This window comes from Massilia sp. LXY-6 (genome assembly GCF_051233485.1).
GTDB lineage: Bacteria > Pseudomonadota > Gammaproteobacteria > Burkholderiales > Burkholderiaceae_D > Telluria.
The window spans coordinates 1-45028 of sequence record NZ_JBKFGF010000068.1 but is presented as its reverse complement, the minus strand read 5'-3'; the positions used below and the strand labels follow the sequence as shown (position 1 = coordinate 45028).

Annotated in this window: 38 protein-coding genes; 21 read left to right on the top strand and 17 right to left on the bottom strand. The window is 67.1% G+C overall.

What is annotated here, in order from left to right; genetic code table 11:
* Positions 1-140: 140 nt before the first annotated feature.
* The 4 genes from benA to ACI48D_RS24080 are packed head-to-tail and all read left to right on the top strand — an operon-like array spanning position 141 to position 3889.
* Positions 141-1550 carry a benzoate 1,2-dioxygenase large subunit gene (benA, locus tag ACI48D_RS24095; protein ID WP_435573773.1) on the top strand — a complete coding sequence of 470 codons (1410 nt, stop codon included), beginning with the start codon at positions 141-143 and terminating at the stop codon, positions 1548-1550.
* A complete protein-coding gene (gene benB / locus ACI48D_RS24090; protein ID WP_435573772.1) occupies positions 1547-2050 on the top strand; it encodes a benzoate 1,2-dioxygenase small subunit in 504 nt (167 codons plus the stop codon). The genes benA and benB overlap by 4 nt, the downstream gene beginning before the upstream one ends.
* Before the next feature lie 22 nt (positions 2051-2072).
* On the top strand, positions 2073-3104 hold the full coding sequence (benC, locus tag ACI48D_RS24085) for a benzoate 1,2-dioxygenase electron transfer component BenC (RefSeq protein ID WP_435573771.1): 1032 nt from the start codon (positions 2073-2075) through the stop codon (positions 3102-3104).
* A complete protein-coding gene (locus ACI48D_RS24080) occupies positions 3104-3889 on the top strand; it encodes a 1,6-dihydroxycyclohexa-2,4-diene-1-carboxylate dehydrogenase (protein ID WP_435573775.1) in 786 nt (261 codons plus the stop codon). The genes benC and ACI48D_RS24080 overlap by 1 nt, the downstream gene beginning before the upstream one ends.
* Before the next feature lie 428 nt (positions 3890-4317).
* Here the strand turns inward: ACI48D_RS24080 and ACI48D_RS24075 are convergent, their stop codons facing one another.
* From ACI48D_RS24075 to ACI48D_RS24065, 3 genes are all read right to left on the bottom strand, one after another.
* Positions 4318-5427, bottom strand: coding sequence for a porin (locus tag ACI48D_RS24075; RefSeq protein WP_435573770.1), 1110 nt, complete (start codon positions 5425-5427; stop codon positions 4318-4320).
* Positions 5428-5545: 118 nt separating this feature from the next.
* A complete protein-coding gene (locus tag ACI48D_RS24070) occupies positions 5546-6901 on the bottom strand; it encodes an MFS transporter (RefSeq protein WP_435573769.1) in 1356 nt (451 codons plus the stop codon).
* A gap of 46 nt (positions 6902-6947) precedes the next feature.
* Positions 6948-8195, bottom strand: a complete 1248-nt coding sequence (locus ACI48D_RS24065) for a benzoate/H(+) symporter BenE family transporter (RefSeq protein WP_435573774.1) — start codon at positions 8193-8195, stop codon at positions 6948-6950.
* A gap of 287 nt (positions 8196-8482) precedes the next feature.
* On the opposite strand from ACI48D_RS24065, the gene ACI48D_RS24060 reads away from it, so the two are divergent.
* From ACI48D_RS24060 to ACI48D_RS24035, 6 genes are all read left to right on the top strand, one after another.
* A complete protein-coding gene (locus tag ACI48D_RS24060; RefSeq protein ID WP_435573768.1) occupies positions 8483-9550 on the top strand; it encodes an FUSC family protein in 1068 nt (355 codons plus the stop codon).
* A 139-nt stretch (positions 9551-9689) separates the two neighbouring features.
* A complete protein-coding gene (locus ACI48D_RS24055; RefSeq protein ID WP_435573767.1) occupies positions 9690-10859 on the top strand; it encodes a porin in 1170 nt (389 codons plus the stop codon).
* Between the two features lie 14 nt (positions 10860-10873).
* Positions 10874-11389, top strand: a complete 516-nt coding sequence (locus tag ACI48D_RS24050; protein ID WP_435573766.1) for a sugar dehydrogenase complex small subunit — start codon at positions 10874-10876, stop codon at positions 11387-11389.
* 11 nt (positions 11390-11400) lie between these two features.
* On the top strand, positions 11401-13065 hold the full coding sequence (locus ACI48D_RS24045) for a GMC family oxidoreductase (protein WP_435573765.1): 1665 nt from the start codon (positions 11401-11403) through the stop codon (positions 13063-13065).
* Positions 13034-14452, top strand: a complete 1419-nt coding sequence (locus tag ACI48D_RS24040) for a c-type cytochrome (RefSeq protein ID WP_435573764.1) — start codon at positions 13034-13036, stop codon at positions 14450-14452. Before ACI48D_RS24045 ends, ACI48D_RS24040 begins: the two co-directional genes overlap by 32 nt.
* A gap of 24 nt (positions 14453-14476) precedes the next feature.
* Complete coding sequence (locus ACI48D_RS24035; protein ID WP_435573763.1) at positions 14477-16093, top strand: hypothetical protein; 1617 nt, start codon at positions 14477-14479, stop codon at positions 16091-16093.
* 4 nt (positions 16094-16097) lie between these two features.
* Here ACI48D_RS24035 and ACI48D_RS24030 read toward each other — a convergent pair whose 3' ends face one another.
* Positions 16098-16886, bottom strand: a complete 789-nt coding sequence (locus ACI48D_RS24030) for a DNA-binding transcriptional regulator (RefSeq protein ID WP_435573762.1) — start codon at positions 16884-16886, stop codon at positions 16098-16100.
* Between the two features lie 136 nt (positions 16887-17022).
* On the opposite strand from ACI48D_RS24030, the gene ACI48D_RS24025 reads away from it, so the two are divergent.
* From ACI48D_RS24025 to ACI48D_RS23990, 8 genes are all read left to right on the top strand, one after another.
* Positions 17023-18873, top strand: a complete 1851-nt coding sequence (locus ACI48D_RS24025) for a bifunctional 3-(3-hydroxy-phenyl)propionate/3-hydroxycinnamic acid hydroxylase (protein ID WP_435573761.1) — start codon at positions 17023-17025, stop codon at positions 18871-18873.
* A gap of 18 nt (positions 18874-18891) precedes the next feature.
* Positions 18892-19839 carry a 3-carboxyethylcatechol 2,3-dioxygenase gene (locus ACI48D_RS24020; protein ID WP_435573760.1) on the top strand — a complete coding sequence of 316 codons (948 nt, stop codon included), beginning with the start codon at positions 18892-18894 and terminating at the stop codon, positions 19837-19839.
* A 29-nt stretch (positions 19840-19868) separates the two neighbouring features.
* Complete coding sequence (locus tag ACI48D_RS24015; RefSeq protein ID WP_435573759.1) at positions 19869-20723, top strand: alpha/beta fold hydrolase; 855 nt, start codon at positions 19869-19871, stop codon at positions 20721-20723.
* A 14-nt stretch (positions 20724-20737) separates the two neighbouring features.
* Positions 20738-21526: a 2-keto-4-pentenoate hydratase gene (locus ACI48D_RS24010; protein ID WP_435573758.1), complete on the top strand. Its 789-nt coding sequence runs from the start codon at positions 20738-20740 to the stop codon at positions 21524-21526.
* A 58-nt stretch (positions 21527-21584) separates the two neighbouring features.
* Entirely contained in the window at positions 21585-22532 is a 948-nt protein-coding gene (locus ACI48D_RS24005; protein WP_435573757.1) for an acetaldehyde dehydrogenase (acetylating), read from the top strand.
* 10 nt (positions 22533-22542) lie between these two features.
* Positions 22543-23571, top strand: a complete 1029-nt coding sequence (dmpG, locus tag ACI48D_RS24000) for a 4-hydroxy-2-oxovalerate aldolase (RefSeq protein WP_435573756.1) — start codon at positions 22543-22545, stop codon at positions 23569-23571.
* Between the two features lie 93 nt (positions 23572-23664).
* Positions 23665-25005 (top strand): MFS transporter, encoded by a 1341-nt coding sequence (locus ACI48D_RS23995; protein WP_435573755.1) that lies wholly within the window; start codon positions 23665-23667, stop codon positions 25003-25005.
* Between the two features lie 82 nt (positions 25006-25087).
* Positions 25088-26050, top strand: coding sequence for an MBL fold metallo-hydrolase (locus tag ACI48D_RS23990; RefSeq protein ID WP_435573754.1), 963 nt, complete (start codon positions 25088-25090; stop codon positions 26048-26050).
* Positions 26051-26365: 315 nt separating this feature from the next.
* Here ACI48D_RS23990 and ACI48D_RS23985 read toward each other — a convergent pair whose 3' ends face one another.
* From ACI48D_RS23985 to ACI48D_RS23960, 6 genes are all read right to left on the bottom strand, one after another.
* Complete coding sequence (locus ACI48D_RS23985; RefSeq protein ID WP_435573753.1) at positions 26366-27466, bottom strand: porin; 1101 nt, start codon at positions 27464-27466, stop codon at positions 26366-26368.
* Positions 27467-27624: 158 nt separating this feature from the next.
* Positions 27625-28392, bottom strand: coding sequence for an ABC transporter ATP-binding protein (locus ACI48D_RS23980; RefSeq protein WP_435573752.1), 768 nt, complete (start codon positions 28390-28392; stop codon positions 27625-27627).
* Positions 28389-30182, bottom strand: a complete 1794-nt coding sequence (locus ACI48D_RS23975; protein WP_435573751.1) for a branched-chain amino acid ABC transporter ATP-binding protein/permease — start codon at positions 30180-30182, stop codon at positions 28389-28391. The genes ACI48D_RS23980 and ACI48D_RS23975 overlap by 4 nt, the downstream gene beginning before the upstream one ends.
* Before the next feature lie 8 nt (positions 30183-30190).
* Positions 30191-31243, bottom strand: a complete 1053-nt coding sequence (locus ACI48D_RS23970) for a branched-chain amino acid ABC transporter permease (RefSeq protein WP_435573750.1) — start codon at positions 31241-31243, stop codon at positions 30191-30193.
* A 94-nt stretch (positions 31244-31337) separates the two neighbouring features.
* Positions 31338-32477 carry an ABC transporter substrate-binding protein gene (locus ACI48D_RS23965; protein WP_435573749.1) on the bottom strand — a complete coding sequence of 380 codons (1140 nt, stop codon included), beginning with the start codon at positions 32475-32477 and terminating at the stop codon, positions 31338-31340.
* A gap of 167 nt (positions 32478-32644) precedes the next feature.
* Positions 32645-33577 (bottom strand): LysR family transcriptional regulator, encoded by a 933-nt coding sequence (locus tag ACI48D_RS23960; RefSeq protein WP_435573748.1) that lies wholly within the window; start codon positions 33575-33577, stop codon positions 32645-32647.
* A 130-nt stretch (positions 33578-33707) separates the two neighbouring features.
* Between ACI48D_RS23960 and ACI48D_RS23955 the strand changes: the two genes are divergently transcribed.
* The gene (locus ACI48D_RS23955) at positions 33708-35486 is read left to right on the top strand and encodes an FAD-dependent oxidoreductase (protein WP_435573747.1); all 1779 of its coding nucleotides are present in this window, start codon (positions 33708-33710) and stop codon (positions 35484-35486) included.
* Positions 35487-35555: 69 nt separating this feature from the next.
* Here the strand turns inward: ACI48D_RS23955 and ACI48D_RS23950 are convergent, their stop codons facing one another.
* The 3 genes from ACI48D_RS23950 to ACI48D_RS23940 all read right to left on the bottom strand — a co-directional run bounded on the left by ACI48D_RS23950 (position 35556) and on the right by ACI48D_RS23940 (position 39085).
* Positions 35556-36521 carry a diguanylate cyclase gene (locus ACI48D_RS23950; RefSeq protein ID WP_435573746.1) on the bottom strand — a complete coding sequence of 322 codons (966 nt, stop codon included), beginning with the start codon at positions 36519-36521 and terminating at the stop codon, positions 35556-35558.
* A gap of 197 nt (positions 36522-36718) precedes the next feature.
* Positions 36719-38437, bottom strand: coding sequence for a peptidoglycan D,D-transpeptidase FtsI family protein (locus ACI48D_RS23945; protein ID WP_435573745.1), 1719 nt, complete (start codon positions 38435-38437; stop codon positions 36719-36721).
* 3 nt (positions 38438-38440) lie between these two features.
* Positions 38441-39085 (bottom strand): trimeric intracellular cation channel family protein, encoded by a 645-nt coding sequence (locus ACI48D_RS23940; RefSeq protein WP_435573744.1) that lies wholly within the window; start codon positions 39083-39085, stop codon positions 38441-38443.
* Positions 39086-39191: 106 nt separating this feature from the next.
* Here ACI48D_RS23940 and ACI48D_RS23935 point away from each other — a divergent pair, with 106 nt between their 5' ends.
* Complete coding sequence (locus ACI48D_RS23935; RefSeq protein WP_435573743.1) at positions 39192-40091, top strand: LysR family transcriptional regulator; 900 nt, start codon at positions 39192-39194, stop codon at positions 40089-40091.
* Between the two features lie 12 nt (positions 40092-40103).
* On the opposite strand, the gene ACI48D_RS23930 is transcribed toward ACI48D_RS23935, so the two are convergent.
* The 4 genes from ACI48D_RS23930 to ACI48D_RS23915 form a co-directional block, all read right to left on the bottom strand.
* Positions 40104-41471 carry a M20 family metallopeptidase gene (locus ACI48D_RS23930; RefSeq protein WP_435573742.1) on the bottom strand — a complete coding sequence of 456 codons (1368 nt, stop codon included), beginning with the start codon at positions 41469-41471 and terminating at the stop codon, positions 40104-40106.
* A 64-nt stretch (positions 41472-41535) separates the two neighbouring features.
* Positions 41536-42753 carry a 3-oxoadipyl-CoA thiolase gene (gene pcaF, locus ACI48D_RS23925; RefSeq protein WP_435573741.1) on the bottom strand — a complete coding sequence of 406 codons (1218 nt, stop codon included), beginning with the start codon at positions 42751-42753 and terminating at the stop codon, positions 41536-41538.
* A gap of 9 nt (positions 42754-42762) precedes the next feature.
* Positions 42763-43425, bottom strand: a complete 663-nt coding sequence (locus ACI48D_RS23920; RefSeq protein ID WP_435573740.1) for a CoA transferase subunit B — start codon at positions 43423-43425, stop codon at positions 42763-42765.
* Positions 43422-44090 carry a 3-oxoacid CoA-transferase subunit A gene (locus ACI48D_RS23915; protein WP_435573739.1) on the bottom strand — a complete coding sequence of 223 codons (669 nt, stop codon included), beginning with the start codon at positions 44088-44090 and terminating at the stop codon, positions 43422-43424. The genes ACI48D_RS23920 and ACI48D_RS23915 overlap by 4 nt, the downstream gene beginning before the upstream one ends.
* 133 nt (positions 44091-44223) lie before the next feature.
* Between ACI48D_RS23915 and ACI48D_RS23910 the strand changes: the two genes are divergently transcribed.
* Positions 44224-45028 (top strand): IclR family transcriptional regulator domain-containing protein (locus ACI48D_RS23910; RefSeq protein ID WP_435573738.1); only part of this gene is annotated, 805 nt, incomplete at its 3' end.

Here is a 45028-nt window from a genome sequence, read left to right as displayed (position 1 = left end):
CCGACCCTGCGCAGATCCAGCAAAAAGGCGTCGACAAGCCGTTCGCCTCGATCGATTTCGATTTCCACCTGTACCGCGAGAGCGACGCCATGCCGAGCACGACCGTCGCCCGTCCCCGCGCCGCCGCCTGAGGAGCCGCCATGATCCCCATCGTTCCCGTGAATGCTTTCAAGCCCAAGAACCTCGACGACTACCTGGTCGAGGACGCGGCCACCGGCGACCATCGCCTGCATCGCAGCGCCTTCACCGACGAGGCCCTGTTCGACCTCGAGATGAAGCACATCTTCGAGGGCAACTGGATCTACCTGGCGCACGAGACCCAGGTCGCCAACGTCAACGACTACTACACCACCCACATCGGCCGCCAGCCGGTGTTCATCGCGCGTAACCGCCAGGGCGAGCTGAACGCCTTCATCAATGCCTGCAGCCACCGCGGCGCCCAGCTGTGCCGCCACAAGCGCGGCAACAAGGCCAGCTTCACCTGCCCGTTCCACGGCTGGACCTTCAACAACAGCGGCAAGCTGCTGAAGGTGAAGGACCCGGCGGACGCCGGCTATCCGGAATGCTTCAACAAGGAAGGCTCGCACGACCTGAAGAAACTGGCGCGCTTCGGCAACTACAAGGGCTTCCTGTTTGGCAGCCTGAATGAGGACGTGGCGCCGCTCGAGGAATTCCTGGGCGAGGCCGCCAAGGTCATCGACATGATCGTCGACCAGTCGCCGGAAGGGCTGGAAGTGCTGCGCGGCTCCTCGACCTATACCTTCGACGGCAACTGGAAGCTGCAGGCCGAGAACGGCGCCGACGGCTACCACGTGACGGCCGTGCACTGGAACTACGCCGCCACCACCAACCGCCGCAAGGAAGAGGCCGAGCCGGGCCAGGCAGTGCGCGAGGATAAGATCCGCGCCATGGACGCCGGCAACTGGGGCCGCCAGGGCGGCGGCTTCTACGCCTTCGAACATGGCCACATGCTGCTGTGGTCGCAGTGGGCGAATCCGGAGGACCGTCCGAACTTCGCGCACCACGCCGACTATGCCGAGAAGTACGGCAAGGCGACCGCCGACTGGATGGTGGGCCGTTCGCGCAACCTGTGCCTGTACCCGAACGTCTACCTGATGGACCAGTTCAGCTCGCAGATCCGGGTGCTGCGCCCGCTCTCCGTGAACAAGACCGAGGTGACGATCTACTGCATCGCGCCGAAGGGCGAGTCGGCCGAGGCCCGTTCGCGCCGGATCCGCCAATACGAGGACTTCTTCAACGTCAGCGGCATGGCGACCCCGGACGACCTGGAAGAATTCCGCGCCTGCCAGGAAGGCTACAACGGCGCCGCCATGCAATGGAACGACATGTGCCGCGGCGCCACCCACTGGATCACCGGCGCCGACCAGGCGGCCAAGGACATCGGCCTGGCACCCGTGATGAGCGGCGTGCGCACCGAGGACGAGGGCCTGTACACCATCCAGCACCGTTACTGGCTGGACGTCATGAAGAACGCGCTCGCGCAGCAACAGACCGCTCAGCAACAGACCGGCAAGGGAGAAACGAAATGAACGCCGCCGCCAACGTGATCGCCATGCAGGACATCCTGTCCTTCCTCTACCGCGAAGCGCGCCTGCTCGACGACGAGCAATGGGACGACTGGCTCGAATGCTATGACCCGGATGCGCGCTTCTGGATGCCGGCCTGGGACGACGACGGCAAGCTGGTCGAGGATCCGGAGCGCGAGATCTCGCTGATCTTCTACCCGAACCGCCAGGGCCTGGAAGACCGCGTGTTCCGCATCAAGACCGAGCGCTCCAGCGCCACGATCCCGGATACCCGCACCAGCCACAACATCGCCAACGTGGAACTGGAAAAGGTCGACGGCGCGGTGCACACGGTGCGCTTCAACTGGAACACGCTGAGCCACCGCTACAAGACCAGCCACAGCTATTTCGGCATGTCGCGCTACGTGATCGACTTTTCCGGTCCGCAGCCGAAGATCCTGGACAAGTACGTCGTTCTGAAAAACGACTACATCAGCCAGGTCATCGATATCTATCACATTTGATTCAAGAGAGCAGGATCCGGTCATGAGCCATACGATCGCACTGCAGTTCGAAGACGGGGTGACCCGCTTCATCAGCTGCAACACCAACGAAAAACTATCCGATGCCGCCTACCGGCAGAAGGTCAACATCCCGCTCGACTGCCGCGACGGCGCCTGCGGGACCTGCCGCGGCCTCTGCGAGTCCGGCCAGTACGAGATGCCACCCGACAGCTACATCGAGGACGCGCTCGACGAGAAGGACGCGCAAGCCGGCTACGTGCTGGCCTGCCAGATGCGTCCGACCTCGGACTGCGTGGTGCGCATTCCCGCCACCTCGGCCGCCTGCAAGACCGGGGTCGGCAGCTTCCCCGGCACGATCGCCGCGGTCGAGCAGCTGTCGGCATCCACGATCCGCTTCTCGGTGGCGCTCGAGCAGCCCGACCGGCTCGACTTCCTGCCCGGCCAGTACGTCAACGTCACGGTGCCCGGCACCGACCAGACCCGCTCGTACTCGTTCAGCTCCGCGCCGGGCGCGGCCCAGGCCAGCTTCGTGGTGCGCAACGTGCCGAACGGCCTGATGAGCACCTGGCTGACCGCCCAGGCCCAGCCGGGCGCCGCGATCTCGTTCTCCGGCCCCTACGGCAGCTTCTACCTGCGGCCGCTGCAGCGCCCGCTGCTGCTGCTGGCCGGCGGCACCGGCATCGCGCCCTTCCTGTCGATGCTCGACGTGCTGGCGTCGAAAGGCTTCACCCAGCCGGTGCGCATGGTGTACGCGGTCACCCACGATTACGACCTGGTCGGCATCGAGCAGCTCGACCGCATCGCCGCGGCCAACCCGCAGTTCGAGTACGTGACCTGCGTGGCGGACCAAGCGAGCAGCCATCCGCGCAAGGGCTACGCCACCGCCCACGTCGAACCGGGCTGGATGAACGGCGGCGACGTCGACGTCTACCTGTGCGGCCCGGTGCCGATGGTGGAAGCGGTACGCGGCTGGATGCAGGCCAGCGGCGTCACGCCGGCCAGCTTCCAGTTCGAGAAGTTCTCGTCCACCAGCACCGCAGGAGAGTCGAAATGATGGTCCATCCGAACCGTTTCAAGAACAAGGTCATGGTCGTGACCGGCGCCGCCCAGGGCATCGGGCGCGGCGTGGCGCTGGCCGCCGCCGCCGAAGGCGCGCAGCTGGTGCTGGCCGACCGCTCGCCGCTGGTGCACGAGGTGGCCCAGGAAGCGCTGGCCCTCGGCGCGCAGGTGGTGGTCACCGAGGCCGACCTCGAAACCTGGGCCGGCGCCGCGGCGCTGGCCGCACGCGCCGTCGAGGATTATGGCCGCATCGACATCCTGGTCAACAACGTCGGCGGCACCATCTGGGCCAAGCCCTACCAGGCCTACGAAGAGGCCGAGATCGAGGCCGAGATCCGCCGTTCGCTGTTCCCGACCCTGTGGTGCTGCCGCGCCGTGCTGCCGGCCATGATCGCGCAGCGCAGCGGCGCGATCGTCAACGTGTCCTCGGTGGCCACGCGCGGCATCTACCGGATCCCCTACTCGGCGGCCAAGGGCGGGGTGAATGCCATGACGGCGAGCCTGGCGTTCGAACACGCCGAGGACGGCATCCGCGTCAACGCGGTCGCCACCGGCGGCACCGAGGCGCCGCCGCGCAAGGTGCCGCGCAATCCGAAGCCGCTCAGCGAGCAGGAACAGGTCTGGTACCAGGGCATCGTCGACCAGACCACCGCCTCCAGCCTGATGCACCGCTACGGCACGATCGACGAGCAGGTGGCGGCGATCCTGTTCCTGGCCTCGCCCGAGGCCTCCTACATCACCGGCACCGTGCTGCCGGTGGGCGGAGGCGACCAGGGCTGAGGAGCAGGATGCCGTTCGTACGGATCGACGGCGCGCGCCTGCACTACCGCGCCGGCGGCGACCTGCGGCATCCCTGCGTCGTGCTCGAACGCCCTGGGCACCGACCTGGGCATATGGGAGGCGCAAGCCGCCGCCCTGTCACGCCATTTTCACGTACTGCGCTACGACACGCTCGGCCATGGGCGGGCTGACCGGCCAGTGGCTGGTCGCCGCCATGACGCGCAGCCTGCGGCGCCAGGATCCGGAAGCCTATGCCGCATGCTGCGATGCACTGGCGCATGACCCGGTCACGCCGGCAGCCGATCCGAATGGCCGTGCCGGCAGGTCACCGGCGCGCGCCTGGCGACGATCCCGGCCTCGCATCTGTCGAACATCGAAGCCGGGCCGCAGTTCACGCGCGCACTTGCGCAATTCCTCGTCTCCGAGTCCTAGAAGGCGTGGCGCAGGCCGGCCATCACGCCGTTCTGCGCCTTGCCCGGGGCGGTCGTGCCGCCCGCGTCCAACGCGACCGCGGCGCCGCCGCGGTTGTCCATGCGGCCCAGGCCCGCATACACGGCGCTGCGCTTGGACATTGCATACGTCAGGCGCGCCACGAACATATTGGTATCGTCGGCCGAATTCCTGACATCTTTGCGGGCAAGCTGGGTATCCAGCGTCAACTGCCCCGTCACCGGCAGGCTCACTCCCAGGTAATACAGCCTGGACTCGGTCACGCCGCTGACCGCCGCCGTCCGCCGGGCGACCACCCCACCTCCCAGCTTGGTCTGGCCGAACATCGCATAACCGTTGACGGTGACGCGCCGGTCGTAGTTGGCGCTGCTGGTCAGGCCATTCGCGGCGCCGGTGTTTCCGTACATTTTATCGTAGGTCGTATTGATCCCGTAGGGGCCCGCGTCGTAGCCCAGCAGCGCTGTGTACTGGCGGCAGGCCCTGGCGTTGCCCGGCACTTCGCCCGGGCAGCCGGTCGCGGACGGACCGCCCGCCGCCGAGGCGTCGCGGCCGAAGCTCCAGGTGGCGCCGACGCTCAGGCCGTCGAAGCGGCCAAGGTAGCCGATCGCGTTGTCGCTGCGGGCGTTCGGCAGGTACAGGTCGATGCTGTTGATCGAAAACAGGTTGGGGCCGAGGACGTCGCTCTTGGCCGTCGCCAGGTAGGTCATGTTCAGGATGCGGCCCAGCTGCAGCGTGCCCCAGCGGCCGTTCAGGCCGACCCAGGCCTGGCGGCCGAAGATGCGCCCGCCCTGCCCCTGCACGCCGGTGTCGGGATTGAAGCCGCTCTCCAGGGTGAACACCGCCGACAGTCCCCCGCCCAGGTCCTCGGTGCCGCGGAAGCCGATCCGCGACGGCAGGCTGCCGCTCAGCGACGGCATCTTGGTCATCGAGTGGCCGGCGGCGTCGACGTTGTTTGTGTGGGCCAGCGCGGCGTCGATCAGGCCATATACCGTCACCTGGGCCTGCGCGTGCGCGCTCCCTGCGCCGAGGGCCGAGGCCAGGGCGATCGCGATTGTCGTGCCGCGCACGCTGTGTACTGCCTTGTTCATGCATGTCTCCTGTGTGTTGCTTCTTTGTTGGTGGTGCTGGTGGTGCTGATGGTGCTGGGGTGCTGGTGCTGCCCTTGCATGCCCGCCGGGGCCGGCGGGCATGCGGGGCGGGCGCGGCTCAGGCTTCGGAGGTGCTGGCCAGCGCACCCTTGGCGGGCGCCCTGGCGGCGGAAGCCGAGCGGTCGTGGCTGATCAGGGCAACCGATACCGCGGCAATGACGGCCGGGATCGCCATGGCCATGAAATTCTGTTCCAGCGGCAGCGACATCCCGACCAGGGTGCCGATCACGATCGGTGCCAGGATCGCGCCGCTGCGGCCGACGCCGGAGGCCCAGCCGATACCGGTCGAACGGATCGCGGTCGGGTAGAACTGGCCGGCGTAGGCATAGGTGACGATCTGGGTTCCGATGGTCGAGGCGCCGGCGAGGCCGACCACCACGAACAGCGCCGGGGTCGGCATGGGGTAGCCGAGCAGCGTGATGGAGACGGCGGCCAGCGCATACATGGCGACCAGTACATGCTTGATGTGGAAACGGTCGGCCAGCCAGCCGCCGCCGACCGCGCCGATGACGGCGCCGAAGTTCAGCACCAGCACGAAAGTCAGCGCCGAGCCGAGGCTGTAGCCGGCGCCGGACATCAGCTTCGCCAGCCACGAACTCAGGGCATACACCATGAACAGGCACATGAAGAAGGCGACCCAGAACATGATCGTCGAGAAGCCCCTGCCGTCCTGGAACAGCTTGCCGATCGGCGCGCCCTGGACCTTGTCTGCGCCGGGCAGCTCGAAGCGGTCGCCGGGTGCCGCGCGGTAGCCCGGCTCCATGCGCGCCAGGATCTGCTGGAGTTCGGCCAGGCGATTCTGCTTGACCAGGAAAGGCATCGATTCCGGCAGGCTTTTCAGGATGAAGGGGATCAGCAGGATCGGGACGCCGGCCGCCAGGAACACCGATTGCCAGCCGTGGTGTTCGATCATGCCCTTGCCGAGCAGGGCCGCCAGCATGCCGCCCACCGCATAGCCGCTGAACATCAGCGTCACCATGGTCGAACGGATCTTCCTGGGCGAATACTCCGTCATCTGGGCGACCACGTTGGGCATCACGCCGCCGATGCCGAGACCGGCGAAAAAGCGCATCAGGCTGAACACGTAGGGGTCCGTGCTCATGCCGGCCGCTGCCGTGAACACGCTGAACAGGGCCAGGCAGATGACGATGGCCAGGCGCCGGCCGATGCGGTCGGCGACGGTGCCGAGGAAGATCGCCCCGAACATCATGCCGAACAATGCGGAGCTGACCATGAAGCCGGCGTTTTGCGCGGTGACGCCCATCTCCTTCATGATGGACGGCAGCGCGATGCCGGCCACTGCGAGGTCGTAGCCGTCGCAGATGATGATGAGGGCGCACCATGCCAAGATGCCTGCATGGAAGCGGTTGAACCTGGCCCCGTCGGCCAGTTGGTGGATATCGATCTGTCGCATGATTGCTGTCTCCTGTTGTGGTTATCGATCGTTTTTGAAAGCCTTGCTATGTGCCGCCGCGCGCCGCGCGCGGAGCCCGGCCATGCAGGATGCGGCAGGCCGCCATCCCGATGACGATGCCCCAGAAGGCGGAGCCCAGGCCGAGGAAGCTCATGCCGGAGGCGGTGGCGAGGAAAGTGATCACGGATGCTTCGCGGTGGTCGTCCGCCGCCATCACGCCGGCCAGGTTGCCGGCGATCGCACCCAACAGCGCCAGCCCGGCCAGGCACACGATCAGCTCCTTCGGCAGCGCCGCGAACAGCATCACGACCGAGCCGCCGCACATCCCGGCCAGCAGGTAGAACAGGCCGTTGGCGATGCCGGCCACGTAACGCCTGCGCGGATCCTCGTGGGCGTCGGGGCCGGTGCACATGGCGGCGGTAATGGCGGCGATCGCGATCGTGATTCCGCCCGCGAACGCGGCCGCCAGCGACGCCAGGCAGCAGGCCACGATCACCGGGCGCGCCGGGGTGTCGTAGCCGGAAGTCTTCAGGACCGCCATGCCCGGCAAGTACTGGCCGGTCAGGGTGACCAGCACCAGCGGCAGCGCCAGGCCGAAGGTGCCGGCCCAGCTCCATGCGGGCGCGATCAGCTGCGGCGTCACGAATTCGAAGCGTACTTGCGACAGGTGGGTGGTCCCGCACAGCCAGGCGATGCCGACGCCCACCGCCAGCAGCAGCACCACGCTGTAGCGCGGCAAGAGGCGCTTGAACAGGAGGTAGGCGGCGATCATGCCGAAAGCCAGCACCGGCAGGCTGCCCGCGGTCTTGAAGGCATTCATCCCGAACGGCACCAAGATCCCGGCCATCATGCCGCTGGCGATGCCGCGCGGGACGTGCGCCATCACGCGCTCCAGCGAGCCCGACAGCCCGATCAGCAGCAAAATGAGGGCAGCGCTCAGGTAGGCGCCGACGGCCTCGCCGAGCGACAACTGGGGGAACAGGGTGATCAGCAGCGCCGTGCCCGGCGCCGACCATGCGGTGATGACCGGCGTGCGCAGGTGCCAGCTGAGGAAGATGCCGGCGACGCCGGCGCCGATCGAGATGCCCCATACCCAGGACGCGAACATCTCGCCCGGCATGTGGGCGACCTGCGCCGCCTGGTAGAAGATCGCGAGCGGCCCGGCGAAGGACACCAGCACCGCCAGGAAGCCGGCGGCCACCGCCGGCACCGACCAGTCCGACAGGGAACGCGCGGCGTCCGTCGTCCGTTTCCCTTGCGCGGCCGGCGCGGGCGCCGCTGCGCCTTCGTCCATGCCGTCACGCTGTGCCTGGTTTCCTGGGCGCATCTCGTCTCCACTCTGCGTTGTTGTGCCAATGCGGCCTTCTGTGCGGCCGTCGTTTGCAATGCAGAGTAGAGAGAACGCAAGTTGCAGTCCAACACCGATTTGGTATCTTCTTAATACCTCCAGGGTATCGGTAATTCTCTCCCTTACATGAAGGTGGCCATATTTAGACTTCGGATGATGCGAATTCAGCTACCCTGCTAATCGGCGGCAATCAGACAGTGGAGCGCACGATGAGTCTCGAGATCTGGAGAAGAATGCGGGCCTTCTTGGCTAACGAAGCGCGCCAGGCGACGACTGTCCGTGCCAGCGACAGGGTATGGCAAATGCCGTTCGCTGCCGCGCTGGCCTCGGGGCTGCCGCTTCCGATCGGTGCGTATTTCGGCCACCTCGATTACGGGCTCGTGTCCGCGACCGGCGGCCTGGCATTCCTGTACCTTCCCGCCACGCCGCTGTCGCATCGCATGGTCTCGTTGATGGCCTGCGCCTTCGGCATGGTCGCATGCTACACGCTGGGAGCGATCAGCCATCTGTATCCGCCCTCGATCCTGCCGGCGCTCGTCGCGATCGCCATCCTGGTGACGATGACCTGCCGGGCTTACGACCTCGGGCCGCCCAACAGCATCTTCTTCGTGATGGCCGCGGCGATCGGCGCCTATGCACCGAGCGAAGCGGCCCAGCTGCCGCTGAAGGTAGGCTTGTTCACCCTTGGCTGCCTGCTGGCCTGCGTCATCGGTTTTTTCTACAGCGTGTACATGCTTCGGCGGCGCGAGCCCAGGCCGGTGCCGCATGCGCCAGCGCCCGATTTCGATGATGTCGTGGTCGATTCGATCGTGATCGGCATGGCGGTCTGCGCATCCCTTGCCGCGGCGCAGGCGCTTGGTCTCGACAAGCCGTATTGGGTGCCGGTCAGCTGCCTTGCCGTGATCCAGGGTGTCTCCTTCCGCGCGGTCTGGAACAAGCAGGTGCATCGCGTGCTCGGCACCGGCCTCGGGCTGATCCTGTCATGGGCATTGCTGTCGATCCCGATGGACCAGTGGTCGCTGTCGGTGGCGGTCATGCTGCTGACCTTCCTCATCGAGATGCTGGTGGTGCGTCACTATGCCCTGGCCACGATGTTCATCACGCCGCTGGCCATCCTGCTGGCGGACGCCGCCACCCTGGACCAGGGCTCGCCCGCTGCACTGGTCCGGGAACGCTTCTTCGACACCGTGCTGGGGTGCGCCATGGGCCTTGCGGGCGCACTCTGCCTGCATCACGAGCGCTTCCGGCGTGCTGCAGGGAGGCAGCTGCGCCGCCTGCTTCCGGTCAGGCGCGCCCCGTGAGCCTTGGCGGCCGGACCTGTCCGAAGCCGTATCATTGCCCAATCCTATCGCGCGCCAAGTGGATGAAAAACGGCGGACGATTTCCATCCTGGCTCGCCAAAAAAATCCTTCAGGCTTGATTGTCCCGAGGAGAGTTTGCATGAAGCGCGCAGCATATATTGCCTTTGTACCGCTGTTGGTCGCTTCGGCCTGTCCGGTCTCCGCCCAGACCGAAGTCAACCTCTACGGCATCATCGACGCAGCGCTGGTGTATTCCAGTAACCAGCGCGGCATGTCGAACACCTATATGCGCTCGGGGAACCTTGCGGCCAGCCGGCTCGGCTTCAAGGGAAGCGAAGAGCTGGGCTCCGGCCTGCAGGCCCTGTTCCAGCTCGAAAACGGTTTCGAAGCCGACACCGGCGCCCAGAGTTCTTCCGGGGTCCTGTTCAACCGCCAGGCTTTCGTCGGACTGGCTGACAAGCGCTACGGCAGCCTGACCGCCGGGCGCCAGTACACGCCCTACTACCAGATGCTCGGCCCGATCGGCCCGACCACCGCGCTGACCGGGGCCACCGGCGCGCACCCGGGCGACATCGACGCGCTCGATACGACCGTGCGCAGCAATAATTCGCTGGCCTATACCACGCCGCTCTGGTCGGGACTGCAGATGGGCGTCCTGTATGGATTCGGCGAGCAGCCGGGACGCCGCGCAGTCGGCAGCACCGTCAGCGCGGCGCTCAAATACGACTACCGGCAATGGGCGTTCGCGCTCGGCTACCAGAAACTCAACAACGGCGACGCCGTCGGCATCCGTAGTCCGAACGCGTCCTCCAGCTTCACGGTCTCGCCGGTCAACGCTGGCTACGTGTCGGCCGACGGGGTCCGCTACGTCGCCGCGGCGGCCAGGTACACGATGGGCCGATTCACGTTCGGCGCAAACGCCAGCAATATCGCCTACCGTCCCGGCGGCGGCTCGCTGTTCACCGATACGGCCACCTTCAATACCGCCGGCCTGCTCGCCATCTACCGGCCCGGCGGCGCCTGGACCGTCGCCGCCGGCTACAGCTATACCCGCGAGAACCGCGCCAACGGGATCGTCTCCCCTGCCCGCTACCAGCAGCTCTCGCTCGAGCAAACCTATTCGTTCAGCAAGCGCACCGCCCTGTATTTTCTGGAATCCCACCAACGCGCCGGCGGCACTACCCTCGGCGCGGCCGGCAGCGCCGAGCCGGTGCCCGCCGTTGCCGTGGTCGGCGATTCGCAGGCTGGCACGCCCTCGGCAGGCCGCGGCCAGACGGTCTTGATGGCGGGCCTGCGCCATTCCTTCTGAGTCCGGAGAACGCCATGAGCTTGCCGCCCCCATCGCCCAGCCAGGCCGACATCAGCCCGGTGCGGCGCACGCTGCTGGCAGGTTTCCTGTCGGCGTATGCGGTCTCGCTGGTTCCATGGGCCGCGGCGCTACCGGTCGACGACGGCGCGCACGGCGCCTTCGCCGCCTTGTCGGCGCTGCTGGCCGGGCGTGCCTCACTCGACCAGGCGCAGGCGCGGCGCCTGTATGACGCGCTGAGCGCCGATGATCCCGGCTTCGCGGCCGGCGCGCAGGCGCTGCTGGCGCTGGTCAACCAGCGCTCCATCGATCCGATGCAGCTGCAGCACGTGCTCGACAGCGAACAGTCGCCGCTGGCGCCCTTGCCGCGCAGGATCGCGAGCGCCTGGTTCCTCGGCATCGTCGGCGACGGCGAGCGCGCCCGCTGCCTGGCCTTCGAGACGGCGCTCAACGCGGCGATCGTCGCCGACGTGCTGTCCCCGCCCAGCTATTCGTACGGCGCTTACGGCAGCTGGGCCACCAAACCGGTTTGAGGAGAGCTCGTATGGCGGAACAAGCATCGGCCGACTTCGTCGTCATCGGCTCGGGGATCATCGGCGCGAACGTCGCGCGCAAGCTGCGCCTGGCCGGCGCTTCGGTGCTGATCCTCGAAGCCGGTTCCCGGGTCACGCGCGACGAGCTGGTTGCGCGCTACCGCAACTCGACCCGCCGCAGCGACTGGATGTCGCCCTATCCGGCGCTGGCCTCGGCACCCCACCCGATCTACCAGCCGGCCGACAACGGCTACCTGGTGCAGGCCGGTCCCTATCCGTATCCGGCCGAGTACATCCGCCAGGTCGGCGGCACCACCTGGCACTGGGCGGCGCAGGCCTGGCGCAACGTGCCGGGCGACTTCCGGATGCGCAGCCTGTACGGCGTCGGCGTCGACTGGCCGATCAGCTACGAGGAGCTGGACCCGTTTTACCAGCAGGCCGAAGAGATCATGGGCGTGTCGGGCGAAGCGAATACCGGCTCGCCGCGCAGCAAACCCTTCCCGATGCAGCCGGTGGCGGAGCCGTGGGCGATGCGGCGGATCCGCGAACGGCTCGCGCCCACGTTCCAGGTGGTCGCCAACACCACCGCGCGCAACAGCCGCAGCTACGACGGCCGGCCGGCCTGCTGCGGCAACAACAGCTGCCAGCCGATCTGCCCGATCGACGCCCAGTACCACGGCGGCCTGGCGATCGACGCGGCCGAAAAGGCTGGCGCGCGCCTGATTCCCAATGCGAACGTGTACAGGCTCGAACACGACGCCGGCGGCCGCGTCACCGCCGCCTTGTACTACGACCCCGACAAGCTGTCGCACCGGGTCACCGGCAAGACCTTCATCGTCGCCGCCAACGGCATCGAGAGCCCGCGCCTGCTGCTGCTGTCGAGCAGCGACAAGTTCCCGCACGGCCTGGCCAACGCGCGCGACATGGTCGGACGCCACCTGATGGACCACCCCAGCACCTCCCTGACTTTCGACGCCGACGAGGAACTGTGGCTCGGGCGCGGACCGCAAAGCCCGAGTTCGATCAACACCATGCGCGACGGCCCGTTCCGCAAGGAGCACGCGTCCTACCGGCTCGACTTCACCAACATCTCGCGCGTCGACGGCGTGACGCGGACCCTGCTCCAGAACGGCGTGTACGGCCCGGAGTTCGAAAAGCGGCTGCGCTTTTCGGCCGCGCACGAGATGAGCCTGAAGGACGTGCTCGAGGTGCTGCCGAACCCGGACAACCGGATCGACCTGAGCGACCAGAAGGACGCGATGGGGATCCCGAAGCCGCGCGCGCATTATGCGATCGACGACTACACGCGGCGCGCCGCGGCGCGCTCGCACCTCGACTTCGCCAGGGTAGCGGAGTTGATGGGCGGGACCAACCTGCGTTACAGCAAGGAAGGCGACTTCGCCAACAACCAGCACATTTGCGGCACGCTCAGCATGGGGAAGGATCCGGCCAGTTCGGTATGCGACCCTTGGGGCCGTGCGCATGACCACCCCAACCTGTTCCTGGTGGGGACTGGGGTGATCCCCACCGCCGGCACCTGCAACTCGACCCAAACGGGACTGGCGCTGGCGCTGCGCACCGCCGAACACATCATTGCGGAGCAGCCGCGCGCGACCGCGTCCGCCCAGCCGCCTGGAGGCCACGATGCAGATGCCGATACGCATGCCCGGGCTTGAGCCGGCGGCGCTGCCGCTGGCGCTGCTGCTCACACTGCTGCTGGCGCTGCTTGCCGCCGGCCCGGCGCTGGCGGCCGACCCCGACCCGGCCCTGGTCGAACAGGGAAAATACCTGGCGCTCGCGGGCGACTGCATCGCCTGCCACACGGCGCCGGGCGGCAAGCCCATGGCCGGCGGCCTGCCGCTGGCGTCGCCGCTCGGGGTCATCGTGTCGACCAACATCACCCCGTCGCGCAGCGCCGGCATCGGCAACTACACGCTGGCCCAGTTTTCCGATGCGTTGCGGCGCGGCGTGCGGGCCGACGGCGCGCGCCTGTACCCGGCCATGCCATACACCGCGTACGCGCTGGTCAGCGATGCCGACACGCGCGCGCTGTACGCCTATTTCATGCTGGGCGTGGCGCCGGTCGACACCAGGCCGGCGCAGCACACTGCCCTGCCCTTCCCGTTCAACATCCGCGGCTCGATGGCGCTCTGGAACGCGATGTTCCTCGACACCAAACCGTTCGCCGCCGATCCCGCCAAGAGCGCCGACATCAACCGCGGCGCCTACCTGGTGCGCGGACTGGGCCACTGCGGGGCCTGCCACACGCCGCGCAACAGCCTGATGGCCGAAAGCTCGGGCGCGGCGCTGTCCGGCGCCGCCCTCGGCCCCTGGTACGCGCCGAACATCACCGCCGATCCGAACAGCGGCGTGGGCGGCTGGAGCGTGGACGAACTGGCCGCCTACATGAAGAGCGGGCATGCGGCCGGCAAGGCACATGCCGCCGGCCCGATGGTCGAGGCGATCGACAACAGCCTGGCCTGGCTCACGCCCGCCGACCTGCGCGCGATGGCCGTGTACCTGAAGCAGACGCCCGCCGTCCACGATGCTGCCGATACCCGGCCGCCGTATGCCTGGGGCGCACCCGGCAACGAACTGGACAGCATTCGTGGGGTCGCCTGGCCGGCCGATCGCAGCAAATTGACCGGCGCCCAGCTCTACGATGCCCATTGCGCAAGCTGCCACCACGCCAGCGGAGAAGGCAGCATCGGGGGCGGCCTGCCTTCGCTGTTCCACGCCAGCTCGGTGGGCCGCAGCAATACCAACAACCTGGTGATGATCATGCTCGACGGTATTTCCCGCGGCAGCACCAGCCACGAAGTGGTGATGCCGGCCTTCGGCAAGGTGCTGAGCGACCAGCAGGCCGCCACGCTCGGCAGCTACGTGGCGCATCTCTACGGCAATCCCGCCGCGACAGTGACGGTGGCGCAAGTCGCCAAGCTGCGCGCGGGCGGGCAGGAATCGCCGCTGGTCGGCATGGTGCGCGGTGCCCTGCTGCTCGTCGTGATCGTGCTGGTCGTGCTGGTGGCATGGATCGTCATGCGGCGGCGCCCGCGGACGTGAACGCAGCGGAGGACGAGGATGGACATGCAGACTATCCGTGTTGGCATCACGGCCATTGCCCTGGCTAGCCTGGCCGCCTGCGCCAGCAGCTCCGTTCGGCGCGGCGACGCCGGCAACATTGCCATCGACGCGGCGGCGCTGCCCCGCATCGGGGTGCTGGACCCGCGCTACCAGTCGTATAACGTCGAGATGCTGGAGGTCACCGGGGGAAAATTCTGGAAGCCCTACAAGGATATCGGCGCCGCGACGGCAGCGGCGCCGGCCGGCGCCGACGTACCGGCAGGCATGAGCGCCGACCTGTACCAATACCGGCCGCCGATCGACCTCGCCAACCCGCGCCTGCGCCTGCTGGCCGCTGCCCTCGGGCCGGCCTACGTGCGGGTCAGCGGCACCTGGGCCAACACCAGCTGGTTCACCACGGCCGAGCCGGCGCCGGCGACGCCGCCGCCCGGCTACGGCGGCGTGCTCACGGCGCGGCAATGGCGCGGCGTGGTCGACTTTTCCAACGCCGTGGACGCCCCCATCGTCACCTCCGCCCCGACCGGCGCGGGCACGCGCGACGCCGGCATGGCCTGGACGCCCGACCAGACCCGCCGCTGGCTTGCCTACACCCGCAGCGTCGGCGGCCGGGTGGCGGCCATGGAATTCATGAACGAACCGACGCTGGCGACCATGGGCGGCGCGCCGGCCGGCTACGATGCCGCGGCCTTCGGGCGCGACTTCAGGGTATTCCGCGACTTCATGCGGCGCGAGGCGCCGCCGGTCAAACTTCTCGGGCCGGGCTCGGTCGGCGAGGCCGATGCCGGCTGGGCCGTCGCCCGCGGCGGCTACGGCAACATGACACCGCTGCCGGCCCCCGACCTGGCGGCCGCGATCGGCGGCGACGTCGACGCCTTCTCCTACCACCACTACGGCGCGGCCTCGCAACGCTGCGCGCCGATGGGCGCGGCGCACCAGACCACCGCCGCCGCGGCGCTGTCGGAAGACTGGCTGGGACGCACCGACCTCACGCTCGCGTTCTACCGCCGGGTGCGCGACCGCTTCATGCCGGGCAAGCACTTCTGGAATACCGAGACCGCCGACGCGGCCTGCGGCGGCAACCCCTGGGCCGGGACCTTCCTCGATACCTTCCGCTACCTCGACCAGCTCGGCCGCCTGGCCCGGCAGGAAGTCGACGTGGTGATCCACAACACCCTGGTCGCCAGCGACTACGGCCTGCTGGACGACCGCGACTTCTCGCCCAAGCCCAACTACTGGGGCGCCCTGCTGTGGCGCCGCCTGATGGGCGGCACGGTGCTGGACGCCGGCGTGCCGCTGCAGAAGGGCCGGCACGTCTACGCGCACTGCCTGCGCGGCCGGCCGGGCGGCGTGGCGCTGCTGGTCATCAACAACGACAGGCAAGCCGCCACCACGCTGGCCCTGGGCAAGGCCGCCGGGGGCGGCCAGCGCTACGTGCTCGCCGCGCCGCAACTGGAGAGCCGCAGCGTGCTCCTGAACGGCCAGGCGCTGGCCCTGGGCGCGGCGGGCGAGCTGCCCCCGCTGCCGGGCCAGGCCCTGGCGGGCGGCGCGCTCACGGTGGCGCCGGCCAGCATCGCCTTCGTGACCCTGCCCGCGGCCGGGAACCCGGCCTGCAAGCGCTAGCGGATCAGTTCCCCTCCTGCATCGCAGCACTGATCTGCTCCGCTGCCTGCTTCAACTCCGGCAGGAACTTGAGTTCGGCCTCCTTGTGGCTGATGGCACGGTTCAGGAAAATCACGTTGAGGCTTCCCCTGACCGATCCGCCGGCACGGACCGGTACCGCCAGCGCGCCGATCTTCGCCTGCGCCGTCCAGTCGCCGTAATTCGAGCCATAACCGTCCTCGCGCACGCGCTTGATCAGCGCGCGAACCAGGGCGTCGTTCTTCGCCATCGCCTGCTGCTGTTCGCCGCCGGTGCCGGAGCGCAGCAATTCCAGCACTTGTTCCTGCTCGGCCTCGCCGCACATCGCGAAGTAGGCGCGGCCGGCCGCGGTCAACAACATCGGCAGGCGCCGTCCCACCATGGCACGGTGGAAGGAAAGCGGGCTGAACCGGTGTGTCGTCTCGCGGATGATCATCGCGTCGCCGTCCGGCGTTGCCAGGTCCGACGGCCAGGTCACCCGCTGCAGCAAGCGTCCCATGATGGGGGGCGCCACCGTCGCGATGCGTTCGGCATCGGTAAAGCCGTCGCTCAGTCCGCGCACCGCCAGCATGAGCCGGAAGCTTTCGTCGGAACTGCTGCGCCACACGTAGCCTTCCTCGACAAGCGTCTCCAGCAGCCGGCGCACGGTCGTGCGGTGCAGACCGGTCGCATCGGCGATCTGCTGGCTCGTCGCACGCCCTCCTTCCATCGCATTCAGGGCCCGAAGCACTTGCAGTCCCCGTGCCAGTCCACGGACGTTCGTATAAACGGTCACGAATAACTCCTAAAGAAATCAAGTATGTGCATCTGCTGCACTTCCATCATATTTTATTGAGTCACTTTTGTCCCGCCCTTAGACTGGTTCCATAACATGTTTGGCCGGCCGCCGGCTGGTCTTCAAGGAGACAGTGATGAACAACGCCAACAACCCGGCGATTCGAGACAATCGCCTTCCCCACGGTTCTCCATCCCTGCAGGCGGACGTCGCGATCATCGGCGCCGGACCGGTCGGACTCATGATCGCCAACATCCTCGGCCTGCAGGGCGTGAACGTCATACTGATCGAAAAGCTCGGCGAGATCATCGACTACCCGCGCGCCATCGGCCTGGACGACGAGGCCCTGCGCGTGTTCCAGTCGGTCGGCCTGGCCGACGAACTGGTGCCGCACACGACGCCGAACCACTGGATGCGCTTCACGCTGCGCGGCCGCTGCTTCGCCTCCATCGAACCGCGTACCGACGAATTCGGCTGGCCACGCCGCAACGCGTTCCACCAGCCGCTGGCCGACGGGATCCTGTACCGTGGCCTGCAGCGTTTTTCCTGCGTCCGCACCTTGCTCGGCCACGGCGTCGATGGTTTTACCCAGGACGACGCCGGCGTGACGATCGAAATCACGGACGGGCATGGCGCGCGCAAGACGGTAGCGGCGCAATACATGATCGGCGCGGACGGCGGCAACAGCTTCGTGCGGCGCACGCTGAACCTGCCGTTCGAGGGCCGCACCAAGCCCAACCAATGGATCGTGGTCGACGTCCGCAACGACCCGATCGGCTCGCCGCACATCTACATGCACTGCGATGCCAGGCGCCCATACGTCTCGGCCGCCCTGCCGCACGGGATCCGGCGTTTCGAATTCATGGTCATGCCGGGCGAGACCGAAGAAGAGCTGTCCAGGCCGCACAACCTGGCGGCACTGATGCGCAAGGTCGTGGCGGAGCCCGAGCAGGTCGACTACATCCGCAAGCGCGTGTATACCCACAATGCCCGCCTCGCCTCGACCTTCCGGGTCAAGCGCATCCTGCTGGCCGGCGATGCCGCGCACATCATGCCGGTGTGGCAGGGCCAGGGCTACAACAGCGGCATCCGCGATGCGAGCAACCTGGGCTGGAAGCTGGCCATGGTCGTCCAGGGGCGCGCCGGCGATGCCCTGCTCGACACCTACACGCAGGAACGCCGCGTGCACGCCCGTTCGATGATCCACCTGTCGGAGGTGGCGGGCGACATCTTCGCGCCGACCAGCCGGGTGGGCGCGAAGATAAGGGACATGTTCGTCGGCACCTTCAGGCTGTCGCCCTCGATGAAGCGCTACTTCGTCGAGATGCGGTTCAAGCCGATGCCGCGCTATGAAGAAGGCGCCGTGTTGTCGCCGGCGCGTCCGCGCCGTCATGGCGTGCTGGCGCGTCTCCTGGCCAGCGCCGGCCAATCGCCGCTGGGACGCCTGCTCGGCCTGATGAGCGAGAAACGGGAATCCCTGCTCGGCCGCCTCGTCCATGGACACGACCCGTCCGCGGCGTCGCCGGTCGGTCGCATGTTCGTCCAGCCGACGGTCAGGCAGCAGGACGGCGCCCTGCGGCGGCTCGACGACGTGCTCGGCAACCGTTTCGCAATGCTCGCCTGGGGTGCCGACCCGACCTACGGCCTGAGCCCGGAGGCGCGCCGCACCTGGGAAACGCTGGGCGGCTGCTTCGTCATCCTCAAGCCGGATCCGCAGATGCGGTTCCGCGACGACGTGCCGGACGGCGTGATCGCCGTCGGCGATGTCGACGGCCGCCTGAAGGACTGGTTTGCGAACGTGCAGGAATCGGTCGTGCTGCTGCGCCCGGACCGCTTCGTCGCCGCGATGAGCACGCCGCAACGGGTATCCGACACGGTGCTGCGGCTGGGCGCGCAACTGGCGCTGAAGGACGTTCCCGCCGACCAGCCGCGCAGCGCGAGCTCCTTCACGGCGCCGGCCGCGCGGGAAAGCCTGGCGCAAGCCTGATCAGAATCAAGGAATTTCATGAACGTCCATCTCGAATGTCTTTCGCATACGCCGCTCCTGGGTCACTTCGACCCGCCGCAGGCGGTGCTGGACGAAGTATCCGCGCTCCAGCACGCGGCCCGCGAACGCATCGCCGCCTTCGATCCCGAACTGGTGCTGCTGTTCTCGCCCGACCACTTCAACGGCTTCTTCTACGACGTGATGCCGAGCTTCTGCATCGGTACGGGTGCGCACGCCATCGGCGACTTCGGCAGCCTGGCCGGCGCCCTCGACGTGCCGTTCGAACTGGCCACCGCTTGCGCCAGCGCGGTGATCGACGACGGCATCGATGTCGCGCTCTCGCACGACATGCAGGTCGACCACGGCATGGCCTATCCGCTCGAACACCTGATCGGCAGCCTGACCAGGTATCCCGTGATCCCGGTCTTCATCAATGCCGTCGCCAGGCCGCTGCCGACCTTCAAGCGCGCGCGGATGCTGGGCGAAGCGATCGGCCGCTGGGCACGCGGGACCGGCAAGCGGGTGCTGCTGATCGGGTCCGGCGGCCTGTCGCACCAGCCGCCCGTGCCCGAGTACGCCGACGCGCCGGAGCCGGTGCGCAGGTCCCTGGACGGCGCCGGCTATACCCTGTCCGAGGAAGAACGCGCGATCCGGACCAAGCGCACCATCGCGGCCGGCAAGGCCTTCGCCGAAGACCAGCGCACCCTGCATCCGCTCAACCCTGCATGGGACAACGGCTTCCTCGACATGCTCGAAGCGCAGGCCTATCTACAACTGGACAGCGTGCCGAACGACCTCGTGTCGGCACTTGCCGGGCGCAGCACCCACGAAGTCAAGGCCTGGCTGGCCGCGTTCGCGGCCCTCTCTGCCTACGGGCCGTACCGTACCGGCCATCGCTATTACCGTGAAATCCCCGAGTGGATCGCCGGCTTCGGCGCCCTCAGCGCCAGACCCCTGGGCGCATGACCTCAACCCACACTGCACAAAGGATCCCCATGAGCATCAACGAAGCCTCGACCAGCCGCACCCTCGCCGTCAGGGAAGACGATACCGACCTGAACATCCACTACAACGATTGCGGCAATGGCGCCGAGGTCGTCGTCATGCTGCACGGCTCCGGTCCCGGCGCCAGCGGCTGGGCCAACTTCAACCGCAACATCGAACCCCTGGTCGATGCCGGCTACCGCGTGCTGCTGATCGACTGCCCCGGCTGGGGCAAGAGCGACTCGATCGTCAACCGCGGCTCGCGCTCCGATCTGAACGCGCGCATCGTCAAGGGCGTGATCGACCAGCTCGGCATTGACCGCATCAGCATCCTCGGCAATTCGATGGGCGGCCACACCGCGGTCGCGTTCGCGCTGAACTACCCGGGCCAGGTCGCCAAGCTGGTGCTGATGGGTGGCGGCACCGGCGGCATGAGCCTGTATGCGCCGATGCCGACCGAAGGCATCAAGCTGCTCAACGGCCTGTACCGCGAGCCGACGCTGCAGAACCTGAAGCGGTTCAACGATGTCTTCGTGTTCGACCCCAGCGTGCTGACCGAGGAGATGCTGCAGCAACGCCTGGCCAATATCCTGGGCCGCCGTGACCACCTCGAGAACTTCCTGGCCTCGCTGGCGGCGAATCCGCGCCAGTTTCCCGATGTTAGCCCGCGCCTGCCCGGCATCGCCGCACCGACCCTGATCGTCTGGGGCCGCCAGGACCGCGTGGTGCCCTTCGACACCGGCCTGAGGCTGGTGGCCGGCATCCCGAACTCGCAACTGCACGTCTTCAACCAGTGCGGCCACTGGGCCCAATGGGAACACGCCGACACGTTCAACCGCCTGGTCGTCGATTTCCTCAAACACTGAACCGGAAAAACAGCATGCGCCTTGACCCCAAGACCATCGCCGAAGCGGCGAAGCTGCTGCGTGACGCCGAGGCCAGCGGCGAATGGATCGCGCCGCTGCGCGAGACCTTTCCCGGCCTCGACGCGGACGCCGCCTACGCGATCCAGAAACTGAATACGGACCTCAGGCTCCAGCGTGGCGCGCGCCTGGTCGGCGCCAAGATCGGACTGACCTCTCCGGCGGTGCAGAAGCAGCTGGGCGTGGACACGCCCGACTACGGCGTACTGTTCGACGACATGGGCTATGCCGAAGGCCTGCCGATCCCGGTGGCGAAGCTGCAGCAGCCGAAGGTCGAAGCCGAAGTCGCCTTCGTGCTGCGGCGCGACCTGGACCTGCCGAACCCGACGATCGTCGACGTGATCGGCGCCATCGACTATGCGCTGCCGGCACTGGAGATCGTCGGCAGCCGCATCGGCGGCTGGAATATCCGGCTGGTCGACACCGTGGCCGACAACGCATCCTCGTCGGCCTGGGTGGTCGGCGCCTCGCCCAAGAAGCTCGGCGAGCTCGACTTGCGTGCCTGCGCCATGACGATGTCGTGCGACGGCGAAGTCGTCTCCACCGGCACCGGCGCGGCCTGCCTCGGCCACCCGCTCAACGCCGTGCTGTGGCTGGCCCGCACGATGGCACGCGTCGGCGCCCCTCTCAGGGCGGGCCAGCTGGTGCTGTCCGGCGCGCTCGGGCCGATGGTAGCGGTCGAAGCGGGCAAGACCTACACCGCGCACATCGACGGGCTCGGCAGCGTCAGCGCCGTGTTCGAATGAGCGCGAGCGCCGCGGCGCGCCGCCATTTTGCAGTTTCGCTCCCTTCTCGAGGTACAACATGAGCAAGAAAATCAAGGCCGCGATCATCGGATCCGGCAACATCGGCACCGACCTGATGATCAAGATCCTGCGCCACGGCCAGAACATCGAAGTCAAGGCCATGGTCGGCATCGACCCGGCCTCGGATGGCTTGGCGCGCGCCGCGCGCATGGGCGTGGCGACCACCCACGAATCGGTCGAGGGCCTGGCCAGGCTGCCCGAATTCGCCGACATCGACATCGTGTTCGACGCCACCTCGGCCGGCGCCCACGTCAGGAACGACGCCTTCCTGCGCGCGAAGAAGCCGGGCATCCGCATGGTCGACCTGACCCCGGCCGCGATCGGTCCGTACTGCATCCCGGTCGTCAACGGCGAAGACCACCTCGACGCCCTGAACGTCAACATGGTCACCTGCGGCGGCCAGGCCACGATCCCGATGGTGGCGGCGGTATCGCGGGTGGCGAAGGTGCATTACGGCGAAATCATCGCCTCGATCTCGAGCAAGTCGGCCGGCCCCGGCACCCGCGCGAACATCGACGAGTTCACCGAGACCACCTCGAAGGCGATCGAAGCGGTCGGCGGCGCCGCCAAGGGCAAGGCCATCATCGTGCTGAACCCGGCCGAGCCGCCGCTGATCATGCGCGACACCGTCTACACCTTGAGCGACTTCGCCGACGAGGACGCGATCGCGGCCAGCATCGAAGCGACCGTCAAGGGAGTGCAGGCCTACGTGCCGGGCTACCGCCTCAAGCAGAAGGTGCAGTTCGACCGCATCGACAAGCCGGTACGCATCCCGGGCGTGGGCGATGCCGTCACCGGCCTGAAGACCTCGGTGTTCCTCGAGGTCGAAGGCGCCGCCCACTACCTGCCGGCGTATGCCGGGAACCTCGACATCATGACCAGCGCCGCGCTGCGCACCGCCGAACACATGGCCGGCCGCATGCTGGCCGCCCTGCAGGCCGCCTAAGGAGACCGTAATGATCACCGACCCTAAAACCCAGAAAATCCACATATCCGACGTCACCCTGCGCGACGGCTCGCACGCGATCCGCCACCAGTATTCGGTCGAGCAGGCCAAGAGCATCGCCAGGGCGCTCGACGCGGCCAAGGTCGACAGCATCGAAGTGGCGCACGGAGACGGCCTGAACGGCTCCAGCTTCAACTACGGCTTCGGCGCGCATACCGACCTCGAATGGATCGAAGCCGTCGCCTCCGTGGTCGAGCACGCCAAGGTCGCCACCCTGCTGCTGCCCGGCATCGGCACCATCCACGACCTCAGGGCGGCCTACGATGCCGGGGCACGCATCGTCCGCGTCGCCACCCACTGCACCGAGGCCGACGTGTCGCGCCAGCACATCGAATACGCGCGCGAGCTCGGCATGGACACCGTCGGCTTCCTCATGATGTCGCACATGACCACGCCGCAAAAGCTGGCCGAGCAGGCCAAGCTGATGGAGAGCTACGGCGCGACCTGCTGCTACGTCGTCGACAGCGGCGGCGCCCTGTCGATGCAGGACGTGCGCGAGCGCTTCCGCGCGTTCAAGGACGTGTTGAAACCGGAAACCCTGACCGGCATGCATGCGCACCACAACCTGAGCCTGGGCGTCGCCAACAGCATCGTCGCCGTCGAGGAAGGCTGCGACCGCGTCGACGCCTCGCTGGCCGGCATGGGTGCCGGCGCCGGCAATGCGCCGCTGGAAGTGTTCATCGCGGCCATCAGCCGCCTGGGCTGGCGCCACGGCACCGACCTGTACACGCTGATGGACGCGGCCGACGACATCGTCCGTCCGCTGCAGGACCGTCCGGTGCGCGTGGACCGCGAAACCCTGGCACTGGGCTACGCCGGGGTGTACTCCAGCTTCCTGCGCCACTCCGAGGCGGCTGCCGAAAAGTATGGCATCGGCACGGTGGACATCCTGGTCGAACTGGGCAAGCGCCGCATGGTCGGCGGCCAGGAAGACATGATCGTCGACGTCGCGCTCGATTTGCTGCAGCGCACGGCATAACGGTGCGTCCGCTGACACCGCAGCCGGCACACCTATAAAAGCAAACACGTGCCGGCCGGTTTCAAACAGGATGAAGACAATCAGGAGACACCCGTGAACGACATCCGGCAAGCCATACTCACCCAGCCGATGCGCTGGTTCCAGATCCGCGTGATCATCATTTGCATCATCCTGGCCATGATCGATGGCTACGAAATCCTGGTCATGGCGTTCGTCGCGCCGCATCTTGCCAAGGCCTGGTCGCTCGAACCAGTGCAAATCGGTTACCTGCTCAGTGCCGGGATTTTCGGCATGGCCGTCGGTGCGACCTTCATCTCGCCGCTGGCAGACCGCATCGGCCGGCGTCGCCACATCCTGATTTGTCTGGCGCTGATCACCATCGGCATGGGCCTGTCTGCCGTGGCCCGGAATGTCGAGCAGATGGTGTGCCTGCGTGCCTTCGCCGGCGTGTTCATCGGCGCAATCATGTCCAGCCTGAACATCATTGTTTCCGAGTACAGCTCGGAACGGCGGCGCGGCACGGCGATGGGCATCTATGGTATCGGGCTGCCGGCCGGCGTGGCGCTCGGCGGCGCTGTCACGGGTGTGCTGATTGCCTCTTTCGGCTGGCGTGCTCCGTTTCTGTTCGGCGCCATCGTCACCGGGCTCACGCTCGTCGCAGTGGCGATCGCCGTGCCGGAGTCGATTGAATATCTGGTGGAAAAACGGCCCGCCGGCGCGCTCGGGCAATACAACCGCATCGCTACCAAGCTTGGCTATCCGGTGACCAAGACACTGCCGATGGCACAGGCATCGCATGGCTCGGGCATCGTTTGGCAAGCCCTGTTCGGCGGCGTCATGCTCAAGCGCAGCCTCTTTCTCTGGCTGGGCTACGCCTGTATGACGGCTGCCTTTTACTTCGCCAACACCTGGACCGCGAAAATGATTGCCGATGCCACCGGTAACGCTTCCTTGGGCGGAACCACCGGCGTCTTGATCGCAGTAGGCGGCGTCATTGGCGCACTGATGTTTGCGGCGCTGTCCGCCATCATGCGTCCGCGCCTGGTGACTGCATTGATCATGTTCGCGGGCGCGATCGCGTATGCGCTTTATGCCAACTATTTTCACAAGCTGACGCTGGCGCTGCCCCTGGCCGTGCTTGTCGGCATCTGTGCCAACGGCGGGATGGCGGCGTTCTATGCGATCAGCCCGAGTATCTATCCTGCCGCGGCGCGCGGCACTGGCGTTGGCCTCATGATCGGTTTCGGCCGTGGCGTGGCAATCCTGGCGCCGATTTTCACGGGTTATCTGCTGAGGGCGGGCTGGACGCCGCAATTCGCTTACCAGTTCTTCGGCGGAATGCTGCTGTGCTCGGGCGTTCTCACCGTCCTGCTTGACCGCACTTACGCGAAGGCAGTCCAAGGCCTGCCGGCGACTGCGCAGCGCAGCGCATAGCGGACCGGCATCTTTCGTTTCCGCCGTCCTTATTGCCCGCTACGCTGGATCAAGTGTGATTTTTATTAATCAAGGAGACGACATGAAGGAGGCATTGATTTCCCTGTGCGCGGGCCTCGCGCTAGCGCTGCCGGCCGTCGCACAAGCGGAAACCGATTTCAAGGTAACCCTTCTGGGTACCGGTTCGCCGAATCCCAATGCGCAGCGCTTCGGCCCCAGTACGCTTGTGCAGGCAGGCAGCCAGACCCTGCTGATCGACGCCGGCCGCGGCGCCTCCATCCGCATGTGGCAGGCCGGTGTGCCGCTCAGCCGCCCCAACGCACTGCTGCTGACGCACTTCCATTCGGACCATACCAGCGGCATTGCCGATATCTGGCTGACCGGTTGGGTGGATACACCTTATGGACGGCGCACGTCGCCGTTCCAGGTCATTGGACCGGTTGGTACGAAGCGCCTGATGCAGGGCTTGGAGCAGGCCTACGCCGACGACATCAAGATTCGCCTGAAAGATGAAAAGAATCCGGTTGAGGGCGCCAAGGTGGCGGTGAAGGAATTCAAATCGGAAGGCGTGGTTTACCAGCAGGACGGCGTGGTGGTCACAGCGTTCGAAGTCGATCACGGCGACGCCATTAAACCGTCCTTTGGCTATCGGATCGATTACAAGGGGCATGCGGTGGTGATCTCGGGCGACACCCGATATACGGAGAACGTCGTGAAATACGGCAGAAATGTCGATCTGCTCATCCATGAGGTGGCGATCGTCAATCCCGACGCCCTGAAGGCAAACGATGGGTTCAAGCGCATCTTTGATCATCACACCTCGCCGCAGGAGGCCGGATCGATCTTCAAGCATGCCAGGCCGCGCATGGCCGCCTACACCCATCTGGTGTTCCTGCCCGATCCGCGCTTCCCGGTGCCGACCGTGGACGATGTCATGCACCAGACTCGCGAGACCTACGATGGTCCCCTGCAGGTAGGGGCCGATCTCATGAGCTTTAGTATCGGGGAAACGGTCGAGGTCAAGCCGTTCAGCCCGAAGCAGTAGAGGCAGTTCCCCAGGCTCGAGCGTCGTACGGCAGACCCGGCCGGCCTTTCACCCCTCTTCCATGACGTCGGTTTCGGCCCGATGCGCGCCTTCGCTGAATAACCAGGCTCAGCTCAGAAACGCAAGTACGAGGGCGCGACGCGCGTTCATGTCAGTGGGCCAGTCACTACGTCGGTAGTCTACGCACTGCTGAATGACGCCACCGGCACTGCGCTGCTCAGATCGAACCAGGTCGGCGCCTCGCCAGCCCGGATGCCCTCCTGAGAGCGGCGCCGGGCAGGTTCGACACTTGACGCGAACAGCGTCCTTTTTTACTTAGAAAGTATGCTTGATGCCGGTCAGCAGGCCTTTTTGCACGAGGCCGGCACCGACGCTGCCGCCCGCGCTGAGCGAGATCGCCGCCGCACCGTCGTTATTCAGGTAGCCCGCCATGAGGTAGACCGAGGTACGCTTGGAAAACACGTACTGCACGCGCGCCGCAGCCAGGTCCGCCCTGTCGCCTCCGTTCCTGAGATCGTAGTGTGCGAGCTGGGCATCGATGATCCACACCAGCGACGGCGAGTACGAGATGCCGAGGTAGGACAGGTCGGACTTCGGTGCGCGCGCATTACCCTCGTTGTCGCGATGCACGACACCGCCGGCGAGCTTGAAGTTGTAGAACTTGACGTATCCGCCGACGTGCGCCCGCGAATCGGACAACGCACTGCTGGTCGGGCCAAAGGCCGCCGCCGCGCCCGGGCCGCCATTGTAGCGGTCGTACGCGCCCACCACGCCCCAGGCCGCACCCTCGTACTTCATCATCGCCGACCAGTTCCGGCATGCGCGGCTGTCGGCGGCCAGTTCGCCGCCGCAGTTGGTGGCCGTCGGGCCGCCCGCTGCCGAGGCGTCCCGGCCCAGGCTGTAGGTCGCGCCATAGCTCAGGGCGCCGCTGGCGCCGCGGTAGGCAATCGAATTGTCGTGGCGCGAATTCGGCAGGTAGGCGTCGAGCGAACCGATCGAGTACTGGACCGGGCCCATCACGTCGAAGTCGGGAAACGAGCCGAACAGCATGCTGTAGTTGCGGCCGACGGTGACCTGGCCCCAGTTGCCGGCGAGGCCGACCCAGGCCTGGCGCCCGAACAGGCGGTTGCCCTGCCCCATCACGCCCGTATCCGGCGAGAATCCGCTCTCCAGCACGAAAATCGCCTTGAGCCCGTTGCCAAGCTCCTCGACACCGCGGAAGCCGACGCGCGACGGCATCAGGCCGCCGCTCAGGCTCGGCATGCGTGTCAGCGAGGCGCCGGCGGCATTTGCATTGCTGAGCCGTTCGATCGAAACATCGGCCGAACCATACACCTGGACGTTCGATTGCGCGGATGCGCTTGAAACTCCCGCGAATGCAAGGCCAAGGCCGAGCACGATGTGCCTGTTGTTCATATTGTCTCCTCCGGTGCGTGTGGCTCGATGGCCACGGTGATAAGAAATCGATGAATGCCGTCTACGCGGCTTCGGTGGTCAAAATCAGGCGGCAAGCCCCGCACGGGACCAGCCGAGGCTGCCCGTGTCCATGGGGGAAGTGGTGTGCGCGCCTGCGCCTAGCCGGTCGCTGCCGCCGGCGCGATGGCGCCGGCCATGCCGGATCCCAGGTAGGTTTCCAGGACCCGCGGGTTGCCGGCAAGATCCCGGGATGGTCCGTGCATCACCATCGCGCCGGTTTCGAGGACGTAGCCGTAATCCGCAACCTGCAGGGCGGCGCGTGCGTTCTGCTCGACCAGCAGGGTTGCGACGCCGGTCTTGCGCAGCTCGCCGATGATCCGCAGGATCTCCTGCGTGATGCGCGGCGCCAGGCCCAGGCTGGGCTCGTCGAGCATGAGCAGGCTGGGCTTGGCCATCAGGGCCCGGCCCACCGCCAGCATCTGCCGCTCGCCGCCGGACAGGGTCGACGCCATCTGCGCGCTGCGCTGCTCGAGGCGCGGGAACAGTGCGTACACTGTGCCGAGCTGGTCGAGATAGTGCCTGGCGCCGGCCAGCTTGCGCGGGTAGGCGCCGAGTTTCAGGTTGTCCTCGATGCTCATGCTGCCGAACAGTTCGCGCGTCTCGGGCACCAGGCTCATGCCGCCGCGCACGCGCTCCTCCGGCCGCAGGCCGCCGACGCTGTCGCCCTGGAAGCGGATTTCGCCGTCGGCGCTCGCGTTGACCGGCAAGGCGCCCATGATCGCGTTCAGCATGCTGCTCTTGCCGGCGCCGTTGGGTCCGATCACGGTAACGATCTGCCCGGCGGCCACCTGCAGCTTGCAGGCGGACAGTGCTTCCACCTTGCCATAGTGGACCCGCAGGTCCCGGATGTCTAGCACCATGCTCATGCCGCTTCTCCTTCGATGACGCCACCCAGGTAGGCCTCCAGCACGGCGGGATGGCGCTGGATCTCCGCCGGCGTCCCCTCGGCGATCCTGGTGCCGAATTCCATGACGACCAGGCGGTCGGTCAATCCCATGACGAAGTCCATATCGTGTTCGACCAGCAGCACCGTCATGCCCTCGCTCCGCAGCTTGCGCAGCAACACGGAGAGCGCCTGTTTCTCGAGGTGCCGCAAGCCGGCCGCCGGCTCGTCGAGCAGCAGCAGCGCCGGATCGCAGCACAGGGCACGGGCGATCTCGAGTATCCGCTGCTGGCCCAGCGCCAGGCTGGCGGCGTCGGCATACAGCAGTTCGCCGAGTCCGACCCGTTCCAGTTGCACCCTGGCCTCGTGCAGGAGCTTGTCCTCCTCGTTCCGGTTCAGCCTCAGCATGCTCGGGACGAACCCGCCCTGCTTGCTGAAATCGCCGCGCAGGTGGGCGCCGAGCGCGACGTTTTCGAGTACGCTCATGCCCGGCAATAGTTGGACGTGCTGGAAGCTGCGCGCGATGCCGGCGGCGGCGATGTCGCGCGAGCGGACGCCGGCGATCGGCTTGCCCCGGTAGCGCACCGCGCCCGCGCTCAGGGCGATCTCTCCGGTGATCAGGTTGAAGGTGGTCGACTTGCCGGCGCCATTCGGACCGATCAGGCCGACGATGTCGCCGGCATGGAGCCTGAAGCTCACATCGTTCACCGCCACCAGCCCGCCGAACTGCTTGCGCGCGCAATCCACTTCCAGTATCAGCTCGCCCTTGTCCGGCTTGCCGCGCTGGGGCAAGGGCATTGCCTGCCGCAGCGCACGTGCCGGGCGTGCCGGCCCCATGCGGCGCGCCAGCAAGGGCCACAGGCCTTCGCGGGCGTACTGCAGCAACAGGATCATCAGGACACCGAACACGATGATATCGACGCTGGCCGATGTGCCGAACAGGCTCGGCAAGCCGTCTTGCAGGAATTCCTTCAGCAGCGTGAAGAGACCGGCGCCAAGCACGGCGCCCCACGCATTCCCGACGCCGCCGATGACGGCCATGAACAGGTATTCGATGCCGTTGCCGACGTTGAACGGCGTCGGATTCACGGCGCGCTGGAGGTGCGCGTACAGCCACCCCGACAGGCTGGCCAGCAAGGCGGCGTAGACGAACATCACGATCTTCATGCGGCGCGTATCGACGCCCATGGCCTCGGCCATGCTCGCCCCGCCCCTGACCGCGCGCATGGCGCGTCCGGGCCGGGAGTCGAGCAGGTTGCGCATGGCCAGCATCGCCAGCAGCAGCGCCGCCCAGATCAGATAGAACATGGCGCCTTGCGAATCGAGCGCCACGCCGCCGATGGAGATCGCCGGGATATTGTTGATGCCGTCATATTTGCCGAGAAATTCGAAATTCCCGAACAGGTAGTACAGGGAGAGGCCCCAGGCAATCGTCCCCAGCGGCAGGTAGTGGCCGGACAGCCTGACCGACATCAGTCCGATCAGGTAAGCGCTGGCCCCGGTCAGCACCAGGCCCGCGAGCAGGCCGATCCAAGGGGACAGGGCGAAGCGCGTGCACAGGTAAGCGCTGGTATAGGCGCCCAGTCCGACGAACGCGGCCTGGCCGAACGACGTCATGCCACCCACGCCAGTCAGCAGCACCAGGCCGAGTGCCACGATCGCGGCCAGCCCGATATAGTTACCCAGCGTCAGCCAGTAGGGTGGCAGCGGCGCGACCGGGACCAGCGCCAGCAGCAGCAGCAGGCCGCAGGCATACCATTTCTTTTGCAGCATGAGGGCTCCTAGTGATCGCTATCGGAATGCGGACTGACGAACGAGCGCCAGATCAGGATGGGAATGATCAAGGTGAACACGATCACTTCCTTGAACGCACTGGCCCAGAACGAGGAAAAGCTGTCCAGGAGCCCGACGCTCCACGCCCCGGCGGCCGCGACGGGATAACTGGCAAGCCCGCCGAAGATGGCGCCGACGAAGCCCTTCAGGGCAATCAGGAAACCGGTATCGTAAGAAATCGTCGTCAGCGGTCCGATCAGGACGCCGCACACGGCGCCGATGAGTGAGGCCAGCGTCAGCGCCAGCTTCCCGGCCTGGATCGTGCCGATGCCGACCAGCTGCGCGCCCAGGCTGTTGATCGCGGTGGCCTTGAGCGCCTTGCCGGTCAGGGTGCGGCCGAAATACAGGTAGAGCGCGCCAATGGCGATGACAGCGGTGCCCAGCACGAGCAGATTCTGTCCGGGAATCGCCTGCGTGCCGATCGCGAACTGGCTGTCGGTCAGGGGCGCGCTGCGATAGCCCTCGGCACCGAAGATCAGCAGGCCAAGGCCTACCATCGCCAGGTGTAGGGCCACGGACGCGATCAGCAGTACCAGTACCGAGGCGCGTTCGAGCGGACGGTAGACCAGCCGGTACAGCATCGGGCCCATCGGCACGACGATCGCCAGGGTCAGGCCGACCTGGAGTGCCGGGGATAGCGCCCGCGGCGCCAGAGACACGGTCGCCGCGTAGACCGCCAGCGGAAACAGGAGGTATTTGCCTGCCTGGACAGGCAGGTCGCGTCGCGCGCGCTGCCGCCGCACCGGATTGCGCAGCATGCTCGCGGCGTCGGCGACGAAAGTGAGCGCGCCGAGGACCAGCAGCAGCAAGGCGGTCATTGGCGCCCTGTTCATTTGCAGTGCGGCGATCGTCATCGCACCGAAGGCCACGAACTCGCCTTGCGGGATGAAGATGATGCGCGTAACGGAAAATACCAGTACCAGGGCCAATGCGATCAGCGCGTAGACCGCGCCCTGGGTCACCCCATCCTGCAGCAGGATGGCGGCAATTGATGAATCCATGATCTCCTCCGGATGTCCGAGCTTCGCCTGTGCCGGCGATTCGCTCGCAAAATGTCATGTCAAGCCGGCCTGGGGGCCGGCCCGCGCGCCGCGTCTATTTCACGTAGGTCCAGCGGCCGTTCCTTACCTCGATCAGCACCCGTGCGCGCTGGTCCAGGCCATTGTGATCGGCCGGGCTCATCGTGTAGGTGCCGTTGATGCCGACCAGGTCCTTGGTGCGTTCGAGGGCGGCGCGCAGGGCGACGCGGAATTCATCGGTGCCGGGCTTGCCCGCCTTCAGGGCGGCGGGCACCGCGTTAACCAGCAGCAGCGCGGCATCCGAGGTGGAACCGGCGAAGGTCGAACGCGAATCGGCACCGTAGAGTTTCTCGTAGGCGGCGTTCAGCCTGGTGCCCGCCTCCTTGCTGGCCATGCTGGCCGGCAGCTGCTCCGCCACCAGCATCGGGCTGGCAGGGATCAGCGCCCCTTCCACGTGGCGCCCGCCGATACGGAGGAAGTCCCTGGTGGTCACGCCATGGGATTGATAGATCTTTCCCTGGTAGCCGCGCTGGCGCAGTTCGATTTGCGGCAGCGCGGCGGGCGCACCCGAGGCGCCGATGAAGATCACGTCCGGACGCGCAGCGCTCACCTTCAGCACTTGCGCGGTGACGCTGGTATCCGGGCGCTTGTAGCGCTCGGCGGCGACGATCTTGATGTGGGCGGCGCCGGCGGCGCGCTCGAGCTCCGTAAACAGCAGGTCGCCCCAGCTGTCGGCGAAACCGATGAAGCCGACGGTCTTCGCCTTGCTGGCAACCATGTCGTCGACCAGGCGTTGCACCATCAGGCCCGCGCTCTGCACGGGCTGGAACACCCAGGCGCGCTTTTCGGCTTCCGGAGGCAGATAGGGCGTGGTCAGCAGCAGGGGCGTCTTCGCCTCGGCCACTACCTGCGCCATCGCGGCCGCGCTCGGGTTGGTGTTGGGGCCGATGATCACGTCGGCCTTGTTCTCCATGATCAGCTTGCGCGTGACCTTCACCGCGGTACTGGGGTCGGTCGCGTCGTCCAGCAGGATATAGTTGACCTTCTCGTTGCCGATGGTCGCAGGCAGCAGGGGCAGCACGCGCTTGATGTCCGATCCCAGTGCCGCCGCCGGGCCCGTCAAGGATGCGACGACGCCGACGTTGATGTCTGCCAGGGCCGTCGTGCTCAGCATGGCAATTGCGGTGGCGAGGACTGCTTTCTTTCGTAACTTCATGGCTTGTCTCCGGTTTGTCCTTGTTTTGCGGCAAAGCGATCTGATTGCCGCTCTTAAACAATTAATTGGAGATCAAGATAGGATCGAAGACGAGTGAAGACAAAAAAAAGTACGTTATGTGCACCCTGTGCACCAAGCTACTTGCCCGGCCGCCGGACCTGCGCCGCTTATCGCGCTTCCCGGCCGACCGGCTCCGCTCCCAGCCAGCTGCCGCTCGCCACGATACTGTCCACGAGCTGGAACACCTGGCTCACGCCTTCGCGGACTGCCGGGGAATACGAACGCGCGGTGTTCTCGCACAAGGCCCAGGTGAAGGACGTATCGCGGATCGGACTCCACGAGATGTCGTCCTTCCACCGCCTGCTTGCGCTGACGGCACAGCATGGCGTGACGGTATGCACCTTGCCTTCACGCGCCAGTTCCATCGAGAGATCCATGGCATCGATTTCGAAAGCGAGGCTGAATTCAAAGCCTGCGCGCAGCAGGGCATCCTCGATATACGCACGGATCGCGTTGTTCCTGCCGGGCAGCGCCAGCGCGAGCTTGTCCAGGCGCGACAGGGGCACCGGCGCGCCTGGATCGAGCCCGGTCGTTTTGGAGGAAACGAGGACCAGCGGCTCACGGACCAGCCTGGTATACCGGTAATCGGCGGGCGGAGCGCGGTCGTGGGGAACGATCGCCAGGTCCAGCAACCCGGCCTGCATCGACTCGCGCAATTCATGGCTGACGCCCTCATAGATACGGAGCGAAACGCCGGGATATTCGTCGATCAGCCTGGAAATGTACCGTGTGGTGAACAGGTGCTGCCAGGACGGCGGGACCCCGATCGACAACTGTCCGGCCGCCCGCTCGCCCACCTGTTCGACCAGCGTGGCCAGCTGCCGCAATACCGGCCGGGCGCGGCTCTGCAGGAGCCAGCCGGCCTCGGTGGGCACTACGCCCCCCTGGGTACGCGTGAACAGCCTGGCGCCGATCTGGTGCTCCAGCGATGCGATGTGGCGCGACAAGGCCGGCTGCGAGAGGTGCAGGTCGGCCGCCGCCCGGTTGATGCTTTTCAGTTCGACGACGCGCAGGAAGTATTCGATGAGCTTGGATTCCATGATGCCGGATGTTATCCGATAAATGGATAGCAAGCATAAACAAATAGCATTATCCGGATAACAAGGGCGCGGCTACCATATTTTTCGATTGCCTTTGTTCGACCACAACCCATAACCGGAGACTTCATTCATGCCGCTTACCGATTTCCCTTCCCCCTCCAGCAGCCCGGACTTCGATACCGATGTCATCATTGTCGGCTCCGGACCGACAGGCGGTACCGCCGCCCTCGCCCTGGCCACCTATGGCGTCAGGGTACACATCGTGTCACGCTGGAACTGGCTGGCCAATACGCCGCGCGCGCATATCACCAACCAGCGCACCGTGGAAGTGTTCCGGGATCTGGGCATCGAAGAAGAGACGCACCGCCATGCGACGCCGTGGGAATGGATGGGAGAAAACCCGGTCGTGACCAGTCTTGCCGGCGAAGAGTTGCTGCGCATGCCGGCATGGGGAGCGGGCGAGGAACGCCGCGGCGATTACCTGCGCGGCAGCCCCTGTCCACTGATGGACCTGCCGCAAACACTCGTCGAGCCGATCCTGTTCAAGAACGCCGCGGAACGCGGGGCGACCTCGTCGATGAACACCGAATACCTCTCGCATGCCGAAGACAGTCAAGGCGTCACCGTGCATCTGCAGGACCGGCTGTCGGGCCGGCGCTACACGCTGCGCGCGAAATACCTGATCGGCGCCGACGGCGCGAATTCGCAAATCGCCAAGGATATCGGCCTGCCGATCACGGGCGAGATGGGTCGCGCCGGGACGCTCTATACCCTGTTCAACGCCGACCTGTCGTCTTACGTGCAACACCGCCCCAGCATCATGAACTGGATCGTCAGTCCGCAAGCCAGCTACGGTGAGCTCGGCGTAGGCATGATGCGGGCGATCAAACCATGGACCCAGTGGATCGTCGGCTGGGGTTTCGACATGGCGAAGGGCGAGCCCGACCGGAGCGACGACGCCGTCCTGCCGCGGATTCGCGCCCTGATCGGCATTCCCGACATCGACATCGAGATCGTTCACAAGTCGATCTGGTACGTGAACGAAGCCTATGCCACCGAGTATGCGAAAGGCCGGGTGTTCTGCGCGGGCGATGCCGTACACCGCCATCCGCCGTCGAGCGGTCTCGGCCTGAACACCTGTGTCCAGGATGCGCACAACCTCGCATGGAAGCTGGCGTTCGTGCTCAAGGGCCACGCCGATCCATCGCTGCTGGGCTCGTACTCGGCCGAACGGGCGCCGGTGGGCAAGCAGATCGTGCTGCGCGCCAACCAGTCGCGCCGCGATTATGCCGCACTCAAAAAGGTGTTTCATGTCGAAGGCGCCGACAATCCCGTGGCGGCGGGCATCGCGCGTTTCAGGGAAGCCAGCGCCGCAGGCGCACAGGCCCGCCTGGATGCCCTCGAAGCACTCGACATCAAGAACCGCGAGTTCAACGCACAGGGCGTGGAAACGAACCAGCGCTACACCTCATCGGCCGTGCTCCCCGATCCCGGCGTCCCCGACGAGGTGTGGAAGCGCGATCCCGAACTGTACCTGCAGCCGAGCACGCGGCCGGGTGCGAAAATGCCGCACGCATGGCTCATCGACGCGCATGGCAAGCGCATTTCCACGCTCGACCTCGTCGGCAAGGGAAAATTTACCCTGGTGACGGGCCTGGCCGGACATGCATGGGCCGGCGCCGCGGAGCGGCTCGCGCTGCCTTTCCTGCACGTTGCCGTGATTGGCCAGAAGGCACAACAGGATGTGTATTGTACCTGGGCGCGCCTGCGCGAAATCGACGAGGCCGGCGTTCTCTTGGTCCGCCCCGACGGCTTCATCGCATGGCGGCATGAAACCGGCGTCGACAGCCCGGACGCCGCGTTGCGCCTGCTGGCCGGCGCACTGGCCGCATTGCGGTTGCACGCCTGAGCGGGCAGCGCGCCGGGCCGGACCATCGAACCGGGAACCGGCAGGCATTGAGCCGGCCGGCGCGGCCGCCTAGTCGTGCAGCACGACGCGGTTGCGCCCCTCCTCCTTGGCCCGGTACAGCGCCGCATCCGCGCGGGCGAGCAGCTGTTCCGGCGAGGCCGGATCGTTCCCCTCCAAGGTGGCCACGCCGATGCTGACGGTCGTCCTGCCGCCGGCCGGCGCCGGATCGCCTGGTGCGCTCAGCTCGACGGCGGCGCGGATCCGCTCCGCCACGGCGGCGGCTCCGGCCAGGGACTGCTGCGGCAGCAGCACCACGAATTCTTCGCCGCCATAGCGGGCGGCAAGGTCGTACACGCGCACCTGGCCCGACAGGATCGCGGCGACGCGCTGGAGGCATTCGTCCCCCGCCTGATGGCCGTAGGTGTCGTTGTAGCGCTTGAACAGATCCACGTCGATCAGCAGCAGGGACAGCACACCGGCTTCGCGCCGCGCCTGTTCCCATTCCTTGTGCAGGGTCTCGTCGAAGCACCTGCGGTTCGCGATACCCGTCAGGCCGTCACGCATGACCAGGCGCTCCAGCGCCAGTTGCGCCTCCTTCTGCACCGTCATGTCGCGCCAGGTCTCCAGCACCCCGAACAGCTTGCCCGAGCCGTCGTAGACCGGACCGGCGTCCATCACCAGGAAGCGGCGCTCGCCGGTGCGCGGCATGTCGCACCACCCCGCTCCACTCACCGTGCCGCGGGGTTTCCCTTCCTGGTCCGCGATACCGGCAGTGGTGTTGTAGACCCGGTACAGCAACTTTGCGTCCTCGATCCGGTCGGTCAGGATCAGGTCGGCCAGCGTCGGGCGTGCCTCATGGTAGAAGCCCAGCGAATGCTTGGAGGTCCCGACCATCTCGGCGGCCGAGATGCCGGTCAGCCGTTCGCAGGCATGGTTCCAGATCGCCACCCGGCCGTGCGCATCCAGCACGAATGCGGGAACGACCAGTTGCACCAGCAGGGCCGCTGCGAAGTCATAGTGACTGTCGGCGGACACGGGCAAAGGCGGCGGCTGCCGAGTGGTGATGTCGGTTGTCATGGTACGTAAAGTAATAATGGAGCGGATTACCGCAACTTCAATTTCCGTGCGGCAACACTAGGGAAGGGAATGTAGTACGAATGCGCTGCCCGCGTCAACAAAAGACGGTGGAGGCCGGGCGCTTTGTTGTTCTGCGGCCGCTCGCGCGGCGGCCGTCACGACTCGTCTTCAGCCGCCGCGGAAGTGGTAATGATGTCGGCGACCGGCGCATCGGGCGCGACGTTGAGCGCCCGCAGCGTATCCTGCGTGACCGACGCGAACACCGGCGCCGCCACCGTGCCGCCGTAGTGGCCGCCGGCCGCCGGTTCGTCGATCATGACCGCCACGATGATGCGCGGCGCCGACACCGGCGCGAAGCCGACGAAGCCGGCGACGTAGGTGTTGGTGTAGCGGCCGCCGACGGCCTTGTGGGCGGTGCTGGTCTTGCCGGCCACGCGGTAGCCGGGAATCTGGGCGCGCGGCGCGGTGCCGCCCGTCCCGGCGGCCATTTCCATCATGGCGCGCACGGCGCCTGCCGTCGCGCCGGAGATCACGGCCTGGGCGGCCGGCGGCGCATCGGTCTTCAGGAGCGTGACCGGGATCATGTCGCCGTCGCGCGCGAACATCAGGTAGGACTGCGCCATCTGCATCAGCGAGGTCGAGACGCCGTGGCCGTAGCTGATGGTGGCCTGCTCGATCGGCTTCCAGGCGCCGTAGGGCCGCAGCCTTCCCGCGGCGCTGCCGGGGAAGCCGAGCGCGGGCGCCTGGCCGAATCCCGCCTTGGTGAGCAGGGTCCACATCTGGCGCGGCTCCATCCGCAGCGCCAGCTTGGCGGTGCCCACGTTCGAGGACTTCTGCAGCACTTCCGACACCGTCAGCGTGCCGTGGCGGCTGGCATCGTGGATCGTGGCGCGGCCGATGGTCAGGTAGCCTGGCGCGGTTTCGACCAGGGTCGACGGAGTCGCCAAGCCGCTCTCCAGCGCCTGCGCGATGGTGAACGGCTTCATCACCGAGCCCGGCTCGAAAGTATCGGTCAGCACCCGGTTGCGCAGCTGGGCCCCGGTCAGGCGCGCGCGGTCGTTCGGATCGTAGTTCGGCAGGTTGGCCAGCGCCAGCACTTCGCCGGTCCGCACGTCGAGCACGACGATGCCGGCGGCCTTCGCCTGGTGCTTCTCCAGCGCCGCCTTCAGGTGCGAGTGCGCGATATGCTGGATGTTGCGGTCGATCGACAGCGCCAGGTCGCCGCCCTCGCGCGCCGGCCGTGTCGTGCCCATGTCGTCGAGCAGGTGGCCGAGGCGGTCCTTGAGCACCCGCCGGCCGCCCGCGGCGCCGGCCAGGGTGGCCTGGTGGGCCAGCTCCATGCCTTCCTGGCCGGCGTCGTCGACGCCGGTAAAGCCGACCACATGGGCCACCAGGTCGCCATATGGGTAATAGCGCTTGTATTCCCCACGCGTTTCGATGCCCTTGATGCCCAGTTGCAGGATCGTGTCGACGGTATCCTGCTCCACCTGGCGCTTCAGGTAGACCAGGCTGCGCGGCGAAGCGAGCTTCGCGTCCAGCTCGGGCCGGCCCAGGCCGAGCAGCCGGCCCAGCTCGTCCAGCTGCCGCGGCGATGCGCAGCGCACCTCGTCGGGAACCGCCCACACCGCCTTGACCGGCAGCGACATCGCCAGCACGTGGCCGTTGCGGTCGAGGATGCGCCCGCGGCTGGCCGCCAGCTCGAGCGTGCGCACATGCCGCGCCGCGCCCTGCTTGCGCAGGAACTCATCGGAGACCAGCTGCAGCCAGACCGCGCGCAGGGCCAGCGTGGCGAAGGCGGCGAACATGAGGAACAGTACCAGGCGCGAGCGCCAGGCCGGCAGGCTGCCGGAAAGATGACGGATGACCGGACGCATGGCTCAGCGGTGCTCGCCCAGCCCGTCGTCGAAGGAACTGATGTCCGCCTCGAGCACCGGCAGCGCCAGCGCGAAACGGATCGCCAGCAGGCGCAGGGCGAAGCCGGTGCCGATTGCGGTGGCGGTGGCAGCCCCTTCGCCGACGCCGGCATACAGCAGCCCGACATACAGCATGCCGGCCACCAGCGAGACGGTGGCATACAGGTCGCGCCGCAGCACCAGCGGCACCTGGTTGCACAGGACATCGCGCAGCAGGCCGCCGAACACCCCGGTGGTCATGCCCATCAGGATCACCACCACCGGCTTGGCGCCGGTGCCGGCCGCGATATCGCAGCCGATGACGGTGAAGGCGACCAGGCCGAGTGCGTCCATCCACAGGAAGGCGGTCTTGAGCTGGTGCATGCGGCGCGCCAGCAAGGCGGCGACGATCGCCGCGCCGACCGTGAATGCGAGGTATTCGGGATGCGCCACCCAGCCCAGCGGATAGTGGCCGAGGATCATGTCGCGGACCGTGCCGCCGCCGAGGGCGGTGACCGTGCCCACCACGCACAGGCCGAACAGGTCCATGCGCCGCCGCATGCCCATCAGGGCCCCGGACGCCGCTTCCGCGGCGATGGCGATCAGATAAATCGTGTGAAGCAGGGTCATTCAGGGGTCCGGGATCGAGGCAGCAGGTGGCTCGACCATGGTACGATTTGGACATCCATGTGTCCAATGCATTATTTTCCTCGTTATTATTCATTTTACTCATCAGATGAACATCAAACAGCTGGAGCACCTGCTGGCCGTCGCCGAGACGCGCTCGTTCAGCCGGGCGGCTGAGCGCCTCTTCATCACCCAGTCGGCCCTGAGCCGCAGCATCCAGAGCCTGGAAGAAGAACTGGGCGCGCCGCTGTTCGACCGGATCGGCAAGCGCAATGAACTGACGCCGCTGGGGAAGGATGTGGTGGCGCGCGCCGGACGGCTGGTGCGCGATGCCGCCGAGCTGCGCCGCAGCGTGGACCTGTTCAAGCAGGGCGAAGGCGGCGCCATGCGGATCGGCATGGGTTCCGGGCCCGGCGCCATGCTGATGACGCCGCTGCTATGCCATATGGCGCAACAGCATCCGAAAGTCCAGGTCGGCATCACCCGCGGACCGACCGAACTGCAGTTGATGCAGCTGCGCGCGAACCAGCTCGATGCGCTGGTCGTCGACGCGCGCAGCGTGGTGCCGGCGGCCGACCTGCTGGTCGAGATCCTGGGCGAGTTGCGCACCTGTTTCGTGTGCCGCGCCGATCACCCGCTGGCCCGGCTGGACAGCGTGACGCCGGCGCAGATGCTGGCCTACCCGATCGCCTCCACGCCGCTATCGGACGAGATCGCGCGCCTGCTGGTCGAGCTGTACGGCCCCGCCGCCAATCCCGAACACATGACGACCCTGCAGTGCGAGGACGTGAGCAGCCTGATCGGCGCCGTCGAGCGCTCGCAGGCGGTGTTCCTGGGGCTGGCCGCGGCGGCGCGCGAAGGCATCGAGGCCGGCAGGCTGGTCGAGCTGCCGGTGCGGCCCCGGCTCGAGGCCAAGGCGCGTTTTGCCTACGTGACCCTGGCCGACCGCACCGAGGCGCCCGTGATGGCGGTGCTACGCCGGTTTGCGGCGGAGCGGCTGCATGACTGAGCGGCGCCGCCGCTAGTGCCCGTGCGCGTGTCCGTGCGCATGCCCATGCCCGTGCGCGTCCGCTTGTTCATCCGCGTGCCCATCCGCTGACTTGTCCGCCCCGGCGGCCGCGTCGCCGGCCAGCCAGGCCAGCGCCGCCGTCACCAGCGTTTCCACCCCGGTTTCGAGGGTCGGATGCAGCACCGGCGCGAAGAACGGGCTGTGGTTGCTCGGGATCTTGTTGACTTCGCCCGCCGCCTTGGCCTTGGCATAGGTATCGGGGTCGGTGCCGCCAATGAACCAGAACACGGCCGGCACCTGCCACTCCTGCCCGAAGGAACCGAAGTCCTCGCTGGCGGAGGTCGGCCCGGTCTGGTGCACCCGGGCGGGCGGAAAATAATCGCGGAACACGGCGCCCACCCGCGCGCTCGCGCTGCCGTCGTTGACGCCCAAGGGATAGCTGTCGAGCATCGTGAACTCGGGCGGCTTCGGCGCGCCCGAAGCGGCGGCCTCGGCGTTGACGATCCGCTTGATGGCGTCCAGCACCCGCGTGCGGACCTGCGGGTCGTAGCTGCGCACGTTCAGCTTGATGACGGCCTCGTCGGGGATCACGTTTTCCTTGGTGCCGGCCTGCAGCGAGCCGACCGTGACCACCGCCGCCTCGTTCGGCGACAGCTCGCGCGCGACGATGGTCTGCAGGCGCATGACCGTGGCGGCGGCCATCACCACCGGATCGATGGCGGCCTGCGGCATGGAACCGTGGGCGCCGCGCCCGAACAGGCGGATCTGCATGCTGTCGGCGGCGGACGTGATGGTGCCGGTGCGGCCGCCGACCTCGCCCGCGGAAGCGACCATGACGTGCTGGCCGAGCACGACGTCGGGTTTCGGGAAATATTTGTACAGGCCGTCGTCGAGCATGGCGCGCGCGCCCTCGGCGGTTTCCTCGCCCGGCTGGAACACGGCCGCCAGCGTGCCGCTCCATGCCTGGCGCGCCTGCGCCAGCAGGGTGGCCGCGCCGGCCAGCCAGGTGGTGTGCATGTCGTGACCGCAGGCATGCATCACCGGCACGGTCCGGCCTTCGCGGTCGGTGGCGGTGACCGTGCTCGCATACGGCAGCCCGGTCGCCTCGGCAACCGGCAGCGCATCCATGTCGGCGCGCAGCATCACGGTCGGGCCGGGGCCGTTGCGCAGCACCCCGACCACGCCGGTGCCGCCGACCCCGGTCGTGACCTCGTAGCCGGCCGCGCGCAGGCGCTCGGCCGCCAGCCCCGCGGTGCGCTGTTCCTGCATCGACAGCTCCGGGTGCGCGTGCACGTCGGTGTACAAACTCTCCAGCGCCGGCAGCAGTTCCTTCAGCGGGGCAAGCACCTGGCCGGTGGCTTGCCTGAAGCGATTTTCCATGGCCACTCCTCGAAGTTCGCACCGGCGCGGCCGGCGATCGTCCGAGTGTAGACCAACGCCGGATTTAGACGCGCTCGATCGCCAGCGCGATGCCCTGCCCCACGCCGATGCACATGGTGCACAGCGCAAAGCGGCCACCGGTGCGCTGCAGCTGGTACATCGCCGTGGTGACCAGGCGCGCGCCGCTCATCCCCAAGGGGTGGCCGAGCGCGATCGCGCCGCCGTTCGGATTCACGCGCGGATCGTCGTCGCGCAGGCCGAGCTGGCGCAGCACCGCCAGGCCCTGCGAAGCGAAGGCTTCGTTCAGCTCGATCAGGTCGAACTGGTCGAGCGTCATGTCGAGCTGGCGCAGCAATTTCTGCACCGCCGGCGCCGGGCCGATGCCCATCACGCGCGGCGCCACGCCGGCGCTGGCCATGCCGAGGATGCGGGCACGCGGGGTCAGGCCGTACTGCTTGGCCGCCTCGGCATTCGCCAGCAGCAGCGCGCAGGCGCCGTCGTTCACGCCCGAGGCGTTGCCGGCGGTAACGGTGCCGTCCGGGCGCACCACCGGCTTCAGCTTGGCCAGCGCTTCCAGGCTGGTGGCGCGCGGGTGCTCGTCGCGGCTGAAAATAATAGGTTCGCCTGCCCCCGCTGCGCGGCGGCTCTGCGGCACCAGCACCGGCACGATCTCCTGCTCGAAGCTGCCGTCCTGCTGGGCGCGCGCGGCCCTGGCCTGGCTGGCCAGCGCGAAGGCGTCCTGGTCGGCGCGGCTGATGTTGAAGTCGTCCGCCACGTTCTCGGCCGTCTCCGGCATCGCGTCGGTGCCGTACAGCTTCTTCATCAGCGGGTTCGGGAAGCGCCAGCCGATCGTGGTGTCGTAAATGTTCGCGCTACGCGAAAACGCCGACTCGGCCTTGCCCATCACGAAAGGGGCGCGGGTCATCGATTCGACCCCGCCGGCGATCATCAGGCGCGCCTCGCCGCTCTTGATGGCGCGCGCGGCGCTGCCGACCGCGTCCAGCCCGGAGCCGCACAGGCGGTTGACGGTGGAACCCGGCACCTCCTGCGGCAGCCCGGCCAGCAGCGCCGACATGCGCGCCACGTTGCGGTTGTCCTCGCCGGCCTGGTTGGCGCAGCCGTAGATGACGTCATCGACCGCGGTCCAGTCGACGCCGGGGTTGCGGCGCATCAGTTCACGGATCGGCACCGCGCCCAGGTCGTCGGCCCGCACGTCCTTCAGGGCGCCGCCGTAGCGGCCGATCGGGGTGCGGATTGCGTCGCAGATGAATACGTCAGTCATGGTTTTTCCTTAATCATTTGCCGACTGCGGTGCCAGCAGCGGCGCAGCGGTCACGGCCTGCAGGTCGGCCAGGGTCAGTCCGGGTGCCATCTCGCGCACGCGCAGGCCTTGCGGGGTGACGTCGAGGACGGCCAGGTCGGTATAGATGCGGCTCACGCACGCGATGCCGGTGAGCGGATAGCTGCACTGCGCCACGACCTTGCTCTCGCCGGTCTTGGTCTGGTGCTCCATCATCACGAACACCTGCTTGGCGCCGATGGCCAGGTCCATCGCGCCGCCGACGGCCGGAATCGCGTCCGGTGCGCCGGTGTGCCAGTTGGCCAGGTCGCCCTTGTCCGACACCTGGAAGGCGCCGAGCACGCAGATGTCCAGGTGGCCGCCGCGCATCATCGCGAACGAATCGGCATGGTGGAAGTAGGCGCCGCCGGTCAGCAGGGTCACCGGCTGCTTGCCGGCGTTGATCAGGTCTTCGTCTTCCTCGCCGGGCTTTGGCGCCGGGCCCATGCCGAGCAAGCCGTTTTCGCTATGCAGGAAGACTTCGCGCTCGGGCGGCAGGTAGTTGGCGACCTTGGTCGGCAGGCCGATGCCGAGGTTCACGTAGGCGCCTTCGGGGATGTCGCGGGCCACGCGTTCGGCCATCTGTTCACGGGTAAAGCGGCTGGTGATGGTCATACTGCGCCCTCCTTGACGACGCGTTGGACGAAGATGCCCGGAGTGACGATGACTTCCGGATCGAGTTCGCCGAGCGGCACGATGTCCACGACCTGGGCGATCGTGGTCTTGGCGGCCATCGCCATGATCGGGCCGAAGTTGCGCGCGGTCTTGCGGTACACCAGGTTGCCCCAGCGGTCGCCGCGCAGCGCCTTGATCAGCGCGAAGTCGGCGTGGATCGGCGACTCCAGCACGTAGTTGCGGCCGTTGATGAGGCGCGTCTCCTTGCCTTCGGCCAGCAGCGTGCCGTAGCCGGTCGGGGTGAAGAAGCCGCCGATGCCGGCGCCGGCGGCGCGGATGCGCTCGGCCAGGTTGCCCTGCGGGGTCAGCTCGAGCTCGATGTCGCCGGCGCGGTACAGCGCATCGAAATGGTGCGAATCGGCCTGGCGCGGGAACGAGCAGACGATCTTGCGCACGCGCTTGGCCTTGATCAGCGCGGCCAGGCCGGTCTCGCCGTTGCCGGCATTGTTGTTCACGATGGTGAGTTCGCGTGCGCCTTGCGCCAGCAGCGCGTCGATCAGCGCGGAAGGCATGCCGGCATTGCCGAAGCCGCCGATCATGATGGTCGCGCCATCCTGAATGTCGGCGACCGCGCTCTGCAGCGAGTCAAATGTTTTGTCGATCATGGGAGTTCGCCTTAATGGGTTGTGCGATAATCGAACACATATTCGTCTATCGCACAAAAAGTCTACGCCTGGGACGATCCGTCGGTCAAGCGGAAAATCCGGGCACCGTCCCACCTTCGATTACAATTTCGCTATGTCATCTACCACCGACTCTCCCGCCGCAGGGCGCGGCCAGCGCAGCGTCGCCGAAGAAATCGACGCCCTAACCGATCCCGATTTCATGACCTCGTTTGCGCGCGGCCTGGCCGTGATCCGCGCCTTCGCCGATTCGCGCAAGCCGCAGACCATCGCCCAGATCAGCCAGCAGACCGGCATCCCGCGCGCGGCCGTGCGCCGCTGCCTGCACACGCTCAGGCAGCTCGGCTACGTCGACGCGGAACTCAACAACTTCAGCTTGCGCCCGAAGATCCTGACCCTCGGCTACTCCTACCTGTCGTCGACGCCGTTGACGATCGCGGCCCAGCCCTGCCTGAACGGGGTCAGCAAGGCACTGGGCGAATCGAGTTCGCTGGCGGTGCTGGAGGAGGACCAGGTGCTGTACGTGGCGCGCGCGGCGACCTCGCGCGTGATGTCGGTCTCGCTGAGCGCCGGCAGCCGCCTGCCGGCCTATTGCACCTCGCTGGGACGGGTGCTGCTGGCGCATCTGCCGGAGGACGAGCTGGATGCCTACCTGGCGCGCACCGCGCTGCTGCCCAGGACCGAACACACGCTCACCGACCCGGCCAGGCTGCGCCAGCTGCTGGCCGAGGTCAGGCGCGACGGCTACGCCATCAACAACGAAGAACTGGAGCTGGGACTGCGTTCGATCGCGGTGCCGGTACGCGGCGCCTCGGGACGGGTGCTGGCGGCACTGAACGTGGGTGCCCAGGCCGTGCGGGTGCCGGCCGAGCGGATGCTCCAGGAATTCCTGCCGGTGCTGCGCCAGGGCGCGCAGGAAC

What these genes read in the sequence shown, in the direction of transcription:
- benA (WP_435573773.1), top strand. Translation starts at nt 141, where the DNA reads ATGATCCCCATCGTTCCCGTGAATGCTTTCAAGCCCAAGAACCTCGAC.
- benB (WP_435573772.1), top strand. Translation starts at nt 1,547, where the DNA reads ATGAACGCCGCCGCCAACGTGATCGCCATGCAGGACATCCTGTCCTTC.
- benC (WP_435573771.1), top strand. Translation starts at nt 2,073, where the DNA reads ATGAGCCATACGATCGCACTGCAGTTCGAAGACGGGGTGACCCGCTTC.
- ACI48D_RS24080 (WP_435573775.1), top strand. Translation starts at nt 3,104, where the DNA reads ATGGTCCATCCGAACCGTTTCAAGAACAAGGTCATGGTCGTGACCGGC.
- ACI48D_RS24075 (WP_435573770.1), bottom strand. Translation starts at nt 5,427, where the DNA reads ATGAACAAGGCAGTACACAGCGTGCGCGGCACGACAATCGCGATCGCC.
- ACI48D_RS24070 (WP_435573769.1), bottom strand. Translation starts at nt 6,901, where the DNA reads ATGCGACAGATCGATATCCACCAACTGGCCGACGGGGCCAGGTTCAAC.
- ACI48D_RS24065 (WP_435573774.1), bottom strand. Translation starts at nt 8,195, where the DNA reads ATGGACGAAGGCGCAGCGGCGCCCGCGCCGGCCGCGCAAGGGAAACGG.
- ACI48D_RS24060 (WP_435573768.1), top strand. Translation starts at nt 8,483, where the DNA reads ATGCGGGCCTTCTTGGCTAACGAAGCGCGCCAGGCGACGACTGTCCGT.
- ACI48D_RS24055 (WP_435573767.1), top strand. Translation starts at nt 9,690, where the DNA reads ATGAAGCGCGCAGCATATATTGCCTTTGTACCGCTGTTGGTCGCTTCG.
- ACI48D_RS24050 (WP_435573766.1), top strand. Translation starts at nt 10,874, where the DNA reads ATGAGCTTGCCGCCCCCATCGCCCAGCCAGGCCGACATCAGCCCGGTG.
- ACI48D_RS24045 (WP_435573765.1), top strand. Translation starts at nt 11,401, where the DNA reads ATGGCGGAACAAGCATCGGCCGACTTCGTCGTCATCGGCTCGGGGATC.
- ACI48D_RS24040 (WP_435573764.1), top strand. Translation starts at nt 13,034, where the DNA reads ATGCAGATGCCGATACGCATGCCCGGGCTTGAGCCGGCGGCGCTGCCG.
- ACI48D_RS24035 (WP_435573763.1), top strand. Translation starts at nt 14,477, where the DNA reads ATGCAGACTATCCGTGTTGGCATCACGGCCATTGCCCTGGCTAGCCTG.
- ACI48D_RS24025 (WP_435573761.1), top strand. Translation starts at nt 17,023, where the DNA reads ATGAACAACGCCAACAACCCGGCGATTCGAGACAATCGCCTTCCCCAC.
- ACI48D_RS24020 (WP_435573760.1), top strand. Translation starts at nt 18,892, where the DNA reads ATGAACGTCCATCTCGAATGTCTTTCGCATACGCCGCTCCTGGGTCAC.
- ACI48D_RS24015 (WP_435573759.1), top strand. Translation starts at nt 19,869, where the DNA reads ATGAGCATCAACGAAGCCTCGACCAGCCGCACCCTCGCCGTCAGGGAA.
- ACI48D_RS24010 (WP_435573758.1), top strand. Translation starts at nt 20,738, where the DNA reads ATGCGCCTTGACCCCAAGACCATCGCCGAAGCGGCGAAGCTGCTGCGT.
- ACI48D_RS24005 (WP_435573757.1), top strand. Translation starts at nt 21,585, where the DNA reads ATGAGCAAGAAAATCAAGGCCGCGATCATCGGATCCGGCAACATCGGC.
- dmpG (WP_435573756.1), top strand. Translation starts at nt 22,543, where the DNA reads ATGATCACCGACCCTAAAACCCAGAAAATCCACATATCCGACGTCACC.
- ACI48D_RS23990 (WP_435573754.1), top strand. Translation starts at nt 25,088, where the DNA reads ATGAAGGAGGCATTGATTTCCCTGTGCGCGGGCCTCGCGCTAGCGCTG.
- ACI48D_RS23985 (WP_435573753.1), bottom strand. Translation starts at nt 27,466, where the DNA reads ATGAACAACAGGCACATCGTGCTCGGCCTTGGCCTTGCATTCGCGGGA.
- ACI48D_RS23980 (WP_435573752.1), bottom strand. Translation starts at nt 28,392, where the DNA reads ATGAGCATGGTGCTAGACATCCGGGACCTGCGGGTCCACTATGGCAAG.
- ACI48D_RS23975 (WP_435573751.1), bottom strand. Translation starts at nt 30,182, where the DNA reads ATGCTGCAAAAGAAATGGTATGCCTGCGGCCTGCTGCTGCTGCTGGCG.
- ACI48D_RS23970 (WP_435573750.1), bottom strand. Translation starts at nt 31,243, where the DNA reads ATGGATTCATCAATTGCCGCCATCCTGCTGCAGGATGGGGTGACCCAG.
- ACI48D_RS23965 (WP_435573749.1), bottom strand. Translation starts at nt 32,477, where the DNA reads ATGAAGTTACGAAAGAAAGCAGTCCTCGCCACCGCAATTGCCATGCTG.
- ACI48D_RS23960 (WP_435573748.1), bottom strand. Translation starts at nt 33,577, where the DNA reads ATGGAATCCAAGCTCATCGAATACTTCCTGCGCGTCGTCGAACTGAAA.
- ACI48D_RS23955 (WP_435573747.1), top strand. Translation starts at nt 33,708, where the DNA reads ATGCCGCTTACCGATTTCCCTTCCCCCTCCAGCAGCCCGGACTTCGAT.
- ACI48D_RS23945 (WP_435573745.1), bottom strand. Translation starts at nt 38,437, where the DNA reads ATGCGTCCGGTCATCCGTCATCTTTCCGGCAGCCTGCCGGCCTGGCGC.
- ACI48D_RS23940 (WP_435573744.1), bottom strand. Translation starts at nt 39,085, where the DNA reads ATGACCCTGCTTCACACGATTTATCTGATCGCCATCGCCGCGGAAGCG.
- ACI48D_RS23935 (WP_435573743.1), top strand. Translation starts at nt 39,192, where the DNA reads ATGAACATCAAACAGCTGGAGCACCTGCTGGCCGTCGCCGAGACGCGC.
- ACI48D_RS23930 (WP_435573742.1), bottom strand. Translation starts at nt 41,471, where the DNA reads ATGGAAAATCGCTTCAGGCAAGCCACCGGCCAGGTGCTTGCCCCGCTG.
- pcaF (WP_435573741.1), bottom strand. Translation starts at nt 42,753, where the DNA reads ATGACTGACGTATTCATCTGCGACGCAATCCGCACCCCGATCGGCCGC.
- ACI48D_RS23920 (WP_435573740.1), bottom strand. Translation starts at nt 43,425, where the DNA reads ATGACCATCACCAGCCGCTTTACCCGTGAACAGATGGCCGAACGCGTG.
- ACI48D_RS23915 (WP_435573739.1), bottom strand. Translation starts at nt 44,090, where the DNA reads ATGATCGACAAAACATTTGACTCGCTGCAGAGCGCGGTCGCCGACATT.